At 64.0% G+C, this 55415-nt stretch carries 54 protein-coding genes and 2 pseudogenes (1 of these 56 running past the window's edge); 25 read left to right on the forward strand and 31 right to left on the reverse strand.

Features of this window, described 5'->3' with window-relative positions; genetic code table 11:
* The first annotated feature begins 256 nt into the window (after positions 1–256).
* Together IVA82_RS29965 and IVA82_RS29970 are read left to right on the forward strand one after the other, a co-directional pair.
* On the forward strand, positions 257–838 hold the full coding sequence (locus IVA82_RS29965; RefSeq protein ID WP_247383316.1) for a peroxidase-related enzyme: 582 nt from the start codon (positions 257–259) through the stop codon (positions 836–838).
* Positions 839–1039: 201 nt separating this feature from the next.
* Positions 1040–1981, forward strand: a complete 942-nt coding sequence (locus IVA82_RS29970) for a hypothetical protein (RefSeq protein WP_247383317.1) — start codon at positions 1040–1042, stop codon at positions 1979–1981.
* Positions 1982–2015: 34 nt separating this feature from the next.
* Here the strand turns inward: IVA82_RS29970 and IVA82_RS29975 are convergent, their stop codons facing one another.
* A complete protein-coding gene (locus IVA82_RS29975; RefSeq protein ID WP_247383318.1) occupies positions 2016–2639 on the reverse strand; it encodes a ParB-like protein in 624 nt (207 codons plus the stop codon).
* A 315-nt stretch (positions 2640–2954) separates the two neighbouring features.
* Here IVA82_RS29975 and IVA82_RS29980 point away from each other — a divergent pair, with 315 nt between their 5' ends.
* From IVA82_RS29980 to IVA82_RS30005, 6 genes are all read left to right on the forward strand, one after another.
* Positions 2955–3296, forward strand: coding sequence for a hypothetical protein (locus IVA82_RS29980; protein ID WP_148743207.1), 342 nt, complete (start codon positions 2955–2957; stop codon positions 3294–3296).
* A 222-nt stretch (positions 3297–3518) separates the two neighbouring features.
* Positions 3519–3806, forward strand: a complete 288-nt coding sequence (locus IVA82_RS29985; RefSeq protein ID WP_063700473.1) for an acyl carrier protein — start codon at positions 3519–3521, stop codon at positions 3804–3806.
* Between the two features lie 10 nt (positions 3807–3816).
* Positions 3817–4287 (forward strand): 3-hydroxyacyl-ACP dehydratase FabZ family protein, encoded by a 471-nt coding sequence (locus IVA82_RS29990; RefSeq protein WP_247383319.1) that lies wholly within the window; start codon positions 3817–3819, stop codon positions 4285–4287.
* A complete protein-coding gene (locus IVA82_RS29995; RefSeq protein ID WP_247383321.1) occupies positions 4284–5492 on the forward strand; it encodes a beta-ketoacyl-ACP synthase in 1209 nt (402 codons plus the stop codon). The genes IVA82_RS29990 and IVA82_RS29995 overlap by 4 nt, the downstream gene beginning before the upstream one ends.
* Before the next feature lie 15 nt (positions 5493–5507).
* Positions 5508–6785, forward strand: a complete 1278-nt coding sequence (locus tag IVA82_RS30000) for a beta-ketoacyl-ACP synthase (protein WP_247383322.1) — start codon at positions 5508–5510, stop codon at positions 6783–6785.
* An 8-nt stretch (positions 6786–6793) separates the two neighbouring features.
* Positions 6794–7726 (forward strand): lipid A biosynthesis lauroyl acyltransferase, encoded by a 933-nt coding sequence (locus IVA82_RS30005; RefSeq protein WP_247383323.1) that lies wholly within the window; start codon positions 6794–6796, stop codon positions 7724–7726.
* Positions 7727–7933: 207 nt separating this feature from the next.
* Here the strand turns inward: IVA82_RS30005 and IVA82_RS30010 are convergent, their stop codons facing one another.
* From IVA82_RS30010 to IVA82_RS30045, 8 genes are all read right to left on the reverse strand, one after another.
* Positions 7934–9046 carry a polyamine ABC transporter substrate-binding protein gene (locus tag IVA82_RS30010; RefSeq protein ID WP_247383376.1) on the reverse strand — a complete coding sequence of 371 codons (1113 nt, stop codon included), beginning with the start codon at positions 9044–9046 and terminating at the stop codon, positions 7934–7936.
* A 6-nt stretch (positions 9047–9052) separates the two neighbouring features.
* Complete coding sequence (locus tag IVA82_RS30015; RefSeq protein WP_247383324.1) at positions 9053–10231, reverse strand: aminotransferase; 1179 nt, start codon at positions 10229–10231, stop codon at positions 9053–9055.
* A gap of 8 nt (positions 10232–10239) precedes the next feature.
* Positions 10240–10566, reverse strand: coding sequence for a rhodanese-like domain-containing protein (locus IVA82_RS30020; protein WP_026202463.1), 327 nt, complete (start codon positions 10564–10566; stop codon positions 10240–10242).
* Between the two features lie 156 nt (positions 10567–10722).
* Complete coding sequence (locus tag IVA82_RS30025) at positions 10723–12651, reverse strand: potassium transporter Kup (protein WP_247383325.1); 1929 nt, start codon at positions 12649–12651, stop codon at positions 10723–10725.
* A gap of 139 nt (positions 12652–12790) precedes the next feature.
* The gene (locus IVA82_RS30030) at positions 12791–14689 is read right to left on the reverse strand and encodes a potassium transporter Kup (protein ID WP_247383326.1); all 1899 of its coding nucleotides are present in this window, start codon (positions 14687–14689) and stop codon (positions 12791–12793) included.
* 270 nt (positions 14690–14959) lie between these two features.
* Positions 14960–15790, reverse strand: a complete 831-nt coding sequence (locus IVA82_RS30035; RefSeq protein WP_247383327.1) for a flagellar motor protein MotB — start codon at positions 15788–15790, stop codon at positions 14960–14962.
* 23 nt (positions 15791–15813) lie between these two features.
* Positions 15814–16587 (reverse strand): MotA/TolQ/ExbB proton channel family protein, encoded by a 774-nt coding sequence (locus tag IVA82_RS30040; RefSeq protein WP_148743198.1) that lies wholly within the window; start codon positions 16585–16587, stop codon positions 15814–15816.
* 203 nt (positions 16588–16790) lie between these two features.
* Positions 16791–17615 carry an SDR family NAD(P)-dependent oxidoreductase gene (locus tag IVA82_RS30045; protein WP_247383328.1) on the reverse strand — a complete coding sequence of 275 codons (825 nt, stop codon included), beginning with the start codon at positions 17613–17615 and terminating at the stop codon, positions 16791–16793.
* A gap of 95 nt (positions 17616–17710) precedes the next feature.
* On the opposite strand from IVA82_RS30045, the gene IVA82_RS30050 reads away from it, so the two are divergent.
* Positions 17711–18004 carry a hypothetical protein gene (locus IVA82_RS30050; RefSeq protein ID WP_247383329.1) on the forward strand — a complete coding sequence of 98 codons (294 nt, stop codon included), beginning with the start codon at positions 17711–17713 and terminating at the stop codon, positions 18002–18004.
* A gap of 18 nt (positions 18005–18022) precedes the next feature.
* Here IVA82_RS30050 and IVA82_RS30055 read toward each other — a convergent pair whose 3' ends face one another.
* The 4 genes and pseudogenes from IVA82_RS30055 to IVA82_RS30070 form a co-directional block, all read right to left on the reverse strand.
* On the reverse strand, positions 18023–18742 hold the full coding sequence (locus IVA82_RS30055) for an RraA family protein (protein WP_247383330.1): 720 nt from the start codon (positions 18740–18742) through the stop codon (positions 18023–18025).
* Between the two features lie 140 nt (positions 18743–18882).
* On the reverse strand, positions 18883–19764 hold the full coding sequence (locus IVA82_RS30060; RefSeq protein ID WP_247383331.1) for a phosphatidylcholine/phosphatidylserine synthase: 882 nt from the start codon (positions 19762–19764) through the stop codon (positions 18883–18885).
* 86 nt (positions 19765–19850) lie between these two features.
* A pseudogene (locus IVA82_RS30065) lies at positions 19851–20576 on the reverse strand (phosphatidylserine decarboxylase); the annotation flags it as partial.
* Between the two features lie 57 nt (positions 20577–20633).
* On the reverse strand, positions 20634–22589 hold the full coding sequence (locus IVA82_RS30070; protein ID WP_247383333.1) for an ABC transporter ATP-binding protein/permease: 1956 nt from the start codon (positions 22587–22589) through the stop codon (positions 20634–20636).
* A 202-nt stretch (positions 22590–22791) separates the two neighbouring features.
* Here IVA82_RS30070 and IVA82_RS30075 point away from each other — a divergent pair, with 202 nt between their 5' ends.
* Positions 22792–23397, forward strand: a complete 606-nt coding sequence (locus IVA82_RS30075; protein ID WP_187436262.1) for a TIGR00730 family Rossman fold protein — start codon at positions 22792–22794, stop codon at positions 23395–23397.
* Positions 23398–23401: 4 nt separating this feature from the next.
* Here IVA82_RS30075 and IVA82_RS30080 read toward each other — a convergent pair whose 3' ends face one another.
* From IVA82_RS30080 to cysS, 4 genes are all read right to left on the reverse strand, one after another.
* On the reverse strand, positions 23402–23779 hold the full coding sequence (locus tag IVA82_RS30080; RefSeq protein ID WP_247383334.1) for a VOC family protein: 378 nt from the start codon (positions 23777–23779) through the stop codon (positions 23402–23404).
* 163 nt (positions 23780–23942) lie between these two features.
* Positions 23943–25541 carry a citramalate synthase gene (cimA, locus tag IVA82_RS30085; RefSeq protein WP_247383335.1) on the reverse strand — a complete coding sequence of 533 codons (1599 nt, stop codon included), beginning with the start codon at positions 25539–25541 and terminating at the stop codon, positions 23943–23945.
* The gene (locus tag IVA82_RS30090; protein WP_247383336.1) at positions 25538–26029 is read right to left on the reverse strand and encodes a GNAT family N-acetyltransferase; all 492 of its coding nucleotides are present in this window, start codon (positions 26027–26029) and stop codon (positions 25538–25540) included. The genes cimA and IVA82_RS30090 overlap by 4 nt, the downstream gene beginning before the upstream one ends.
* A gap of 115 nt (positions 26030–26144) precedes the next feature.
* Positions 26145–27527, reverse strand: coding sequence for a cysteine--tRNA ligase (gene cysS, locus IVA82_RS30095; protein ID WP_247383337.1), 1383 nt, complete (start codon positions 27525–27527; stop codon positions 26145–26147).
* Positions 27528–27817: 290 nt separating this feature from the next.
* Between cysS and IVA82_RS30100 the strand changes: the two genes are divergently transcribed.
* Together IVA82_RS30100 and IVA82_RS30105 are read left to right on the forward strand one after the other, a co-directional pair.
* A complete protein-coding gene (locus tag IVA82_RS30100) occupies positions 27818–28123 on the forward strand; it encodes a hypothetical protein (protein ID WP_247383338.1) in 306 nt (101 codons plus the stop codon).
* 161 nt (positions 28124–28284) lie between these two features.
* Positions 28285–29475, forward strand: coding sequence for a DUF2865 domain-containing protein (locus IVA82_RS30105; protein WP_247383339.1), 1191 nt, complete (start codon positions 28285–28287; stop codon positions 29473–29475).
* A 57-nt stretch (positions 29476–29532) separates the two neighbouring features.
* Here IVA82_RS30105 and IVA82_RS30110 read toward each other — a convergent pair whose 3' ends face one another.
* Complete coding sequence (locus tag IVA82_RS30110; RefSeq protein WP_247383377.1) at positions 29533–30441, reverse strand: DUF2189 domain-containing protein; 909 nt, start codon at positions 30439–30441, stop codon at positions 29533–29535.
* 559 nt (positions 30442–31000) lie between these two features.
* Here IVA82_RS30110 and IVA82_RS30115 point away from each other — a divergent pair.
* The 5 genes from IVA82_RS30115 (at position 31001) to IVA82_RS30135 (ending at position 35537) form a co-directional block, all read left to right on the forward strand.
* Entirely contained in the window at positions 31001–31834 is an 834-nt protein-coding gene (locus IVA82_RS30115) for a cytochrome c oxidase subunit II (RefSeq protein ID WP_247383340.1), read from the forward strand.
* Between the two features lie 90 nt (positions 31835–31924).
* Positions 31925–33700, forward strand: a complete 1776-nt coding sequence (locus IVA82_RS30120) for a cbb3-type cytochrome c oxidase subunit I (RefSeq protein WP_247383341.1) — start codon at positions 31925–31927, stop codon at positions 33698–33700.
* The gene (locus IVA82_RS30125; RefSeq protein ID WP_247383342.1) at positions 33700–34404 is read left to right on the forward strand and encodes a cytochrome c oxidase subunit 3; all 705 of its coding nucleotides are present in this window, start codon (positions 33700–33702) and stop codon (positions 34402–34404) included. Before IVA82_RS30120 ends, IVA82_RS30125 begins: the two co-directional genes overlap by 1 nt.
* A gap of 14 nt (positions 34405–34418) precedes the next feature.
* Complete coding sequence (locus tag IVA82_RS30130; protein WP_247383343.1) at positions 34419–35135, forward strand: heme-copper oxidase subunit III family protein; 717 nt, start codon at positions 34419–34421, stop codon at positions 35133–35135.
* A 9-nt stretch (positions 35136–35144) separates the two neighbouring features.
* Positions 35145–35537, forward strand: a complete 393-nt coding sequence (locus IVA82_RS30135; protein ID WP_247383344.1) for a cytochrome C oxidase subunit IV family protein — start codon at positions 35145–35147, stop codon at positions 35535–35537.
* A gap of 160 nt (positions 35538–35697) precedes the next feature.
* On the opposite strand, the gene IVA82_RS30140 is transcribed toward IVA82_RS30135, so the two are convergent.
* The 3 genes from IVA82_RS30140 to IVA82_RS30150 all read right to left on the reverse strand — a co-directional run bounded on the left by IVA82_RS30140 (position 35698) and on the right by IVA82_RS30150 (position 39434).
* Positions 35698–37455: an NAD+ synthase gene (locus IVA82_RS30140; RefSeq protein WP_247383345.1), complete on the reverse strand. Its 1758-nt coding sequence runs from the start codon at positions 37453–37455 to the stop codon at positions 35698–35700.
* 232 nt (positions 37456–37687) lie between these two features.
* Positions 37688–38041: a diacylglycerol kinase gene (locus IVA82_RS30145; RefSeq protein ID WP_247383346.1), complete on the reverse strand. Its 354-nt coding sequence runs from the start codon at positions 38039–38041 to the stop codon at positions 37688–37690.
* Positions 38042–38045: 4 nt separating this feature from the next.
* A complete protein-coding gene (locus IVA82_RS30150; protein ID WP_247383347.1) occupies positions 38046–39434 on the reverse strand; it encodes a 3-deoxy-7-phosphoheptulonate synthase class II in 1389 nt (462 codons plus the stop codon).
* A 181-nt stretch (positions 39435–39615) separates the two neighbouring features.
* Here IVA82_RS30150 and IVA82_RS30155 point away from each other — a divergent pair, with 181 nt between their 5' ends.
* On the forward strand, positions 39616–40512 hold the full coding sequence (locus tag IVA82_RS30155) for an alpha/beta fold hydrolase (protein WP_247383348.1): 897 nt from the start codon (positions 39616–39618) through the stop codon (positions 40510–40512).
* Between the two features lie 6 nt (positions 40513–40518).
* Here the strand turns inward: IVA82_RS30155 and IVA82_RS30160 are convergent, their stop codons facing one another.
* Positions 40519–40782: a hypothetical protein gene (locus IVA82_RS30160; protein WP_247383349.1), complete on the reverse strand. Its 264-nt coding sequence runs from the start codon at positions 40780–40782 to the stop codon at positions 40519–40521.
* 135 nt (positions 40783–40917) lie between these two features.
* Positions 40918–41496: a hypothetical protein gene (locus tag IVA82_RS30165; RefSeq protein ID WP_247383350.1), complete on the reverse strand. Its 579-nt coding sequence runs from the start codon at positions 41494–41496 to the stop codon at positions 40918–40920.
* A 149-nt stretch (positions 41497–41645) separates the two neighbouring features.
* Between IVA82_RS30165 and IVA82_RS30175 the strand changes: the two are divergent.
* Positions 41646–42586 (forward strand): annotated as a pseudogene (locus tag IVA82_RS30175) (LysR family transcriptional regulator).
* A gap of 349 nt (positions 42587–42935) precedes the next feature.
* Entirely contained in the window at positions 42936–43670 is a 735-nt protein-coding gene (locus tag IVA82_RS30180; protein WP_247383352.1) for a helix-turn-helix domain-containing protein, read from the forward strand.
* Between the two features lie 46 nt (positions 43671–43716).
* Here IVA82_RS30180 and IVA82_RS30185 read toward each other — a convergent pair whose 3' ends face one another.
* The 4 genes from IVA82_RS30185 to IVA82_RS30200 are packed head-to-tail and all read right to left on the reverse strand — an operon-like array spanning position 43717 to position 45796.
* Positions 43717–44298, reverse strand: coding sequence for a TIGR00645 family protein (locus IVA82_RS30185; protein WP_247383353.1), 582 nt, complete (start codon positions 44296–44298; stop codon positions 43717–43719).
* Positions 44299–44331: 33 nt separating this feature from the next.
* The gene (locus tag IVA82_RS30190; protein ID WP_247383354.1) at positions 44332–44970 is read right to left on the reverse strand and encodes a TerC family protein; all 639 of its coding nucleotides are present in this window, start codon (positions 44968–44970) and stop codon (positions 44332–44334) included.
* Positions 44967–45329 carry a hypothetical protein gene (locus IVA82_RS30195; RefSeq protein WP_247383355.1) on the reverse strand — a complete coding sequence of 121 codons (363 nt, stop codon included), beginning with the start codon at positions 45327–45329 and terminating at the stop codon, positions 44967–44969. Before IVA82_RS30195 ends, IVA82_RS30190 begins: the two co-directional genes overlap by 4 nt.
* Before the next feature lie 2 nt (positions 45330–45331).
* Positions 45332–45796, reverse strand: a complete 465-nt coding sequence (locus tag IVA82_RS30200) for a TerB family tellurite resistance protein (RefSeq protein ID WP_247383356.1) — start codon at positions 45794–45796, stop codon at positions 45332–45334.
* 315 nt (positions 45797–46111) lie between these two features.
* Between IVA82_RS30200 and IVA82_RS30205 the strand changes: the two genes are divergently transcribed.
* The 4 genes from IVA82_RS30205 to IVA82_RS30220 all read left to right on the forward strand — a co-directional run bounded on the left by IVA82_RS30205 (position 46112) and on the right by IVA82_RS30220 (position 50506).
* Positions 46112–47674 carry an MOSC and FAD-binding oxidoreductase domain-containing protein gene (locus IVA82_RS30205; RefSeq protein ID WP_247383357.1) on the forward strand — a complete coding sequence of 521 codons (1563 nt, stop codon included), beginning with the start codon at positions 46112–46114 and terminating at the stop codon, positions 47672–47674.
* 38 nt (positions 47675–47712) lie between these two features.
* Positions 47713–48309, forward strand: a complete 597-nt coding sequence (locus tag IVA82_RS30210) for a redoxin domain-containing protein (RefSeq protein WP_247383358.1) — start codon at positions 47713–47715, stop codon at positions 48307–48309.
* A 50-nt stretch (positions 48310–48359) separates the two neighbouring features.
* On the forward strand, positions 48360–49805 hold the full coding sequence (locus IVA82_RS30215; protein ID WP_247493668.1) for a PLP-dependent aminotransferase family protein: 1446 nt from the start codon (positions 48360–48362) through the stop codon (positions 49803–49805).
* A 74-nt stretch (positions 49806–49879) separates the two neighbouring features.
* Positions 49880–50506, forward strand: a complete 627-nt coding sequence (locus tag IVA82_RS30220) for an FMN-binding negative transcriptional regulator (protein ID WP_247383359.1) — start codon at positions 49880–49882, stop codon at positions 50504–50506.
* Between the two features lie 461 nt (positions 50507–50967).
* Here IVA82_RS30220 and IVA82_RS30225 read toward each other — a convergent pair whose 3' ends face one another.
* Positions 50968–51276, reverse strand: coding sequence for a hypothetical protein (locus IVA82_RS30225; RefSeq protein WP_247383360.1), 309 nt, complete (start codon positions 51274–51276; stop codon positions 50968–50970).
* A 424-nt stretch (positions 51277–51700) separates the two neighbouring features.
* Here IVA82_RS30225 and IVA82_RS30230 point away from each other — a divergent pair, with 424 nt between their 5' ends.
* On the forward strand, positions 51701–52840 hold the full coding sequence (locus IVA82_RS30230) for a hypothetical protein (RefSeq protein WP_247383361.1): 1140 nt from the start codon (positions 51701–51703) through the stop codon (positions 52838–52840).
* A 35-nt stretch (positions 52841–52875) separates the two neighbouring features.
* Here IVA82_RS30230 and gor read toward each other — a convergent pair whose 3' ends face one another.
* The 3 genes in view from gor to rpiA are tightly spaced (at most 46 nt apart) and all read right to left on the reverse strand, a layout consistent with a single transcriptional unit that may run on beyond the window.
* Positions 52876–54264 (reverse strand): glutathione-disulfide reductase, encoded by a 1389-nt coding sequence (gor, locus tag IVA82_RS30235; RefSeq protein WP_247383362.1) that lies wholly within the window; start codon positions 54262–54264, stop codon positions 52876–52878.
* Between the two features lie 46 nt (positions 54265–54310).
* The gene (locus tag IVA82_RS30240) at positions 54311–54829 is read right to left on the reverse strand and encodes a DUF2059 domain-containing protein (RefSeq protein ID WP_148739561.1); all 519 of its coding nucleotides are present in this window, start codon (positions 54827–54829) and stop codon (positions 54311–54313) included.
* A gap of 2 nt (positions 54830–54831) precedes the next feature.
* Positions 54832–55415 carry the 3' portion of a ribose-5-phosphate isomerase RpiA gene (gene rpiA / locus IVA82_RS30245; protein ID WP_247383363.1) on the reverse strand. 130 nt of this gene lie beyond the right edge of the window, so the window shows 584 of its 714 coding nt (coding positions 131–714); the start codon falls outside the window, past its right edge — the gene reads right to left on this strand; it ends in the stop codon at positions 54832–54834.

Consider the following 55415-nt stretch of genomic DNA (forward strand, 5'->3'; position numbering starts at 1 on the left):
ACACCGCAACACTCACTACCGGGCGCCCGCTACGGCTTACCCGGACCGGACTTCCACCGGTTGGACCGCGCCAGCTTGCCTGGCGCACAAGCAATCCAGAATCCCTCCGGGGGCAGACGCTGGATTGCTTCGCTGCGCTCGCAATGACGGGTCAAGGGCCACGGTGCCGTTTCTTCAATTTGGCCTTGTAGCGGGCACGTTGAGCAGGCCGCCCGCATCGACTATGTTTGCCGGCTGCAATCCGGAAAACATGCCCATGACAAAGCCCGCCACGCAACGCTTCCCCGCCCCCGCCCTCGACACGCTGCCGGAGGACATCCGCACGCGGCTTCTTGCGGTGCAGGAGAAGAGCGGTTTCGTGCCAAACGTGTTTTTGACGCTGGCCTACCGTCCCGACGAATTCCGCGCATTCTTTGCCTATCACGACGCGCTGATGGAGAAGGACGGCGGCCTCACTAAGGCCGAGCGCGAGATGATCGTGGTCGCGACCTCGGCAGCCAATCAATGCCAGTATTGCGTGATCGCGCACGGTGCGATCCTGCGCATCCGCGCCAAAAACCCGCTGATCGCCGACCAGGTCGCGGTGAACTACCGCAAGGCCGACATCACGCCGCGGCAGCAGGCGATGCTCGATTTCGCGATGAAGGTCTCAGCGGATGCACAGCGGATCTCGGAGCAGGATTTTGCTACGCTTGAGCCGCACGGCTTCAGCGACGACGACATCTGGGACATCGCCGCAATCTCCGCCTTCTTCGCGCTATCGAACCGGCTGGCGAATTTCACCGGCATGCGGCCGAACGACGAGTTCTATCTGATGGGACGCCTGCCGAAGAAATGACCGACCGCCTCGAGCGCGAAAGTAAGGGAGCCGCCGGCAACGCCGGCGGGCGGGTTCCCGTTTGACGGGAACTCTAGTCTTTCGCAATCGCACACGTTTTATTAAGAAACTCGCCCTTAACTAGCACAAACGTTTCGGCACAACTTGCGCAGTTTCCGTCACCGGAGACGCGGATGAGTCATGCCTGCAGGGGGCCGTCTCATGAACGTGCGAGCACTTGTTATCGCGACCTGCGTTGGCGCAACGTTCTTCGCGGCCGGATACGCATGGAACTATCAGCCCGACGTCATCAACGCCGACGAAATATGGAGCATGTTGGAATCGGAGCATGGCAAGGCGCGGGCCGCCGTTTCACGTGTTCTCATTGCGTCGAATTCAGCTCACTTCAACGGCCTGCGAACGGTCGAAGCAGACCAAGCAAGATACGTGTGCGGCTCCGTGAAGGCGATGGATAAAGAGAGGCAGTATGTCGAGACCGCCTTCGTTTACACTGTCGCGATCGATTTTGCCCGTATCGACGACGACGGCCGGATCACATCGCAGCGCTCTGCATACAAGCCCTGCCCAACCGCGGCCGACGATAAAATTGCCGACCAGAAGACGCTGATATCGCCGGGCGCGCTGTCGATGATCAAGACTGTCGAAAAAATCATCCCCAAGTCCAGCGGCGGGACAATGGAACAACAGCTTGGCCAGCTGGCCGGACAGACAGCGGCAGTCGCGCCAAGTTCAGCAGTCGCGCCGAGATCGGCCGCCTCATCAGGTTCGGCAGTCTCGGCAGGGACAGGATGGGCGCCAGCAGCGCAGCATTCAAGTTCGGCCGTGGAGGCTCCCCAGCGAGACGAACTGACGTGGCGAGTCGACCAGCCGCCAGCCGCATGGCCAACGTTCCCGTCGGGCCATGCGCTGGCGAAATCGACGCAGAAGCGCACGAGCGCTGAGGCCCTGGCTTTCGCGAGAGATATCGAGGCTCGCTGGGAGGAAGCGAAATCATCCGGGATCCCGACCAAGCGTCCTTCGCCTGAGGAGATCAAGGAAGCATGCCGCGCGCTGCTTGCGATTGATCCGACGGACAAGGAATATCCGCGGGCCTGGGCCGCCTTCGTGCGCCTACGGAAGATCGATCGCGACGCAGCTGCTTGAAAACGAGCAGCGCGCGATGACGCCGGCAACGACCCTAGTCGTCCTGCGCGGGTCCGCACCAGCCGGGCAGATAGATCGCATCCTTACTCTTGGCAGCCGACATCGCCTTCTCGAGCGCCTTGTCGAAGTTGGCGTCGACCGCTTTGCGCGGCAGCTTGCGGCGCAGATAGTCGGCCCACAGGAATTCGGAGAAGGGCGTGGTGTCCTTGGCGAAGCCGCCCATGCGGCGGAGTTCGCCGGCAAGGCTGCGGAACGGATCGTCCTTGAGATCGGTGACCGATTTCGGCAGGTCGCGGAACGGCCGCCGCTCGCCCTTGGCGTCGTAAGGATAGACCCAGCGCTTGTTGTCCATCACGCCCCAGAACGCCTCGCGCTCGACCATCCTGAGGTCGCCGACCACCGTCACCAGCACCTCCTTGATGCCCTCGTCGTGCAGCGCGCGGCCGAGATGATGATGGTCGATCACGTAATAGCGCTCGTCGGGGCCGTGCACGACCGGGATCATGTGGGTGCCGAGCAGTTCGGACTGCTTCTTCTTGCCATGCTCGCGCCAGCGTTGGCGCTTCTCCTTGACCTCGCGCATGCCGACCGTCATCTGCGTCGGCCGGAGCGACAGGATTGGCACCGGATGCACTCTCGGCTCGCGCATATTGGTCATGGTCGAAGGGCTCCTCAAATGATTGCGACAGGCGGTCCCGATTTCGCGGATTATGGCATGAGCGCTGCGACCGCAAAATCCGAGCGGCCCGCGAATGTTCGCCGACCGGACGCGCATATTCCGCGGCGCCTGTTGTTGCAACGCAACCCGCCGATGACACCATGACGCGACCCATTCCGCGATCCCATCGCGGCGTCACCTGCAAGTTCAAGATAGTGTGAAACCGCAATGCACGTGCGCGTTGAGAAGATTTTCTGCAACGCCTGTGTGACGTGTGCTATCTAAAAATCGCTGCTTCGGAGTGATCCCCGCGCCATGAAGACCCAGCGGCCCATAACCTCGGACGAGGAGCACCGGGTGCTCCAGTTCAGGCCGCGCACGGCATCCCCCACGCCAATCCGGCGGGGCGGCGGAACGGTGCAGCCGCTGCACGCGACACCCGAGCCGCTCGACCTGTCGCGCTACGAGCAGCCCCGCGCGGAGCAGGACGATTTCCGTCGCCGCATGCTCGCCAACATCGCCGCGCTCGCCTTCACCATCGCGCTGACTGCAATCGGGATCTGGCTCGCAGTCAGCATCGCCGACTTGCGCCGGACCCAGGATTGCGTGTTGATGGGCCGGCGCGACTGCGTCAAGATCACGACGCCGCATATCTAGGCATACCCCCGCCCCGACGACTCGCTTCGCAGCCCCGATAACAGGCATCCCCAGGCTGTCCCCGGTCTCGCCCCGCTCCATTGAACTCGGGGCGGCGCTCCGATATACGGGCTTTCGACCCGGCCAGAGGGGGATTTGAGGGCGTCACTCGGGGCGCGATGCCCACCCACCGTTCCGCTCTGGAACATCTTCAAATACCTACAATATATCAAAGGCTTAGTGATGTCCTCCACATTCGATCAGGTCGCTACGATCATCGCTGAAACCTGCGACATCCCTCGCGACACGATCACGCCGGATAGCCATGCCATCGATGACCTCGGCATCGACAGCCTCGATTTCCTGGACATCGCGTTCGCGATCGACAAGCAGTTTGGCATCAAGCTGCCGCTGGAAAAGTGGACCCAGGAGGTCAACGATGGCAAGGCGACCACGGAGCAGTATTTCGTGCTGAAGAATCTTTGCGCTCGCATCGACGAACTGGTTGCGGCCAAGGGCACGAGCGCCTAAGCGCGCGGTCATGCAACTCGAATACTTCCACATGATCGATCGCATCGTCGGCCTCAACGTCGACGAGAAGAAGATCGCTGTCGAAGCGCAGGTCCCAAAGGAGAGCACCGTCTTCGAAGGGCACTTCCCGGGTTATCCGCTGATGCCCGGCGTGCTCCTGATCGAATCGATGGCGCAGGCCTCGGGCTGGCTCCTGCTTGGCGTGCTGAAGTTCGAGCGCATGCCGATCCTCGCTGCCGTGAAAGAAGCCAAGGTGCGCGGCTCGGTCCTCCCCGGCGAGCTCATGAGCATCGAGGCAAGCCTCGTCCACGAGGGTTCGGGCTACGCCATGACCGAAGCCAAAATCAGGGTCGGCGGCAAGCTGCGCGCGAATTCGACCCTCACCTTCACTCTGATCCCTTTCCCCAACGCGGATATGCGCTCCCACATGGACGCGATCGCCAAGCGCGTCGGCTTTCCGCAACAGGCCGTATCGCCATGACCGACACTCCCGCTCCAAAGCCCGGCCAGACCGAAGTCTGGATCACCGGCATTGGCCTTGCCACCTCGCTCGGCGAAGGGCTGGACGCCAACTGGGCAGCGCTCCAGGACAAACGCATCAATGTCGACGAGAGCGGCTTTGCGCCCTACGTCGTGCATCCGCTGATGCCGGTCAGCTTCGACAGCCAGATCCCGAAGAAGGGTGACCAGCGGCAGATGGAGGCCTGGCAGCGCATCGGCACCTATGCCGCGGGGCTGGCGCTGGATTCCGCAGGGATCAAGGGCAATAAGGACATTCTGTCGAAGATCGACATGGTGGTCGCCGCCGGCGGCGGCGAGCGCGATCTCAATGTCGATACCGGCGTGCTCACGGCCGAGGCCAAGGGCGCCAATGCGCCCGGCTTCCTCAACGAGCGGCTGATGAGCGATCTACGGCCGACGCTATTTTTGGCCCAGCTCTCCAACCTGCTTGCCGGCAACATCGCCATCGTGCACGGACTCGGCGGCACCTCGCGCACCTTCATGGGCGAAGAGGTCGCGGGCGCCGATGCCGCGCGCATCGCGCTGGCGCGGATCGCCTCGGGCGAGAGTGACATTGCGCTGGTCGGCGGCTCGCATAATGGCGAGCGCAAGGACCTCCTGGTCCTTTACGAATTCGGCGACTTCAACTTGAAGGACAAGTTCGCGCCCGTCTGGGCACGCAAGGACCACGCCGGCTTCGCGCTTGGCTCGGCCGGCGCGTTCCTGGTGCTGGAATCCAAGGCTCACGCCGAAGCGCGCGGCGCAAAACCGTTCGCCAAGCTCGCGAGCGTCGTCGCCGATCTCGCCCGGCGCAAGCAACCCGGCGACATGGCCGCGACGCTCGAGAAGCTGTGGGCGCAACTGCCCAAGCGCGAGGGCAAGGGCGCGATCATCACGGGTGCAACCGGCGCGGAGCCGGCCACGTCCGAAGAACGCGGATTTCTGAAGCGCCATACCGACTTTCCGGTGCGCTCGACCGGCACGATGTTCGGCCACACCATGGAGACGCAATTCCCGCTGGGGTTGGCGCTCGCTGCGCTGTCGATCTCGCGCGGCGCGCTGTTTCCGCCGAACGATTCGACCGGGACCGAGATTGAAATGCAGGGCGCCCCCACCCAGATCGTGGTGGTGGGAGCCGGACACTGGCGCGGCGAAGGCATGGCGCTGGTCGAAGCGATTAGCTAACGCGAGCGGGGATACATGACTGCACCACGCGACAAACTCGGCCGCCCCGTCGTCGTCGTCACCGGCATGGGCATCATGACCTCGCTCGGCGCCGGCAAGGCCGACAATTGGTCGAAGCTCGTTGCCGGCGAATCCGGCATCCGCACCATCACGCGCTTTCCGGTCGACGGGCTGAGGACCACCATGGCCGGCACCGTCGACTTCGTCAGTGTCGATCCGTTCTCTTCCACCGCGCTGTCCGAGCGGATGGCCGAGCTGGTCACGCAGGAAGCGCTCGACCAGGCCGGCATCGGCGCCAAGGGCGATTTCCCGGGCCCGCTGTTCCTGGCAGTTGCGCCGGTCGAGGTCGAATGGCCGCAGCGCCGCGAACTCGGCCGCGTCGTCGGCAAGCTCGACTTCAACTACGATGATCTCCTGCGCATCTCCGGCGGCGGCAAGTTCACCGCCTATCATCACCGCTTCATGTTCGGCTCGGTGGCCGCCCACCTCGCCGAAGCCTTCGGCACCAAGGGCTCGCCGATCTCGCTCTCGACCGCCTGCGCCTCGGGCGCGACCTCGATCCAGCTCGGCGTCGAGGCGATCCGCCGCGGCGAGACCGATGCCGCGCTGTGCGTAGCAACCGACGGCACTGTGAACCCTGAAGCATTGGTGCGCTTCTCGCTGCTCTCGGCGCTGTCGACCCAGAACGAGCCGCCGCAAGCTGCTTCCCGTCCCTTCTCCAAGAACCGTGACGGTTTTGTCATGGCCGAAGGCGCCGGTGCCCTCGTGCTCGAAAGCTACGAAGCCGCAACCGCGCGCTGCGCAAAGATCCTCGGTGTGATTGCCGGCTGCGGCGAGCTCACCGATTCCTTCCATCGCACCCGCTCGTCCCCCGACGGCAAGCCGATCATCGGCTGCATGAAGAAGACGCTGGCCGATGCCGGCATGGAGCCGGGCCAGATCGACCATATCAACGCGCACGGCACCGCGACGCCCGAAAACGACAAGATGGAATTCAACACGACATCGGCCGTGTTCGGTGAGCTCGTGCAGAAGATTCCGGTCACCTCGAACAAGTCGATGGTCGGCCACACCATCTCGGCCGCCGGCGCGGTGGAGGCGATCTTCTCGCTGCTCACCCTGGAGCATCAGCGCATTCCGCCCACTATCAACTACGAGACTCCGGATCCCACGATCCTGTTCGACGTCGTCGCCAACACGGCGCGCGACGCCCGCGTCACCGCGGTGATGTCGAACTCGTTCGGCTTCGGCGGCCAGAACGCCTCGCTGATCCTGACCCGCGAACCGGCCTGACCGGTCGCATGGCGTTGTTACCTGCGAGCATCAAGGCCCGCGCGCGGGAGGCTGCCAAATCAATCGGCGGAAGTCTGATCGGGGCTGCCACCGTCGGCATGCTGCGCACCACGCGCTATTTCGACCCGGCCAAGACCTCGGATTTCTTCTCGCGCGTCACGAGGATGATCGGCCCGCGCCTGCGCGAGCACCGGATCGGCCGCGCCAACCTCAGCGCCGCGTTTCCGGAAAAGTCACCGGAGGAGATCGAAACCATCCTGATGGGCGTCTGGGACAATCTCGGCCGCGTCGGCGCCGAATTCGCCCATATGGACCACGTCTGGGATTACGACCGCGACCATCCCGAGAACAGCCGGATCGAATTGCCCAAGCGCAGCGTCGAATTGTTCGACCAGATCAAGGACGACGGCAAGCCTGCGCTGATCTTCGCCGCGCATCTGGCCAATTGGGAATTGCCAGCGCTCGCCGCCGTGGCGCATGGGCTGGACACCGCGATCCTCTATCGCCGGCCGAACATCGCATCCGCCGACCGCATCATCCAGGAGATGCGCCAGGTAAAAATGGGCACGCTGATCCCGGCGGGGCGCGACGCGCCGCTTCGGCTCGCGCAGGCGCTCAAGGACGGCAAGCACGTCGCCATGCTGATCGACCAGTATCTGACCGGCGGCGTCGAAGTCACCTTCTTCGGCCGCAAGACCCGCGCCAACCCGATGCTGGCGCGCCTCTTGCGCCAGGTCGAATGCCCCATCCACGGCGTCCGCATCATCCGCCTGCCCGGCGGCCGCTTCCGCGGGGAGCTGACCGAGGAGGTCAAGCCGGTACGCGATGCCGACGGCAAGATCGACATCCAGGGCACGACCCAGGCGATCACGAGCGTGGTGGAAGGCTGGGTTCGCGAGCATCCGGAGCAGTGGCTGTGGCTGCATCGGAGATGGCGGTAATTTACCCCGTCATTGCGAGCGAAGCGAAGCAATCCAGGCTGTGTCCGCGGAAAGATTCTGGATTGCTTCGCTTCGCTCGCAATGACGGGGGCGCAGCCGCAACGTCAGCTTGTTCGCCGCCGCCGAATACCTCGCGCTGTCGGACAAATCCAACGTGGTCAGCGTCCGTGCGGGCTGCGCGTCGGGTTCTGAAGCGGCGCCCGCGCCTCACCTTCCCGTCTTCACCTTGGTCCACAACCGATTGATCACCCTCTGCGTCGCCGGCTCACGCGCCGTGATGACGAACAGCTTTGCGAGCGTGGCGTTGTCCGGATAGATGTTTTTGTCGTTCAATATCTTCGGATCCACCAGCTTCTGGCTGGCGAGATTGCCGTTGGCGTAGGACAAAAAGTCCGAGTTCTTGGCGGCGACATCGGGACGGTAGAGATAGTTGATCAGCTCGTAGGCTTCTTTGACGTTCCGGGCATCCGCCGGAATCGCGAGATTGTCGAAGAACATCTGCGCGCCCTCCTTCGGGATCGCGTAGCCGATCTCGATGCCGCCTTTGGCTTCCGCGGCACGGGCGCGGGCCTGCATGATGTCGCCGGACCAGCCGACCACGAGGCAGATCTCGCCAGTGGCAAGCGCGCTGAGATATTCGGACGAGTGAAACTTGCGCACGTAGGGGCGGACCTTGGTCACGACGTCAGCGGCTTTCTCCAGGTCGGCCTGCTTGGTCGAGTTCGGATCGAGCCCGAGCCAGCTCAGCGCTGCCGGAAACATATCATCGGCGGAATCGAGCATGTGGACGCCGCAGTCTTTGAATTTTGCCAGGTTCTCCGGCTTGAAGACGAGATCCCAGCTGTCGATCCTCGCGTCCGGCCCGAGGATCGCCTTTACCTTGGCGACGTTGTAGCCGATGCCTGTCGTGCCCCACATGTAGTTGGCGGCGTAGACATTGCCGGGATCGTAGGTCGCAAGGCGCTGCGTCACCACGGGCCAGGCATTGGCCAAATTCGGCAGCTTCGACGTGTCGAGCTTCTGGAAGATGTTGGCCTTGATCTGGCGCTGCAGGAAATAGGCGGTGGGCACCACGACGTCGTAGCCGGATCTGCCGGCCATCAGGCGCGTCTCCAGGGTCTCGTTGGCATCGAAGGTGTCGTAGACCACCTTGATGCCGGTCTCCTTGGTGAAGGCCTCAAGGACGTCCGGCGCCATGTAGTTGGACCAGTTGTAGAAGTTGACGACGCGCTCCTCGGCGGCGGCCCCTTGCGAGAGCAGCGTCAGCGCCGCGGCGGTCGCAAGACCAAGGAAAACACCGAGGCGGCTGACGTTCGTCATCTTCATCTACCCCTTGCGCCGGCGCACCGCGTCCGACAGACGCTCCAACGCGGTGTCGAGCGTCTCGTCCTTCTTGGCAAAGCAGAAGCGGACCACCGAGGTCACCGGATCCTGCTCGTAGAAGGCCGAGACCGGGATCGCCGCCACCTTGTAATCCCTGACGATGCGCCAGCAGAATTCGGCATCGCTCTCGTTGAGCCCGAGCGGCGACAGGTCGACCGTCAGGAAGTAGGTGCCCTGCGACTTCAACACTGGGAAGCCGAGGCTCTCGAGGCCCTTGGTCAGGCGATCCCTGCTCCGGGTCAGGTCCTTGCGCATCGACCGGAAATACTCGTCCGGCTTGCCGAGGCCGTAGGCGACGGCGGCCTGCAGGTTCGGCGCGGTCGTGAAGGTCAGGAACTGGTGCACCTTGGCGGCGACGCGCAGCAGCGGGGGCGCGGCGCAGACGAAGCCGATCTTCCAGCCCGTCAGCGAGAAGATCTTGCCGGCCGAGCCGACCTTGATGGTGCGCTCGCGCATGCCGGGGATGGTGATCAGCGGGATGTGCTTGTGCTCGTCGAAAGTGACGTGCTCCCAGACCTCGTCGCAGATCGCGATGACGTCGAACTCCTGGCAGTAGCGCGCCAGGAGTTCGAGGTCCTCGCGCGGATAGACCACCGCGGATGGGTTCAAGGGATTGTTGAAGAGCACCGCCTTGGTCTTTGAATTGAAGACGCTTTTCAGCATGTCATCGTTCAGCCGCCAGCCCGGCGGCTCGAGCCGCACCAGGCGCGGAATGCCGCCAGCCTGGCGGATGATCGGCAGGTAGGAATCATAGACCGGCTGAAAGCAGACCACCTCGTCGCCGGGCTGGACCACCGCCAGGATGGCCGAGGTCAGGGCCTCGGTGCCGCCCGAGGTCACCATCACCTCGCTCATCGGGTCGAGCTCGAGGTCGTGCCAGTGGCCGTAATGGGTCGCGATCGCCTGGCGCAGCTCCGGCAGGCCCATCATCGACGGATACTGGTTGTAGCCGTTCAGCGAGGCGTCGGCCGCAGCGCGGCGGATGTCCTCCGGACCCGGATCGTCAGGAAAGCCCTGGCCGAGATTGATGGCGGCATTGTCGCGCGCGGCCTGCGACATCGCCTCGAAGATGGTGACGGGAAGATCCGCGAAGACCTTGTTCAGGGACAAGCTTTTGGACATCGGCCGGGTCAGCCACCGACCTTGCTGGGAAGACCAGCCGCCTTCCAGCCCAGCATGCCGCCGGCCAGATGCTTGTCGTAAGGCAGGCCCGCCGCCTGTGCCGCGAGCGAGGCCGTCACCGAACGCTTGCCGGAGCGGCAGGCGAACACGACGTCCTTGCCTTGCGGATCGGGGATCGCCTTCGGGTCGAAGGTCGAGAGCGGAACCACGACACCGTAGGGATAGGCCTCGGCTTCGACCTCGTTCGGCTCGCGAACGTCGACAAGCAGGTAGCGCCCTTCCGCGACACCCTTGGAGACCTCGTCCGGGGTCAGATCCTGTACCTGGTTTGCCACATCATCCTCCAACATTCTAGCTCGCGCCGGAGCGATGCCGGCCGGCGGCAACCTCGCCTCTCGGCTCACGAAAATCAAGCGCTACAAAGGCTTGAGCGATGCGTTGCAAGTTAAAGCTAAATCGCAGCGACTTGAAGCGTCGCTTTCGGGACACCGCTAGATCGTCACCTGCGTGCCCACCTCAACCACGCGGCCGCTGGGGATCTGGAAATAGTCGGTGGCATCGTTCGCCGAGCGGCTGAGCGAGATGAACAGCCGGTCCTGCCAGCGCGGCATGCCGGAATGGACCGCGGGCTTGAGCGCCCGGCGCGACAGGAAGAACGACGTCGACATGATGTCGAACTGCCAGCCGAGCTTGCGGGCGATCGCCAGCGCCTTCGGCACGTTGGGCGATTCCATGAAGCCGAACTTGAGCGTCACCTTGGAGAAGGTCGGGCTGATCTGCTCGAGCTTGACGCGCTCGGCCGGATCGATCCGCGGCGTCTGCGCGGTCTCGATGGTGAGAATGACGTTCTTCTCGTGCAGCACCTTGTAGTGTTTCAGACTATGCATCAGCGCGGTCGGCGCACTGAGGGGGTCGCTGGTCAGGAACACGGCGGTGCCGGGCACGCGTTGCGGCGGCCGCTTCTCCAGCATTGCCACGAGGTCGGCGAGCGGGAATTCCAGCTTGCGCGATTTCTCGAACAGCAGCCGGCTGCCGCGCCGCCACGTGTACATCAGCAGGATCATGAGCGCGCCGAGCGCGAGCGGCACCCAGCCGCCCTCGAACACCTTGAGCAGGTTCGCGGCCAGGAAGGTCAAATCGAGGAACAGGAACGGGACGATCAGCGCGGCGGCAGCGAATGGCGACCACTTCCAGACCTTCCAGATCACGACAAAGCCCATCATCGCCGTGACCACCATGGTGCCGGTGACGGAGATGCCGTAGGCGGAGGCGAGCGCGCTGGAGGACCGGAATAGCAGCACCAGAAGCACCACCGCAATCAACAGCAGCTGGTTGATGCGCGGGATGAAGATCTGGCCGGAATGGGCTTCAGACGTATGGCGAATTTCAAACCGCGGCAACAGCCCGAGCTGAATCGCCTGGCGCGTCAGCGAATAGGCGCCGGTAATGACCGCCTGGCTCGCAATCACCGTGGCGGCCGTGGCGAGAACGACCATGCTGCCGCGAACAAAACCTTGCGGGAAGAGCTGGAAGAACGGGCTCACGATAGCTTCGGGATCGCTGAGGACGAGAGCCCCCTGCCCCAGATAGTTCAGCGCCAGCGACGGTAGCACGATGAACAGCCAGGCGATCTGGATCGGCCGCTTGCCGAAATGGCCGAGGTCGGCATAGAGCGCCTCGGCGCCCGTGACGGCCAGGAACACCGCGCCCAGCGTCACGAAGCCGATGACGCCGTGGTGGAGCATGAACGACACGGCATAGAGCGGGTTCAGCGCGAACAGCACCTGCGGCTGCTGGATGATCGGATGGATCGCCGCCGCTGCGATCACCGCGAACCAGACGCACATGATCGGACCAAAAAACGCCGCGACCCGGGCCGTGCCGCGCGATTGCACGGCGAACAGGCAGACCAGGATCACCACAGTCAGCGGCACGATGTAAGGCTCGAACCGCAGCGTGACGTCCTTCATGCCCTCGATCGCCGACAGCACCGAGAGCGCCGGCGTGATCACGGCGTCGCCGTAGAATAGCGCGCCGGAGATGATGCCGAGCAGGACGATGGTGGCCCCGCCGGTGCCGACCGCGCGCTGGGCCAGCGCCATCAGGGCCAGCGTGCCGCCCTCGCCATTATTGTCGGCGCGGAGCAGGATCACGACGTATTTGAGCGTCACCACGACGACGAGCGCCCACAGGATCAGCGAGAGCACGCCGAGCACAGCAGCCGGCGTCGGCACCCCCTCCGCCCCTGAGGCCGCCATCACCGCTTCGCGGAACGCGTAGAGCGGGCTGGTGCCGATATCGCCATAGACGACGCCGATGCTGCCGAGCGTCAGCGCACCGAATCCGGCGGTGGTGTGGGTGTCGCCATGCCCATTGGCCGCCGCCGCTTCAGGGGCGGAAATCGCTACGTCACTTGTCATGGGAGAGCCTGGTGGCCTCTAAAATGCTTCACTGCACAATGGCGGAAGAGCGCGCGGCTTATAGCCCTGCGCTAAGGGCATAGCCTAGCCCGATTCTGGGCCTTAGCCATGCAAATCTGCATGACGCAGTCGATCGCGTTCAAATGGTGACTTGGGTCCCGACTTCAACCACCCGTCCGGTGGGAATCTGGAAATAGTCGGTGGCATCGTTGGCGGACCGGCTCAGCGCGATGAACAGGTGGTCCTGCCACAGCGGCATGCCGGACTGCGCCGAGGCCTTCAGTGAGCGGCGCGACACGAAGAACGAGGTCGACATGATGTCGAACTGCCAGCCCTGCTTGCGCGCGATCGCGAGCGCCTTGGGAACGTTCGGCTGCTCCATGTAGCCAAAGCGCAGGCGGACCTTGAAGAACTTGTCGCTGATCTTCTCCATCCGGAAACGCTCCGCCAGGTCGACTCGCGGCGTATGCGCAGTCTCGATGGTCAAGACCACGTTGTGCTCGTGCAGCACCTTGTTGTGCTTGAGATTGTGCAACAATGCGGTGGGTACGAAGGCGGGATCGCTGGTCAGGAACACCGCCGTGCCCTTGACGACGTGCGGTGGTCGCTTCTCCAGGCTCCGGAGCAGATCGTCGAGCGGCACCTCGATCCGGCGGGTTTTCTGGGTCAGGATTCCCGAGCCCCTACGCCAGGTCCAGATCGTCGCCGCCATCGTCGCGCCAAACAACAGCGGCACCCAGGCGCCTTCGAGCAGCTTCAACAGATTGGCGCTGAAGAAGGTCATGTCGACCACGACGAACGGCAAGATCACGACCGCGGCCGTCGCAGCGCGCCAGTTCCACAATTTCCAGATCACGATGAATCCCATGATGCCGTCGGCAACCATGGTGGTGGAGACCGCGATGCCGTACGCCGAGGCAAGGTTGCTCGGGGTGCGGAACAACAGCACCAGCAACATCACGCCGATCAGGAGCAGCCGGTTCACGCGCGGCAGATAGATCTGGCCTGCATGGGTTTCGGAGGTGTAGCGCACCTCAAAGCGCGGCAAGAGGCCGAGCTGCACCGCCTGATAGACCAGCGAATAAGCGCCGGTGATCACCGCCTGGCTGGCGATCACGGTGGCCGCGGTCGCAAGCCCGACCAGCGGCAGCACCAGATACTCGGGCACCATGCGATAGAAGGAGTGTTCGATCGCGCTGGGATCGGACAGCACCAGCGCGCCCTGTCCGAAATAGTTGATTAGCAGCGAGGGCAGCACGAGGAACATCCAGGCCGACTGGATCGGCTTGCGGCCGAAATGGCCGAGATCAGCATAGAGCGCCTCGCCGCCGGTCACCGCCAGGAATACGGCGCCCAGCGTCACCAGGCCGATCGTGCCGTGCGAGAGCAGGAACTGTACCGCGTAATAGGGATTGATAGCCGCGAGCACCGAGGGATCGTCGGCGATGTGGACCATGCCCATCACCGCCAGACAGATAAACCAGACCACCATGACCGGCCCGAAGGCGGACGCCACCAGCGCCGTGCCCTTGCTCTGGACCGCGAACAGCAGCACCAGGATGAGAACGGTGAGCGGCACCACGTAATGCTCGAAGGCAGGCGTGGCGAGCTTGAGACCTTCGACCGCCGACAGCACCGAGATCGCCGGCGTGATCATGGAATCGCCGATGAACATGGAGGCGCCAACCACGCCGAGCGCCATCAGGAACCAGCTCCGCCGCCCCAGCGCGCGCTGGCCGAGCGCCATGAGGGAGAGCGTCCCGCCTTCCCCGTTGTTGTCGGCGCGCAGCAGCAACAGGACGTATTTGGCGGTGACGACGACAAAGAGCGCCCAGAGGATCAGCGAGAGCACGCCGAGCACGATGACGCGCGACACCGGCTCGCCATGGGCCGCGCCCCTGACCGCCTCGTGAAACGCGTAGAGCGGCGAGGTCCCGATGTCACCGAAGACGACGCCGATGCTCCCAAGCGTGAGGGACCAAAAACCCGAGGTGACCGGCCCTTCCTGGGTCTCGGTCGATGTGATGCTCGCCGTCATGAGGCTGGAGAACGCTTCGTCACTGGAATCGATCCGGCGCTTTTGACGCTTCCGGCGCGCCTGTCAATTGGCCCACCACCATAGCAGGCACTGCGGCGGATGCTGTGACGGCGCGGCCACGTTCATTGCCATAGCGACGACATGCCTCAGGTAAAATGGTAGCGCAAGTGCCCCGGGAGCGTTTTCGTCCCGTCGTATCGGAACGTCTCTCGATTCCTTTTTTTGACGCTTTTGCTTGGCGCGAACCGGTCGCCTTCGCTGGAAAACGCCCTAGGGCTTCAAATTCGGCGGCAGCGGCGGATCCTCGCGCATCAGGGTGATGGTCACCCGCCGGTTAGCCGCGAGCGAAGGATCGTCCGGAAACAGCGGCTGCGCATCCGATTTGCCCGTGACAGCGAAGATGTGCGACGGCGGCAAGCCCTCGCGCTCGAGGATCTGGCGCACGGCATTGGCACGATCGGCCGACAGGTCGAAGGCGCCGTAATCGCCGCGGGCCGGTACGAAGCCAGCCGCGGTGTGGCCGGCGATGGAGACGCGCAGCGGCGTCGCCTTGAGCGGAATCGCGAGCTTCTCGATCAGGCGGCGGGTGCGGTCGTAGGGCACCTTTGAGCCGTCGGCAAACATCGAGCGACCATCCTGGTCGACGATCTCGAGGTTGAGGCCCTGCTTGGTCTCCTCGAACATGATGTGCTTGGACATCTCGGTCAGTTCAGGCATGTCCTGCAAGGCCTGGCGCAGCGAGGCGGCGGCCAGCGCGAAGTTGCGGTCGACCTTGATCTTCGCACCCGAGGTGCGGTCGCGATCCTCCTGGTCCGGCGTCGGCGTGTTGGAGGCGTCTTCGGGCTGGATGTGATCGACGTTTTTCAGCCGCGGCCGGGTCGGTAGGCCGTCGGACTCGACAATGCCGGCGTAGCGCGCCTCGGTCTGCACGCCGAAAGCATCGCGCATCGACCCTGCGACCACCTTCAGCTTGTTGGCATCCTGCGTGGAGAACGCGACGAGCATCACGAAGAAGCTCATCATCAGGCCCATCAGATCGGCGAAGGTCACGAACCAGCCGTGACCGCCTCCGTGTGAATCGCCACGCTTCTTCTTGGCCATCGGTCAGCCCCCGGCGTCCGGCGCTACGCCGGAACCGGCTCGCCTTCGGCGTGGCGGTGTTTTTCGGGCAAATAGGCCAGCAGCATTTCGCGCACCAGCGTCGGGCTCTTGGAGTCGCGGATCATCAGGATGCCGTCGATGATCAGCGTACGGTTGGTCTCTTCGTCCAGGAGCTTGCCGTGCAGCTTGTCGGCGATCGGTATGCAGAACAGGTTCGCGACCAGCGCGCCGTACAGCGTCGCGAGCAGCGCGGTGGCCATGAACGGACCGAGCTTGGACGGATCGGTCATGTTGGCGAACATCTGCACCATGCCGATCAGCGTGCCGACCATGCCAAAGGCCGGGGCGCAGTCGCCGATGGCGCGGTAGATCTTGCTGCCCTCGTCCAGGTGCATGAGGAAGTTGTCGCGGTCGCGCTCGAGATTGTCGCGGATGAAATCGAGGTCGTAGCCGTCGGCGACAAAGCGGATGCCCTTGGCCAGGAACGGCTCGTCGGTTTCGACCTTCTCCAGGCCCACCGGGCCCTGCTTGCGGGCGATCTCGGCGATGCGGGCGAGCTCGTCGACGAGATCGTGCGCCGACAGACGGCTCATCGTGAAGGCAAACTTGGCGCCGAGCGGCAGGCCATGTATCAGCGTCGAGAGCGGAAAGCGGATCATGGTCGCTGCGGTCGAGCCGCCGAAGATGATGATCATGGCATGTTCGGAGATGAACATGTGAAGATCGCCGCCCAGCAGCATCATCGTCGCAATGACGATAATGCCCACCACGAGGCCGACGCTCGTCATGATATCCATGGGAGACTCCAACGCGACGCAACAACGGCCGTCCTGGCCGATGGCGCAGTCCAACCCCGAACCGCATCGAAAACCCTAGTGGGCCGCGATTAAAGACGCGTAAAGGTTAAGTCGGAACAGCGTGGGACGAGCGCAACGCATGTGCCGGGCTTGCCCGCCGCCGACAGCAATCTCAACGCTTTGCTAACCATGATTGGGCCGCGCTAGGACGACAGGCCCGTCAGATCCAGGCTGAGCGCGCGCAGGCGCCTGCGTGCATCGGCGTCATAGGCCTGCGGGTTGGCGCGCGCCTCGTTCATGCCGTTGAAGAACAGGCCGCTCTTGTCCGCGACGTCGTCGCCTTGAACCAGGTGCAGGATCGCTGCGCCACCCTGCTCCACCGTCGAGATCGGCGCGATGCCGCCGGCACGGACCATCGTGGTGTTCATGTAAGTCGCCGGGTGCAGCGCGTTCACGGTGATGCCGGTGTCTCTGAGCTCTTCAGCAAGGTCCATCGTGAACATGATCTGCGCGAGCTTGCTCTGCGCATAGGCGCGCGAGCCGCTGTAGCCCTTCGTGATCATGACATCATCGAAATCGATCGCATGCTGGCCGAGCGAGGCGACGTTGACGATGCGCGACGGCGCCGCGGCTTGGAGCAATGGCAGCAACAGATGGGCGAGCAGGAAGCCCGAAAGATAGTTCACGGCAAAGCGCAGCTCGTGACCGTCGCTGCTGACCTGCCGCTGCGGACCGTCGTTCTGCGAACCGATGCCCGCATTGCTGACGAAGACATCGAGACGCCGGTGATCGCGGATCACGGCCGCGGCGAGCGCGCGCGTGCCTGAACTCGACGACAGGTCGGCTTGATAGAAGGCCGGCGCGGCGTGGCCGGCCTTCGCGATTTCGTCGATCAGCGTCTTCGCGCGCGCGGCGTCGCGTCCATGGATCAGAACCCTTGCACCGTCTTCGGCCAGCCGGCGAGCGACATAGCGGCCGACACCGTCAGTCGAGCCGGTTATCAGGACGGTCTTGTCATGCATCTTCATTGCGCGCCTCCCGCTGCGGCCCTGCGCCACATCCGCGACGAGGGATCATGCAGTATTCTGTAGCCCTGCGGCATGCTCATGGCGGAGCCAACGCAATGGTGACACTGTTCAGCCTGCTCACAGCGCTTCCCGCGGTGCTGGCGCTGCACCTGCTTCAACCGGAGCTCGTCCTGCCGGCGTTCAGCATCCTGCTCTTTGCCGAGGCCGCCTTTGCCGTGATCGCAGCGCGCTTGCTTCACGTCCCCGACAATGCGGAACACATCACGCTGTGGGATCTTGCCGGCGGCTTCGCCTTGATCGGATGCGCAGCGGCGATGTTCGGCGAGCCGGATCAGGCCGCCCTGTTCTTGTCGGAACAGGGCAGCGCACGACCGGCGTCGCGGCCGTAGATCATCCCGGTCGCGCCGTCAGTGGATCTCCGCCGAGCGCTTCAGCGCGGCCTTCAGCTTCTCCAGCGAGAAGTCGGGGCTGCGGGCGATCTCCAGGATCGGCGTCTCGCGGCGGCCGCATAGCTCGGCCGCCTCGGGAAGTTTTGCGGCAACGTCGAGCGGGATCACGATGGCGCCGTGCTGGTCGGCGTGGATCAGATCGTCGGACTTCACGGTCATGCCGGCAACGCGCACCTCGCCGCCGAAGCTCTCGGCATGCACCCAGGCATGCGACGGGCCGATCGAGCCGGCGAGCGCCTGGAAACCAGGCGCCCATTGCGGGATGTCGCGGATCGAGCCGTCGGTGATGACGCCGAGGCAGCCGAGCGCCTTGTGCACGTTGCTCTGCACCTCGCCCCAGAACGCGCCGTAGCCGACGTCGGGGCCGTCGATGTCCTGGATCACCGAGATGCGAGGCCCGTGGCCGGTGCCAACATATTCGTAATAGTCGATGCGGCGCCGGGACTGCTCTTCCGGTGCCAGCGAGGATTTCAGCACGGAGCGGATCGCAACCGTGCGGGCATAGCCGACGATCGGCGGCAGGTCGGGGAACGGGCAGACCAGCTGCTTGGTGGTATAGCCGATCAGCCGGCGCTCGGGCGCCACGATCTCCATGGCGTTGCAGATCGTCGGCGTGTCATAGCGGCCCAGCGCTTCGAGGACGGCAGCGGGCAGCGGCCCGGTCGCGGTATCAGTCACGGCGTTCTCTCCCAGATTGGCGGCGGCTGTTTGTGCGATGCCGCCGGCACTGGGCGGATATAGCCGAGATCGGGCGTTGACCCAACTCAGCGCGACCCAACTCAGCGCGCCCTCATGGCAGATATCTCGAGTGTCGCTGCTCAGTGCAGCCGATCGGGCCGGTCGTCGTGCAGCGGCTCCGGCGCGCTTGCCGTCAGGGCCGAAGATGATGGCGGCGCCGCGACATCGGCTCCCGGCGGCGCGACAGCTTCCGTGGCGCGCGCCTGGTCGCGATAGGATTTGTAGCCGAGCGGCAAGCCCAGCAGATACAGCACCGTGCCGATCGAGAGCACGTGCCAGGGATAGGCGATCAGGATCGCGATGAAGACGATCACCGCGACAAACGCCGGCAGCACCAGCTCGGGCGGCACGCGCATGCGCTTGGTCTTGCCGGAGAACACCGGCAGGCGCGATACCATCAGGAAGGCGATCAGCAGCGTATAGCCGGCCGTCAGTGCCGCGGGCCAGCGGCCAAGATCGAGGAATGCGACATAAATCGGCAGCAGCACCGTGATCGCACCGGCGGGCGCCGGCACGCCGGTGAAGAAATTGGCGGCGAAGGCCGGCTTGTTGGGATCGTCCATGGTGGCGTTGAAGCGCGCCAGCCGCAGGCCGCCGGAGATCGCGAACACCATGGCGGCGATCCAGCCGGCATTGCCGAGCTCGTGCAACTGCCAGAAATACAGCATCAGGCCGGGCGCAACGCCAAAATTGACGAAGTCGGCGAGGCTGTCGAGCTCGGCCCCAAATTTCGACTGGCCCTTGATCAGGCGCGCGACGCGGCCGTCGATGCCGTCGAGCGCGGCGGCGAACACGATGGCATAGACCGCAAGCGACATCCGCCCCTCGATCGACAGCCGGATCGAGGTCAGCCCGGCGCAGATCGCCAGCAACGTGATGACGTTAGGCACCAGCATGCGCACCGGAATCGGGCGGAACCGCCGGCGGCGCACGTCGGGATCTTTGAAGTCATAGGGCGTCATTGGCTCGTCTTCACCTCACGGCGAGATATAGCAAGCCGCGTCCCCCTCCGCCATTGCGGCGAAAGGACGTTACACCGACTTAATGGTTAATTGGCGCGGTAGCCGCGGCTCGGGTCGTCACCAGCAAGATCGGCCAGGATGGTCTCGCCGGCGATCGCGGTCTGCCCTTCCGAGACCAGCGCCTTGGTGCCGATCGGCAGATAGACGTCAAGCCGCGAGCCGAAGCGGATCAGGCCGAACCGCTCGCCGGCGCCGATCGCCTGCCCTTCCTTGACGAAGCAGACGATACGCTTGGCGACCAGACCGGCGATCTGGATCACGCCGATCCGCGCCGTGGGCGTCGAGATCACCAGCGAATTGCGCTCATTGTCCTCGCTCGCCTTGTCGAGCTCGGCATTGATAAAGAGACCAGGCCGGTAGGCGATGCGATCCACCCTGCCCGCTACCGGGCTGCGGTTCACATGGCAGTTGAACACGCTCATGAAGACCGAGATGCGCGGCAGCGGCCGGTCGCCGAGCCCAAGCTCGGCCGGCGGCAGCGCCATGGTGATCATCGACACCCGCCCGTCGGCAGGCGACACCACGAGCCCCTCGCGCACCGGCGTCACCCTGACAGGGTCGCGGAAGAACAGCGCGCACCACACCGTGAGCGCGGTGCCGATCCAGCCGAGCGGCGACCACAGCCAGAACAGGAGAAGGCTAACCAGCGCAAAGCCGCCGATGAAGGGATAGCCCTCCTTGTGGATCGGCGGGATCTGACGCTGGATCGAATCGAGAATGGACATCGCTATCTGCCGCTCAGGGGTTGATGGCGCGGGTCGTCTCGCGCGGTGGAGTTGTTTAGGCCAGAGTTGGGACCGGAGACAAGCTCACTCCGCGGCCGCGGGCGTTGTGAGGACGTCGTCGACCGGCGGCGGCTCCCGGTTCGGCGCCTCGCTGCTGTCGGCGATCCGGGCCAGTTTCTCGCGCGCAGCCTCCGCCTCGCGCTGCCTGTTCCACATGCTGGCATAGAGGCCGCCCTGCGCCAGCAAATCGGCGTGGGTGCCGCGTTCGGCGATCCGGCCCTGGTCCAGCACAATGATCTCGTCGGCGCCGACGATGGTGGAAAGGCGGTGCGCGATCACCAGCGAGGTGCGGTTTTTCGCCACCCGGTCGAGCGCGCCCTGGATCTCGTGCTCGGTGTGGGTGTCGAGCGCAGAGGTGGCCTCGTCCAGCACCAGGATCGGCGGCGCCTTCAGAACGGTGCGCGCGATGGCGACGCGCTGCTTCTCGCCGCCGGACAGTTTCAAGCCGCGCTCGCCGACCTGGGTTTCGTAGCCCTTTGGAGCCATGCGGATGAAATGATCGATCTGCGCCAGCCGTGCCGCCTGCTCGACCTCGGCATCGCTGGCGTCCCAGCGGCCATAGCGGATGTTGTAGCGGATGGTGTCGTTGAACAGCACGGTATCTTGCGGCACCATACCAATGGAGGCGCGCAAGCTGGCCTGCGTGACCTCGCGGATGTCCTGGCCGTCGATCGAAATCCTTCCGCCGGAGATGTCGTAAAGACGGAACAGGAGCCGCGAGATGGTCGACTTGCCGGCGCCGGAGGGGCCGACGATCGCGACCGTCTTGCCGGCCGGCACCTCGAAGCTGATGCCCTTGAGGATCGGCCGCGCCGGTTCATAAGCAAAGCGCACGTCCTCGAAACGCAGATGGCCTGTGGTGACCAACAGCGGCTGCGCGTCGGGCATGTCCTTGATCTCGGCTTCGCGGCCGAGAACATTGAACATCTTCTCGATGTCGATGATCGCCTGCTTGATCTCGCGATAGACCATGCCCATGAAATTCAGGGGCTGGTAGAGCTGGATCATCATGGCGTTGACCAGCACGAAATCGCCGACCGTATTGGTGCCGTTGCGCACGCCGATCGCGCACATCAGCATGGTCGCGGTCAGCCCCAGCGTGAAGATTACGGCCTGCCCGGTGTTGAGCACGGCCAGTGACGTGTAGGCGTGGACGCTCGATTCTTCGTAGCGCGCAACCGATCGGTCGTAGCGCTGCGCCTCGCGGGCCTCGGCGCTGAAATATTTGACAGTCTCGTAGTTGAGCAGCGAGTCGATCGCCTTGGTGTTCGCCTCGGTGTCGGAATCGTTCATCTTGCGGCGGATGCCGATCCGCCACTCGGTCGCGATGTAGGTGTAGTACATGTAGACGGCGACCGTGATCAGGGTCGCGAGCACATAGCGCCAGTCGAACTGCCACAGCAGCACCGCGAGCAGCAGCGAGACCTCGACGATGGTCGGGATCAGCTGCAGGATCACCATGCGCACGATGACCTCTATGCCCTCGCGGCCGCGCTCGAGCACGCGCGTCAGGCCGCCGGTCTTGCGCTCGAGGTGAAAGCGCAGCGAGAGCTCGTGCATGTGAATGAAGGTGATGGTGGCAAGCTTGCGCACCGCGTGCATGGCAACGCGCGCGAAGATGCCGTCGCGCCATTGCGTCAGCACCGCCATCACGATGCGCATCGCGCCATAGCTCGCGGTCAAAAGCAGCGGCGACGCGATCACCCAGAGCTGCCAATTGTCCGCCTGCACCGGCGCGGTGTTGGCGCCTGTCAGCGCGTCCGTCGCCCATTTGAAGCTGAATGGCACCGTCAGCGTGATCAGCTTGGCGGCAAGCAGCAGCACCATCGACCAGACGACGCGCATCTTCAGGTCGAAACGGTCGCCGGGCCAGATATAGGGCCACAAATGCGCCAGCGTGCCTATCAGGGTGGCCCGCTCCAGCGGTCCGCCGGCAGGATCAGGAACGTCGGCGCCGCCGAGCGATTGAGGTTGGTCCATCAAAAAGCCTGAAGACCCGCCGGATGCGGGCAGCGTTGCGATTTTAAGATTTTCGCCCGTCATATAGAGACTTCCGGATGCCAGCGCACCCCGCCAGATGGCGAATCTTCGATTGTTTGTCGCCATTTACCGGTAGATTTCCGGTAGGTCCGAATCACCGATTGGGCTTGACGCCTCTTCGCTGCAATGCATCATGGCACCAATGAGCACGATCAAAACCGTCTGTGTCTATTGCGGCTCCGGCCCCGGAACCAATCCCAACTTCACCGAAGGCGCCAAGGCGTTCGGCAAGTCGCTCGCCGAGAGCAACATCCGCCTGGTCTATGGCGGCGGTTCGCTCGGCCTGATGGGCGCGGTCGCGACCTCCGTGCTCGATCACGGCGGCACCGTCACCGGCATCATCCCCGACTTCCTGCGGATGCGCGAGAACGCGCTGACCCGGGTGCAGGAGATGATCGTCACCCCCGACATGCACGAGCGCAAGCGGCTGATGTTCGAACGCTCCGATGCCTTCGTGGCGCTGCCGGGCGGCGTCGGCACATTGGAGGAGCTGGTCGAGCAGTTGACCTGGAAGCAGCTGGGGCGTCACGCCAAGCCGGTGCTGCTCGCCAACATCGACAATTTCTGGGAGCCGCTGTTCTCGCTACTGTCGCATATGCGCCAGACCGAGTTCATCCGCGCCGGCCTCTCGGTCGACATCCTCAAGGCCGATCGGATCGAGGAGATCTTGCCGAAGCTGAAGGCCGCGGCGGCACAGATCGCCGAAGCCGAGAAGGAAATGGCGCCGGAAGTGGCGCGCAGGCTGTAACGCTCTACTCTGCCGGAAACGTCACCGCCTCGATGCGGTTGCCGTCGGGATCGACGACGAAGGCGGCGTAGTAGCGCACGCGCTCGTGCGGGCGGATGCCCGGCGCGCCATCCGATGCGCCTCCGGCCGCAAGCGCTGCGGCATGAAACGCATCGACCTCGCCCGTCGTCTTCGCGCGCAGACAGATGTGAACGCCGCTCTCCGGTGCTACGGCCGCCATGCCCTCGCGCAGATTGATCCAGAATTCGGGATAGGCCTTGCCGAACCCGACCGTCCGCGGCCGCGTGACGAGGCGCGTGAGCCCGAGGGTAACGAGCGTTGCTTCGTAGAAGTTTGCGGAGCGATCGAGGTCGCTGACGCCGACGGAGATGTGGTCGATCATGGGTCGCGCTCCCGTCTCTCCTCCTCGTCATTGCGAGCGAAGCGAAGCAATCCAGACTGTTACCGCGGAAAGACTCTGGATTGCTTCGCGGAGCCTGTCATCGGGCCGCGCTTCGCGCGGACCCGTTGGCTCGCAATGACGGCGTTGTGGCGCCGCCGTCGCCCTACGCCGGCGCGCCCGATTTCACGAGCTTGTAGATCACCGAATCCATCAGCGCCTGGAACGAGGCGTCGATGATGTTCGGGGACACGCCGACCGTGGTCCAGCTGTCGCCATTCTCGTCCTCACTCTCGATCAGCACGCGCGTGACCGCGCCGGTGCCGCCATTGAGGATGCGCACGCGGTAGTCGATCAGCTTCAGCCCCTCGATATATCTCTGGTACTTGCCGAGGTCCTTGCGCAGCGCAACGTCGAGCGCGTTGACGGGGCCGTTGCCTTCTGCAGCCGAAATCAAATGTTCGCCGGCGACGTCGACCTTGACCACAGCCAGCGCGACGGTGACGCGTTCGCCCAGCGCGTTGTAGCGCTGCTCGACAGTGACGTCGAACTGCTCGACCTCGAAATATTGCGGCACCTTGCCGAGCGTGCGGCGCGCCAGAAGCTCGAACGAAGCATTGGCGGATTCATAGGCGTAGCCTTGCGCCTCGCGCTCCTTCAACTCTTCGACCAGCCGCGTCAGCTTCGGATCGCTCTTCTCGTAAGCGATGCCGGCGCGGTCGAGCTCGGCAATGACATTGGAGCGGCCGGCCTGGTCCGACACCAGCACCCTGCGACGATTGCCGACCAGCTCCGGCAACACATGCTCGTAGGTCTGCGGATCCTTCATCACGGCGGAGGCATGGATACCCGTCTTGGTGACGAAGGCGCTCTCGCCGACATAGGCCGCGTGCCGGTTCGGCACGCGGTTGAGCATGTCGTCGAGCGTGCGCGAGACCTTGACCAGGGTCGCCAGCTTCTCCGGCGTGACGCTGATCTCGAAGGCGTCGGCAAATTCCCTCTTCAGCTTCAAGGTCGGGATCAGCGAGCAGAGATTGGCGTTGCCGCAGCGCTCGCCGAGGCCGTTCAGCGTACCCTGGATCTGCCGCGCGCCGGCGCGCGCCGCGGCGAGCGAATTCGCCACCGCCTGCTCGGTGTCGTTATGGGCGTGGATGCCGAGATGATCGCCGGGAATGTGTTTTGTGACCTCGGTGACGATGGCCTCGACCTCGTTCGGCATCGTGCCGCCATTGGTGTCGCACAGCACGACCCAGCGCGCTCCGGATTCATAGGCGGCCTTGGCGCAGGCGAGCGCGAAGCTGGCGTCCTCCTTGTAGCCGTCGAAAAAATGCTCGCAATCGAGCATCACCTCGCGGCCGGCGGCCTTCGCGGCCGCGACGCTGTCGCGGATCGAGGCGAGGTTTTCCTCCTTGGTCGTCTCAAGCGCGACGCGCACCTGGTAGGCGGAGGATTTTGCCACGAAGCAGATCGCATCGGCCTTCGCTTCCAAAAGCCCGGCGACGCCGGGATCGTTGGAGACCGACCGCCCCGCCCGGCGCGTCATGCCGAACGCGGTAAAGTGCGCATGAGTCAGCTTGGGCCTGGTGCCGAAAAACTCGGTGTCGAGCGGATTGGCGCCGGGGTAACCGCCCTCGACATAGTCGATGCCGAGATCATCGAGCATCGCCGCGATGACCTGCTTGTCGGCCAGCGTGAAATCGACGCCATTGGTCTGCGCTCCGTCGCGCAGCGTGGTGTCGAACAGATAAAGACGCTCCTTGCTCATTGCGGTGCTCCGAGCGCCTTCTGCATGGTGGTGTTGGTGAGCCACTCGCCGTTGACGGTGACGGTGTTGCGCTGCTTGGCCGTATAGCCGCGCTTGGCGAAGAAGCTCTGTGCAGTGTCGCTGGCATCGACGGTCAGGTCCTTGGCACCGCGGCCGCCCGCGAGCTTTTCCAGCGCATCGACCAGCATCGTGGCGATGCCTTGCCCGGCCACCGCCGGATGCACGTAGAGCATGCGGACGTGATCGGTGCCGCGCAGCGAGGCGAAGCCCACGGGCGAGCCTTCCAATGTTGCGATCAGCGTCAGGTCGGAGGCCAGGCGGGCGCCGAACTCTTCGTCCTCCGCCGCCGCCATCCAGGCTTCCTGCTGCGCCTCGCTGTAGTCGTCGCCGGTCAATTCCTCGATGCTCGCTGCGAAGATCGCAGCGAGCACCGGCACGTCATCCGGCAGGAACGGCCGCAGTGCGGGTTTCGGCAAAGTCTGTCCCATCGTCTTCACCACATCCCATAGAGCTTGAGGGCCAGCGCCACCGCGGCCGCGAGCAGCAGGATCTTCAGCGCGATGTAATAGAGCCAGTGCCTCGGGAAAGGCGTGTCGGGCCGTTTCATCGCGCGATCTCCCAGGTCGTCCCGTCCTTGGAGTCCTTGATCGCGACACCCATCGCGGCGAGCTCGTCGCGGAGACGATCGGACTCCTTGAAATCCTTGCGGGCACGTGCGGCCGTCCGCTCCGAGATCAGGCGTTCGACCTCCTTGGCATCGACGCCGCTGGCCTGCTGCTTGCGGCCTTCCCATTGAGCGGCGCTCTCGGAAAGGAAGCCAAGCAGGCGTAACGACGCCGCCAAACCGCTCACATCGCCGTTGCGCAGACCATGCAGCGCAGCGATCGCGAGAGGCGTGTTGAGGTCGTCAAGCAGCGGCTCGACCACGGATGCAGCCGGCTTGCCGGGCTCGACGTCGGCAGCGACGCGATACCAGTCGTCGAGCGTCCTGGCGCTCTCCTCCAGCGACTTCATGGTCCAGTCGATCGGCGAACGGTAATGCGTCTTCAGCATGTTCAGGCGCAGCACCTCGCCCGGCCAGTCCTCGAGCATTTCGTGGATGGTGACGAAGTTGCCGAGCGACTTCGACATCTTCTCGCTCTCGACCTGGAGGAAGCCGTTGTGCATCCAGTAGTTCGCCATGCGCTCCTGGTGAAAAGCGCAGCAGGTCTGCGCGACCTCGTTCTCGTGGTGCGGAAACACCAGATCGATACCGCCGCCATGAATGTCGAAATGCTCCCCGAGATGCTTCCAGGCCATGGCCGAGCACTCGACGTGCCAGCCCGGACGTCCCGGCACAGCGATGCCAGCCGGCGACGGCCATGAAGGCTCGCCCGGCTTGGACGGCTTCCACAGCACGAAGTCGGTGGCGTCGCGCTTGTAGGGCGCGACATCGACGCGGGCGCCGGCGATCATCTCGTCCAGCGAACGCTTTGAGAGCGCGCCATAACGCGGCAGCGTGGAATTCGCCGCGTTCATCGCCTGCGGCGAGAACAGCACGTGGTCCTCGGCGACATAGGCAAAACGGCCGGCGATCAGCCTTTCGATGATCTCGCGCATCTCGCCAATATGCTCGGTCGCGCGCGGCTCGACGCTCGGCCGGAGCGCGCCAAGCGCGTCGACGTCGGCGTGAAACTGCTTGCCGGTCTGCTCGGTGACCTTGCGGATCGCCTCGTTCAGCGGCAGGCCGGGAAAATCGCGCGCGGCGCGGTCGTTGATCTTGTCGTCGACGTCGGTGATGTTGCGGACATATTTGACGTGCGCCTCGCCATAGAGATGGCGCAGTAGCCGAAACAGCACGTCGAACACGATCACCGGCCGCGCATTGCCGATATGGGCGAAATCGTAGACCGTCGGTCCGCAGACATACATGCGGACGTTGTTCGCATCGAGCGGCACGAAAGTGCGCTTTTCCCGGCTCAGCGTATCGTAGAGACGCAATTCCATATGGATACCCGTCGGCTGTTGGCCGGGCGTCCAGTGCTCTCAATGGTTTTGAGAAAAGACGGCTCCCGCCAGCGAATCGCTAGCTCGTAATCTCGCGGCAAATGCCGCAAATGGCGAGGAGACCGTTCATGCGGAACATATGGGCCACCAAGGGCCCATGCGTCAAGAGAGCCGCGAAAAAGCCGCTTTGCCTCCGCAAAGCGCGCCCACCCCGCCATGATGGTTCATCATCATTAACCTTTTGAGTTTATTTGGAAGCTGGCGGTTCCCTTAAACCCCGGTGCTCCCCCATGCGATCCCTGTTCGCGCTCGTCTCGTTCGCCGCCATCGTCGCGGCATCCAGCGCATCGGCCGAGACCCGCGTTTTCATCATCGCCAACCAGGCAGATGGATACGGGGTCGACCAGTGCCTGGCCAGAGGCGAGAAATGCGGCGCGCAGGTCGCGCGCACCTACTGCCGGTCGCGGGATTTTGCCCAGGCCTCGGCCTTTCGCCGGGTCGATCCCGATGAAATTACCGGCTCAGTCCCCAAATCCGGCGCAAACTGCTCCCATGGCCATTGCGACGAATATGTCGCAATCACCTGTCAGCGCTGAATTCTCTCGGAGCTGGCGGACCTTAGGCCCAATCTTTGGCCCCTGAAACGACGTGACGGTGCCGCAGGAAGCGGCTATTGGAGGGCGCGCTTCGGCCCCCCAAGTCACTTCGGCCCCAAGTCACTTCGGCTTCTAAGTCATTGGGCCGTGACCTCGCTAGAATGGCGGATATGCCTGAATTTTTGTCCCTGCCCCGTCCTCGCCTCGTCCTTGCCTGCACCGTGCTCTTGAGCGCAGCCGTGCTCGCCACCGGCGCTTTCGCGCAGGCCGGCCCGCCCGGACCGCCGCCTCAGCCCGGTCAAAACGGACTAGGGCCGAACCCGATGTGCTCACGGCTGGAAGGCCAGCTTGCCGCACTCGATCGTGGCGGCAGCGGCGACCCAGCACGCGAAGACCAGATCCGCCGCTACCAGGATTCCCAGGCCAAGCAACAGGCCGAGCTCGACCGCGTCACCATGCAGGCCAAGCGCATGGGCTGCGATTCCTCCGGCTTCTTCTCGCTGTTCAACGGCCAGTCGGCGCAGTGCGGCCCGGTCAACACCCAGATCCAGCAGATGCGCGCCAACCTGGACCAGATCACCGGCAATCTCGAACGCCTGCGCGGCGGCGGCCCCGGCGGCTTCAGTCCGGAGCGCGACAGTCAGCGTCGCTCGGTGCTGGTCGCCCTCGCGCAGAACAATTGCGGCCCGCAATACACCAACGCCGCGCAGTCGCAGGGCGGCAACTTCCTGAGCAATCTGTTCGGCGGCAACAACGCCAACAATCCGCAAGGCGTCCCGCCAGCCGATCTCGGCCCGCAATCCGGTACCTATCGTACCGTGTGCGTGCGCACCTGCGACGGCGCCTATTTCCCGGTCTCATTCGCGACGGTGCCGGCGCGCTTCCCCGACGACGAGAAAACCTGCAAGGCGCTGTGTCCGGCGGCCGACGCCTCGCTCTATACCTATCGCAATCCCGGCGAGGACATGAACTCCGCCGTCTCCGTCAGCGGCCAACCCTACACGGCGCTGCCGACCGCATTCAAATTCCGCAGTGAGTTCAATCCGTCCTGCTCCTGCAAGGCCGCGGGCCAGAGCTGGGCGGACGCGCTGAAATCGGTCGACGACAAGGCCGCCGCCGAGCAGCAGGGTGACATCATCGTCACGGAAGAGAGCGCCAAGAAGATGCAGCAGCGTCAACTCACCAAGGGCGCGCCTGCGAGCAATGCCAAGAAGGGCGCTGCTCCGGTGCCGCCGACCGCCAACGCACCGGCCGCCACACCGCCCGCGGATACGGGCACAGCCACGACGTCCTCCGAGAACAAGCCGATCCGTTCGGTCGGGCCGAGCTTCCTGCCACAGCAGCAGAAGTAGACCGTTACTCTCTGACATGCCGCGCGAAGGCGGCCGCCAGGAGCGGCCGTTTCGCTGTTACCGCTCACCCTCGCGGCTCCACGGGAAGAGGTTGGCCGGAAAGTCCGCTGCGTAGCGCCTTCCCTTCGGGGGCGGCGGCGGCTCGTCCGGTGGATTCGGATTCGGCTCGACCGCCCGCCGATAGAGGTGCCAGGTGGCATGACCGAGCACCGGTAGAGTGACAGCGAGACCGACGAAGAGCGGCAGCGAGCCTATCACGAGCAGCGCCGCCACGATCAGACCCCAGCCGGCCATCGCAACCGGATTCGCCGCTACCACTCGGAGCGACGTGCGGATCGCATCGATCGCAGTCGCATGCCGGTCGAGCATCAACGGAAACGACACAACGCTGACGCACAGGGCCACAACCGCAAACAGGAAGCCGACACCACAACCGACAATAATGAGCGACCAGCCTTCCGGTGTCGTCAGCACGCGCGTTGCGAAGTCAGGAATACTTGCAGCCGGCGCATGACCGAAGATTGTGACGTAGATTGCATTCGCGGCACCGATCCAGGCCCCGAACAGGACGAGCAGGAGTACGCCAAGCTCGAGCATGGCGCCAAACGACGGTGCGCGCAGCACCTTGATTGCGTCCCACGCACCGACCTCCTCGCCGCGCTCGCGGCGACGGCTGAGTTCGTAGAGACCGATCGCGGCAAAGGGGCCGACCAAGGCAAACCCGGCGGCCAGCGGAAAGAGCAGCGGCAGCACCGAATAGCCGAGCACCATCCTGAACAGGACGAGGCCGAGAACGGGATATATCACGCACACAACGATCGCGTGACTTGGCATTGCCTGGAAATCCTCCCAACCCAGGCGCAGCGCCTCGGTCAGGTCGGACAAACTGATCTTGCGAGTGGGATAAGAGGCCGCTTCGCCGAATATGTGCCGCCTCATGGTGTGGTGAGAGTACAGAGTGGCCATGAACGCACCCTCCCGTGCTGAAAGTCGCGGCGGCGATAGCACGGCTTTCCAGCCACGCGTGTCCGCCTCTTGAGCGAGAAACGCGATGGGCCGAGTACGGCATCCCAGGTTCAACGAAACGAGCCTGGCCGGACGGAACCCGTCGCGACCTACCTTGCGAGATTAGCGCGCGCGGGGCATGGCTGCACTCACGGTTGGGTGAATTGTGCATCTGCACAGATTTGTGCGCTGCATCACCCAAGACGCCGCCGTCAGCTTCACAGGTGTCGCCGACTTGCCGGGCGAGACGCTCATGCCACGTCAGCACGTCTACATGCTCTCACGTCTACATGCTCTATTGACGCCGGGTTCGGCGCGGATCATTTTAAACGTGTAGACGCCCTCAACTCCGATGAGATTGTTGGTCGCGACCGTTCTCTTGATTTCGCGACCGTGGAATGGGCGAGGCAACAGGCCGGCGATGGCACATGTGCCGACCAAGAAAAGTCAGCCATCGCGACAGACGTGAGCTCCGCCCTGAATTCGTATCCGTAGCCTTTGATGGCAAGGATGGATCAGGATGGCTGTCGCACTGATACTGCTTCTGGTCGCGATCGGCTCGGTGCTGTTTCACCTCTACAGCCCTTGGTGGTGGACGCCGATCGCCACTAACTGGGCCTATATCGACCACACCATCAGCATCACGTTCTGGATCACGGGCTTCGTTTTCGTCGCGGTCATCGCCTTCATGGCCTATTGCGTCTTCCGCTTTCACCACAAAGAGGGAAGACGGGCTGACTACAATCCGGAAAACAAAAGGCTCGAATGGTGGCTGAGCGTCGGGACGGGCGTCGGGGTTGCAGCCATGCTGGCGCCTGGCCTCGTGGTCTGGCACCAGTTCGTGACAGTGCCGGCGGATGCCACCGAGGTCGAGGTCATGGGCCAGCAATGGCAATGGAGCTTCCGCCTTCCAGGCAAGGATGGGCAGTTGGGCACATCCGATGTCCGCAACATCGCCTCGGACAATCCGATGGGAATCAATCGCGACGATGCACATGCGCAGGACGACGTCGTGATCGAGAATGGCGACCTGCACCTTCAAGTTGGGAAGCCGGTCAAGATTCTCCTCCGCTCGGTTGATGTCCTGCACGATTTCTACGTGCCCGAATTCCGGGCCAAGATGGACATGGTCCCGGGCGTGGTGACCTATTTTTGGATAAATCCGATCCGAACCGGAACGTTCGATGTGCTCTGTGCAGAGCTTTGTGGCGCAGCTCACTATCAGATGCGGGCCAAGGTCATCATCGACGAAGAGCGTGAATATCACGCTTGGCTGGGGCAACAGAAGACGTTTGCAGAATTGTCGCCCGGAAACACCATCGTGAAGGCGACGTATCAATCCGGCGGCAAGTAGCAACGCGCCGCCGCGACAATAAATCGGGTGAAATCGGGTGCGTGAGACGAACTCGTCGCTCCCGATGGAAACGACCGAGGAGGTATTTCTATGGTCGATATTCCATATGAAGGGATCCCAGACATCCCGCCTGCCGAAGTGCCTGATGTCGAGCTCTATCATCCGAGGAGCTGGTGGACACGGTATGTCTTCTCGCAGGACGCCAAGGTGATTGCCGTTCAGTACGCACTGACAGCCTCGGCCATCGGGCTGGTGGCCCTGGTGCTGTCGTGGCTGATGCGACTGCAACTGGGATTCCCCGGCACCTTCTCTTTCATCGATGCCAATCAGTACCTCCAGTTCATCACCATGCACGGCATGATCATGGTGATCTACCTGCTCACCGCATTGTTCCTGGGCGGCTTCGGCAACTACCTGATCCCGCTGATGGTCGGCGCTCGGGACATGGTCTTCCCCTATGTGAACATGCTGAGCTACTGGGTCTACCTGCTTGCAGTCCTAGTGCTGGCCTCGACGTTTTTCGTGCCCGGCGGCCCCACCGGCGCCGGCTGGACCCTGTACCCACCGCAAGCAATCCTCTCCGGAACGCCCGGGCAGGATTGGGGCATCATTCTCATGCTGTCGTCCCTCATCCTGTTCATCATTGGCTTCACCATGGGCGGGCTGAATTATGTGGTCACGGTGCTCCAGGCGCGCACCCGCGGCATGACGTTGATGCGCCTGCCCCTGACGGTATGGGGCATTTTCACGGCGACAGTCATGGCGTTGCTGGCATTCCCTGCACTGTTCGTTGCCTCGGTCATGCTGCTGCTCGACCGTCTCTTGGGAACCAGCTTCTTCATGCCCTCCCTTGTCGAGATGGGCACGCTGTCGAAGTATGGTGGCGGCAGCCCGCTGCTCTTCCAGCATCTGTTCTGGTTCTTCGGCCACCCCGAGGTCTATATCGTCGCCCTGCCCGCCTTCGGCATCGTCTCCGATCTGATCAGCACGCATGCGCGCAAGAACATCTTTGGTTACCGCATGATGGTCTGGGCGATCGTGGCCATCGGCGCGCTCAGCTTCATCGTCTGGGCGCACCATATGTATGTAAGCGGCATGTTCCCGCAATTCGGGTACTTCTTCGCCACCACGACGCTCATCATCGCCATCCCCACCGCGATCAAGGTCTACAACTGGGTGCTGACCCTATGGCGCGGCGACATTCATCTCAGGGTGCCGATGCTGTTCGCCCTCGGCTTCATCATCACCTTCGTGAACGGCGGGCTCACCGGCCTCTTCCTCGGCAACGTCGTCGTGGACGTGCCGCTCTCGGATACCATGTTCGTGGTCGCACATTTTCATATGGTGATGGGTGTGGCGCCGATCATGGTCGTTCTCGGCGCGATCTATCATTGGTACCCCAAGGTCACCGGGCGGATGCTGAACGATGCCCTGGGCAAGTTTCACTTCTGGGTCACCTTCCTCGGCGCCTACTTGATCTTCTTCCCCATGCACTATCTTGGACTGCTCGGGGTTCCGCGCCGGTATTTCGAACTCGGCGACGCCGCGTTCATCCCGTCCTCGGCCCATTCGCTGAATGCCTTCATCTCTGTGGTGGCCTTGACCGTCGGCTTCAGCCAAATGGTGTTCCTGTTCAATCTTGCCTGGAGTTTGTTCAAAGGAGAGGCCGCTGGCGGCAATCCGTGGCGGGCGACGACGCTGGAGTGGCAAACGCCGGAGACGCCTCCCGCGCACGGCAACTGGGGCAAGGAGCTCCCGATCGTGTACCGCTGGGCCTATGACTACAGTGTCCCCGGCGCCGACGAGGACTTCATTCCTCAGAACCAGCCGCCGCGCGCGACGCAGGTGGTTCAGGGAGCTGCTTAGTGAGCGCCATCATCCTGTTCCTCGCTGTGATCGCGGTCATCGCCGGATGGTGGCTGTCGCAGCAGCGCCTGACGGCCAAGCCCTGGCTCGAGGAAGGCCCGGTCGGTGACTTCCCCGGCGGCGATACCATGACCTGGCCGGCAGCGAAGATCGGACTTGGCGTGTTTCTCGCCGTCGCAGGCTCATTGTTCGTCCTCTTCATCAGCGCCTACTCGATGCGCATGAACGTGATGGATTGGCGGGCGCTGCCCGTGCCCCGGCTGCTGTGGCTCAACACGGGCGTCCTGGTCCTGAGCAGCGGCGCGCTACAATGGTCGTACGTGGCCGCACGCCGACACGATGTTGAAGGCGTCATGATCGGCCTGCTCGCGGGCGGAGCATCCGCCGTGATCTTCCTCGCCGGTCAGCTCCTGGCCTGGCAACAGCTCGGAGCTGCCGGATATTTCATGGCGTCCAATCCGGCAAATTCCTTCTTCTACGTGTTGACCGCGGTGCACGGGCTGCACCTGACGGGCGGCCTCGTGGCCCTCGGCCGAACCTCAGCCAAAGTGTGGCGTGGCGCTGAGGCCGCCGACATGCGCTTGAGCGTCGAGCTGTGCGCCATCTACTGGCATTTCCTGCTGCTGGTCTGGCTTGTCCTGCTCGGACTTCTCACCGGCTGGACCGACGAGTTCGTCAACATCTGTCGCCAATTGCTGAGCTAGGGAGGCGAGACCAGATGGCTGTGCTGACAAATCCGGGCCAATCGCCTGCGCGGCTTGAAGGCTGGCGCGGAATTGCCGCCGACTGGGCGTCCGATCAGCGAACGTTCAAGAACGTGTCCTGGGGCAAGGCCATGATGTGGATCTTTCTCCTCAGCGACACCTTCATCTTCAGTTGCTTCCTGCTCTCGTACATGACGGCGCGTATGTCGACCACCGTGCCGTGGCCCAACCCCAGCGAAGTCTTCGCTCTCAACTTAGCCGGCAGGCATATTCCGCTGATCCTGATCGCCATCATGACCTTTATCCTGATCAGCAGCAGCGGCACGATGGCGATGGCCGTCAATTTCGGCTACCGCCGCGATCGCGTCAGAACCGCCGCCTTGATGCTTGCGACGGCAGCCTTCGGCGCAACCTTCGTCGGAATGCAGGCCTTCGAATGGACCAAGCTGATCATGGAGGGCGTCCGGCCCTGGGGCAATCCGTGGGGTGCGCCGCAGTTTGGTGCGAGCTTCTTCATGATCACCGGCTTCCACGGCACCCACGTGACATTCGGTGTGATCTTCCTGATCGCCATTGCGCGAAAGGTCTTGCGCGGCGACTTCGACGTCGAGAGGCGCGGCTTCTTCACGAGCCGCAAGGGCTACTACGAGATCGTCGAGATCATGGGCCTGTACTGGCACTTCGTCGATCTCGTGTGGGTATTCATCTTTGCGTTCTTCTATCTTTGGTGAGGGCGGCGCATGACAAACGCGACGGTACACATGGAAGGACAGCTCCACGCTCCGGCGCATGGCGCAGTCGCAACAGCAGCCGTGCACGCCAAGGGGCAACAGCACCCGATCAAACTCTACCTCGTGGTCTGGGGCTGGCTGTTTGTCCTCAGCACTTGCTCCTACCTCGTCGACTACTTTGGCCTACATGGCTATATGAGGTGGTCGCTGATCCTGCTGTTCATGGTGTTGAAGGCGGGTCTGATCGTCGCCGTCTTCATGCACATGGCCTGGGAGCGGCTGGCCCTCGCCTATGCCATCCTGCTGCCACCCATCGCGGTGTTGGTGTTTGTGGCGATCATGGTGCTCGAATCCGAATACACCCACTTGCTTCGGGTGCTGTTCTTCGCAGCCCCGTCGTAGCGGCAAGCCGAGTTCTCACCTCGCTTCACTGTCATGCCCCGCTACAGTATCCCGTGGCAGGGGTCGGATTCTACAACGTGCGCCGCGGTGTACTGGATCATCCGCATTCGCGGATGATGACAGCGTGGTGGATGGCGACACCGCCCGTCTCTCTCCGGTGCTACCCCTCGAACGCGTCGATCGAGGCCTGGTTGCCGCGCGAGACCAGCGTCTCATCCGGCGCGGGCAGCGCCTCGCCGCTGTCGCGAAAGCGATTGGTAATGGGATAGCGGCGGTCGCGGCCGAAATTCCTGGCCGTCACCTTCACGCCGGGCGCGGCCTGGCGACGCTTGTATTCGGCGACGTTGAGGAGATGGTCGATGCGCACCACCGTCTCGCGGTCGAAGCCGGCGGCGATGATCTGGTCGAGCGGCTCTTCGCGCTCGATCAGACGCACGAGGATGGCATCGAGGACGTCATACGGCGGCAGCGAATCCTGATCGGTCTGGTTCTCGCGCAGCTCCGCCGTCGGCGGGCGCGTGATGATGTCGGGCGGGATGACCTCGCCCGCAGGCCCGAGCGCGCCCTCTGGCTTCCATGTATTGCGCAACGCCGCCAGCCGAAACACCTGCGTCTTGTAGATGTCCTTGATCGGATTGAAGCCGCCGTTCATGTCGCCATAGAGCGTGGCATAGCCGACCGACATCTCCGACTTGTTGCCGGTGGTCACGACCATCAGCCCGGTCTTGTTGGAGATCGCCATCAAGAGCGTGCCGCGGGTGCGGGCCTGAAGATTTTCCTCGGTGATATCTGGCGGCAGATTCTTGAAGACGCCTTCGAGGATGGCCTCGAACCCGTTCACCGCTTGCGCGATCGGCAGGACCTCGTAGCGGATGCCGAGATGGCCCGCGAGTTCGCCGGCGTCCGCGATCGAGCTCGCCGCGGTGAAGCGATAGGGCAGCATCACGCCGTGCACCTGGTCGGCGCCGAGCGCATCGACCGCGATGGCCGCGCACAGCGCCGAATCGATGCCGCCGGAGATGCCGAGCAGCAGGCCGGGAAAACCGTTCTTGGCGACGTAATCGCGCAGGCCGAGCACGCAGGCGGCGTAATCGGCCTGGTCGCCTTCGGGCTGGGCGGCGATCGGGCCGGTGCAGCGCCAGTCGTCGCCGGTACGGGCGAAGCGCAGCGTGGTGATGCCTTCCTCGAACGCGGGCAGTTGCGCAGCGAGCGAGAGGTCGCCGTTGAGCGCGAAGGAGGCGCCGTCGAACACCAGCTCGTCCTGGCCGCCGATCTGGTTGAGATAGACCAGCGGCAAGCCGCACTCGGTCACCCGCGCCACCGCCACCGACAGGCGCACGTCGTTCTTGTCGCGGGCGTAGGGCGAGCCGTTCGGCACGAGGATGATCTCGGCGCCGGTCTCGGCCAATGTCTCGACCACGTTCTCGTAGTCCTCGGACTCTTCCAGCCAGATGTCCTCGCAGATCGGCACGCCGATGCGTAACCCGCGCACGGTCACCGGGCCGGCCGCGGGTCCACGCGCAAACAGCCGCTTCTCGTCGAACACGCCATAATTCGGCAGATTGCATTTGAAGCGCAGAGCGGCGATGCGGCCGTCGTCGAGCAGCGCGCAGGCATTGTAGAGCCTGTCGTCCTCGACCCAGGGAGTGCCGACCAGCATGGCCGGGCCGCCATCGGCGGTCTCTCGCGCAAGCGCCTCGATCGCGGCGCGGCAGGCGGCCTGGAAAGCCGGCTTCTGCACCAGGTCTTCCGGCGGATAGCCGGCGATGAACAATTCCGGAAACAGCACGAGATCGGCGCCGTCGGCTTTGGCTCGTGCCCGCGCCGCCCGCGCCTTCGCGGCATTGCCCGCGATGTCGCCCACGACCGGATTGAGCTGGGCGAGCGTGACCGCGAATTCGTTGAGACGTTGTGTCATCGAGCGCTCTCGTTCACCTCTCCCGAAGGGAGAGGTCGGATTGTGTCTGGCGATGCGAAGCATCGTCCAGTGCAATCCGGGTGAGGGGTTACGGTCTCTCGTGGGACCTGAGCCCCCTCACCCGATTTGCGCGCGACGATGCTACGCATCGCGAGACGCAAATCGACCTCTCCCCGTTGGGGAGAGGTAAAGGAGGCTCGGACACCCTTGCTCAATCAGCATCCTCCGGGAGCTAGACGAAACCCAACCGCTCGACGAGCGCAAAAATCCAGAAAGCGCCGGCCATCAGGAGCGCGACGCCGACCGCGGCCGAGCCCATGTCCTTGACGCGGCCGATCTGCTTGTCGTGATCCATGGTCAGGCGGTCGGCGAGTTTTTCGATCGCGGTGTTGAGCAGCTCGACCACCAGCACGAAGGCGACCGCACAGACCAGCTCGATCGCGCGCATCGCGGTCGCGCTGATGAACCAGGCTAGCGGCAACGACAAGAGGAGCGCAAAAATCTCCTCGCGGACGGCCTGCTCCGAGCGGAACGCAAAGGCCAGACCGTTGCGGGAGTTGATCGTGGCCTTCCAGAACCGCAGCAAGATCTTAGAGCCCCGCTGCGGCCGGCATCGGCCGGACCTTGCCGGCGCGTTCCTGCTTGAGCAGCTCCGCGACCAGGAAAGCCATATCGATGGATTGCTCGGCGTTGAGGCGGGGATCGCAGACCGTGTGGTAGCGGTCGTTGAGATCCTCGTCCGTGATCGCGCGGGCGCCGCCGAGGCATTCGGTGACGTCCTGGCCGGTCATCTCCAGATGCACGCCGCCGGCATGGGTGCCTTCGGCGGCATGGATCGTGAAGAACGACTTCACCTCCGACAGGATGCGATCGAACGGCCGCGTCTTGTAGCCCGACGTGGAGGTGATGGTGTTCCCGTGCATGGGGTCGCACGACCAGACCACGACCTTGCCCTCGCGCTTCACCGCGCGGATCAGGTTCGGCAGATGCTCGCCGACCTTGTCGGCACCGAAACGGCCGATCAGGGTCAGCCGGCCCGGCTCGTTGTCGGGGTTGAGCACGTCGATCAGCTTCAGCAGCTCGTCGGCTTTTAGCGACGGGCCGCACTTCAGCCCGATCGGATTCTTGATGCCGCGGAAATATTCGATATGGCCGTGGTCGAGCTGGCGGGTGCGGTCGCCGATCCAGATCATATGGCCTGACGTCGCGTACCAGTCGCCGGTGGTGGAATCGACGCGGGTCATGGCCTGCTCGTAGCCGAGCAGCAGCGCCTCGTGGCTGGTATAGAAATCGGTGGCGCGCAGCTCGGGATGGCTCTCCAGATCGAGGCCGCAGGCCTGCATGAAGTTCAACGCGTCCGAGATGCGGTCCGCCAATTCCTTGTAGCGGCGGGACTGCGGCGAATCCTTCAGGAAGCCCAGCATCCACTGATGCACGCTGCCGAGATTGGCGAAGCCGCCGGTGGCGAAGGCCCGGAGCAGGTTGAGCGTCGCGGCCGATTGGCGATAGGCCATCAGCTGGCGCTGCGGATCCGGCACGCGCGCTTCCTTGGTGAAGGCGATGTCATTGACGATGTCGCCGCGATAGCTCGGCAGCTCGACGCCGTCGATCTTCTCGGTCGGCGAGGACCGCGGTTTTGCAAACTGCCCGGCGATGCGGCCGACCTTCACCACCGGCACCGCGCCGGCATAGGTCAGCACCACCGCCATCTGGAGCAGCACGCGGAAGAAATCGCGGATGTTGTTGGCGCCGTGCTCGGCAAAGCTTTCGGCGCAGTCGCCGCCCTGGAGCAGGAAGGCCTCGCCGGCCGCAACCCGCGCCAGCGATTTCTTCAGATTGCGCGCCTCGCCCGCGAACACCAGCGGCGGAAAGGTCGCAAGCTGCGCCTCGACGTCGGCCAGGGCCTTGGCGTCGGGATAATCCGGCACCTGTAACACCGGCTTGCTGCGCCAGGACTCGGGCGTCCACCGCTCGGACATCGCAATCTCTCCGTAAAGCGAAAAGTACAACCTGATCTGTGGGTTGCGAGGGCCGCCTTATACACAGGCCGGCCGCCCGCCGCCAGTTGTAAATCCGTTTCGCATTGCAAACCCTTGCGGGGAAAGCTGAATTCGCATTTGCTGGAAGTCAGAGGAAACTCGGGAAGGACAACGGCACCCCATGGACGCCGCAAGCGACGACGTTTTCATCGACGAGATCAGCTTCCCGGCCACCGATGGGTATGCGCTGACCGGGACGCTGTTCCTGCCCCGCGGCACCAAGCGCCATGCCGTGCTGATCAATTCGGCGACCGCCGTCCCGCGCAAGATCTATCGCGGCTTTGCCTCGTATCTCGCCCATCGCGGCTGCGCGGTGCTGACCTATGACTACCGCGGCATCGGCGACTCCCGGCAGCCGGCGATGGTCGGCTACAACCAGCCGAAATCGCTGGTCGGCTTCAAGGCCTCGATGTCGGACTGGGCCGCCCTCGACGTCGCCGCCGCGGTGCGCTGGATGCGCGAGCGGTACAACACCCTACCCCTGGCCTATGTCGGTCATTCCTTCGGCGGCCAGGCGCTGGGGCTGCTCGCGAACAACACCGAGATCTCGCGCGCCATACTGCTGGCCTCGCAGGCCGCGACCTGGCGGCTGATGACCTCGCCGGAGAAATACCGCGTCTACGCCTTCATGAATTTCATCGGCGTGCCGCTCGCCCACGCGCTCGGCTACGCGCCGGGCTGGGCCGGCATCGGCGAGGACCTGCCCAAGGGCGTGTTCCTGCAGTGGGCCGAGTGGGTGTCGAGCCCGCGCTATCTGTTCGATTCAAAGCTGCCGGCGCTGGAAAATTTCGCGAAATACAAGGGCGAGCTGCGCGCGCTGTGCTTCTCCGACGATCCCTGGGCGACGCGACCCGCGGTCGAGCTGCTGACCAGCGGATTCACCGCGATCAAGCCGGAGGTCCTGACGATCAAACCGTCCGAGGTCGGCGCCAAGGCGATCGGCCATTTCGGTTTCTTCCGCTCCGAGCACCGCGACACACTGTGGCGCGGCGTGGCGGAATGGATGCAGGAGGAGTGAGGCGGCTTAACGAATGATCGTGGTCAGGGACGAGTAGCGCCTGTTCGGCTTGGCTTCGCTGGGCGTGAACTGCGCAAAGGCATCGCTGACGCGCACTGCCGGCGGCGTACTGCTTGCGAAACGAAATTCCCTCGGCCGCGGCGCGTAGAAGGCGCTGCTGTAATAGGCATCGTCGAAACGCGCCTCGCCGTGGCCGAACACTGCATCGCAGGCGAACAGAAGCGCGTAGACCCCTGCCACCGCGACGACAATCTCTCTGAGAATAGACATGCTGATGCCCCACGCTTTTCAGGAAGGATGCATGCCGGTTCCAAAGCCGAGGTTTAGGGCGGCGCGATTATTGGCTGCACGGTTTGCCGCCGCTAAGCGGATTGCAGACAATTTTATCGATTAGACGTCGTCCAGTCAGATCACCGGCTCGTCCTTCAGCGCGGCGATGACCTGCTCGCCCTGCGCGGTCAGGCGATAGGTTACCATCGGACGGCTCGACGGCGGCTTGCGCGCGACCTCGACAATATAGCCGCGCACCATCAGGGCTTCGAAGCTGCCGTAGCAGCCGAACATGCTGATCTGGTTCTGCTTGAGCACCTTGAATTCGCGCAGCAGGCTGATCTCGTTGCCCGAGAGCAGCGACCTTCTGACACGCTCGGCGAAGCGCGTGCGCTGGTCGAACCACGCTTGGTCGGGCAGCTCGCGCGAAGCTGGCCCAGGGTCCCGTTCGCAGGGACGCATCCGGGCGGAGGCATCGGCTGGGACCGGCGGCAGGCATGGGATGCTGTTGCCGACCGCTGCTTTCGCGACATCGAGCAAAGCAATGGACCAGCGCCGCTTGTGGTCCACCATGACCGGCGGTGGCACGACGTTGTCGCGCACCAATTGCTCGAAGCGGCCGGCGGTCACGCCGAAATAGGCCGCCGCGCGACGACGGTCGACCAAGCGGGTGTCCAGCCCGTGCTCCAGCTCGCTGGCGATGTTCTCGTTCACTCCGATCGTCCCCTGGCGCGTCGTTGCGCTGGCTTGGCGCCCCGCCAAACCGCGCGGGAACCTAACGGGGACCGGTGTTCTCGAAAAGCAGAGAATTTCGTACATATTGATGCCGTTTCGGCAGCAGTTATAGTTCGGCCGGGGGCCGCATGCGATTTCACTCACCTTTTCCATCCAGTATTTCCACGCGGTCCGCCGCACCGGCTCGATCCGGGCCGCGGCACGGGTCCTGAACGTCGCCTCTTCTGCGGTCAGCCGCCAAATTCTCAAGCTGGAGCAAGAGGTTGGATCGCCCTTATTCGAACGCAACGCGCGCGGCCTGACCTTGACGACGGTCGGCGAGATGCTGGCCCGGCACGTCATGAACGTGCTCCAGGATCTCGATCGCTTTCGTTCGGACGTGCAGTCGCTGTCCGGTACGTGGCACGGCACCGTCAGCATCGCCTGTATCGAGTCGCTCACCGAATCAGTGCTGCCGGACCTGATCGCCTCGCATCGCGGCCGCGCCCGCCGCGTCAGCTTCACCACCGAAGTGAAGGGATCGTCGGACGTGCTGGAAGCCTTGAGCCGCGGTGAAGCCGATATCGGCATTGCCATGGCACTGCGGCATCCACCCGACTTGCGGCAGGCCGCGCTGAAGCGCTTCCGGCTTGGCGCGGTGGTCGGGCGCGAGCATCCACTGGCGCGCCGCAAGACGGTCACGCTGGCCCAATGCCTTGCCTTCCCCGTCATTCATGCTCTGCCGGAGCTGTCGATCTATCACCTGCTCCAGCCCCTGATCGCGCAGCTGCCCGAGACGCCTGAACCTGCGATCCAGGTCAACTCAATTGACCTGATGCGCGAACTCGCCGCGCGCGGGGTCGGCGTTGCATTCCAGACCCAGCTCGGCATCGGCCGGCTGTCGCGCGAGGGCCAGCTTGTCTTCCTTCCGCTCGACAATGCCGGCAGCCCGGTGTGGTCGGATCTCGGCATCTATGTCCGCGCCGAACGCACCCTGCCCGCCTACACGGAGTCCTTTCTCCAGGAGCTGGTGCGTGAGCTCGGCGAGCGCGAGCGGCAAGAGAACGCGGCCTATCCGCACGGTGCGTGATGACGCGTCGCCGAACCGGCAGTAGTTATCCGGAATATGGCTGGTGGCAGGCCATCTGATACTTGTCGCGGATTAGGCCCGCCAATCCAGACCACCACCTCCAGGATCCCGCAATGCCGCTACATCGGCTGAAGCCTTCGCGCGTCCTCGGCATCGAGCGCTTCTCGGACTTCGGCCAATTTCGTGCCAACGAGGTGCTCGGCCTCGGCACCAGCACGCCGCTTCACCCGCGGGATTTCTCCCTGTCGCGCGCGATCCTGCCGCTCCAGGACGGGCTGTTCGTGCTCCAGCGCGCGCTTTTGCCCGACGCCTCGACGTCGATGTCGGCACCGACCATGGCATCGGCCTCGTGGTCCCGTTCTGCTATCACTCGATCAGCAACGGCCGCGAGATCGAGAGTTCCACCGTGGGTGTCGTACGCGGCAGGGTCCCCGTCAAATCTGTCGAGGAGCATCCCAACACCTACCTGATGATGCGCTTCAACTCGGACATGCGGCATCGCGGTTGGGCGGATTACGACCGCGGGCTCGGATTCTTCCGGCCCCATGACGAGACGATGGCACGCCTGCGCGCCACGATCCTGAACATGTTTAGCCTGGCCGCTGAAGGCAACGATCCCCGGCAATTCGAAGCGCTCAACCGGCCGATCCAGGAGACGCTGCTCGCCTGCCTCGACGCGACGCTCGTGCCGGCCGACGCGCTGGCCGCGCGACGCGGATCGTTCGACAAGCACCGCAGGCTGATCGCGCGTCTCGACGAAGTGGTCGCGTTGTTCGGCAGCAAGCCGCTCTACAGCAACGATCTCGCGAGCGCGCTCGGCATATCCGTCCGCACACTGCAGACCGCGACACACGCGGTGCATGGCGTCAGCCTGCATCATTACCTGCGGCTCAAGCGCTTATGGTCGGTTCGCACGCAGCTGATGATCGGAGGCAACGGACTGACCATCAAAGCCGCAGCGCTCGCGAACGGCTTCTGGCACATGGGCGAATTTTCGAAGGTCTACAAGACGATATTCGGCGAGATGCCGTCCGAGACGCTGGCAAACGCCCGATATTTTGCGGACGCTACGCTTCGCTTCTGACCCCGGTGCGACGACGATTGCCGCCAATCCCGGCGCACTTCATCGCTCAGCCGTGGCCGGACTTGCGCTGCCCGCTCTCGCTGATGCGGTCGACCCAGGCGATGCCGACCGCGGAGATGATGAAGGTCAGGTGGATCAGCACCTGCCACATCACGCCGGTCTCGGTGAAATTGCTGCGCGTCGTGCCGAGATTGCCCGCCTCGATGAAGGTCCTGAGCAGAGAGATCGAGGAAATGCCGATGATGGCCATCGCGAGCTTGATCTTGAGCACGCTGGCATTGACGTGGCTCAGCCATTCCGGCTCGTCCGGATGGCCGCTCAGGTTCAGGCGCGAAACGAACGTTTCGTAGCCGCCCACGATCACCATCACCAGCAGGTTTGAGATCATCACGACATCGATCAGCCCGAGCACGACCAGCATGATCTGCTGCTCGCTGGCGTCGAACGAGTGCGCGACCAGGTGCCAGAGCTCTTTGAGGAACAGCAGCACATACACGGCCTGCGCGACGATGAGGCCGACATAGAGCGGCACTTGCAGCCAGCGCGAGCCGAAGATGAGTTGGGCAAACGGCCCGATCTGCGGCGGCGGCGCGGACAGCGCCGAAGCTGCCTTGGGTTCAGACGTCATGGATCACTCCGGATTGCAAACAGAAGACGCGCTTCACAGACTCGCGATGACCGGCGCGAGCTCGAGTGAGCCGCGATAGATCATCTCGAAGGCGACGTAAACGATGATGGCGAGGCCGACATAGCCGATCCAGCGCTGCTTCTGGAGCACGCGGCCGAGCAGATCGGCGGCAACGCCCATCAGCGCGACCGACAGCAAAAGGCCGAAGACGAGAATGTAGGGATGCTCGCGCGCGGCACCCGCGACCGCGAGCACGTTGTCGAGCGACATCGAGACGTCGGCGGCGACGATCTGTGCCGCCGCCTGGCCGAAGGTTTTTCGCGGCGCCGCCGCAGCGCTTGCGCCGCCGCCATGGATGAACGCGAACTCGCGCCTGTGCGCGGCCTGCTCCCGCAGCTCGCGCCACATCTTCCAGCACACCCACAGCAGCAGCACGCCGCCGGCGAGCAGCAGGCCGATCACCTGCAGGAGCTGGGTCGCGACTCCGGCAAAGACGATGCGGAGCGCAGTGGCGGCCATGATGCCGACCACGATGGCACGCCGACGCTGGTTGGCCGGCAGGCCGGCGGCGGCAAGGCCGATGACGACCGCATTGTCGCCGGCCAGCACGAGGTCGATCAAGACGACCTGGAGCAGCGCGCTCAGCGCCTCCGCAGTGATGAATTCAGTCATGACTGTTCATTTCTGGATGGGGACGGATCGAGCCATTGCGGTTTCCGCCGCTCGATCCAGTCGAAGATCTTCGAACGGGACGAGCGCAGCGCGGGCACGTCCTCGGCGAGCAGCGCAAGCCCAAGCGGCAGCATCCAGATGCCGAGCACCGGCAGGAACGAGAGTACGCCACCGACGATGAGCAGCGCGCCGGAGGGAATCCTGACCCAGCGACTGGACGGTTGCAGCAGATAGGTGACGGTGCCGGCGAAGCGCGGAGGCAGTCGATGGACGAGCTTATCGAGGCGCGGGTCGCCGCCGGCCAACGGGCCGACAGCGCCTTCGGCAGCTGTCGAGGGTTCGTCCGGGGCTACGCTCATGCTCACTCCTCTGAGGCGGCGCGCTGTTCGGCGCGCGCATTTGAGACGACCGGCTTTGCGCGCGGCAGCACCAGCGTCAGCAGGCGCAGCAGCTTGATCGCCTGCACTTCGTGGGGATGCACATCCTCGTCCGCCGCCGCGACGCGTTCCGATAGGTCCATCAGATGCGTCGCCAGCGGCAGGTCCGAGACCGGACGCAGCGTGTCGATCACCACATTGGCAAAGTCGGGCTCCTCGAGCCGTTCCGCGAGTTCATCAAAAATTGCGAACAGCCGGTCGTCGGTGATGTGCGGCGCCAATTTGCGATCCCTGACGAAGCGGATCACCTCATCGCGCTCCAACGGCGATACCTGCCGGTCGGCCACCGCGACGAGCGCACCGGCGATCACCAGCGCCGCCGCAGCCTGTTCGTTGAGGCTCGACGGTTCGGTGATCTCGATCGGGTTTGATTGGTTGGCGTCAGACATCGTTGCTCCCTTAATCTCTTGCGCAAATGGCCGCGCGGAGCTGCGATGGGGACGATTTGGTCGGAGAAACAGGGTAGGCCCGACGATCGGCCGATCCATCGCATTCGCGCGGGACAGATCATCCGACATCACGAGGTTTACCGACATCGTCGGCGGCCTCGCCAGAGGGGCCCGGATTCTTGTTCGCTCCAGAAATAAAGATAGGTCTGTCGGAATCAAGGCGGCCTTAGTGCGACCAGCGGCCGCATCGGTTCCATGTTGCGGGATGCGGCAAGATCCTCGCGATCGTCCTGGCGAAGTGCTGAGATATTATTCTTGACTGCTTCAACACCGTCATTGCGAGCGCGGCTCCCTCAATTTGCATTCCCGGGCGCGGAGAATTTCACCGTCGAGGGCCTGGCGGACGCGGAGGTTTGCATCGGGGACCGCTACCGGATCGGAAACGCCGTGTTCGAGGTGACGCAGCCACGCGTGACCTGTTACCGCCTCGGCATCCGCTTGAACGAGCCGGAAATGGCGGCCCTGCTCGTCAAGCACGGCAGGCCTGGGTTCTATTTTCGTGTGATCGAGGAAGGGCAGGTGCAGGCCGGCGACGAGATCACGCAGGTCGCATCGGGGCCCGAGCGCATGAGCGTGGTCGACATCAACGCGCTGCTTTACACGCCGGGACATCCCCGTGATCGCCTGGAGCACGCGCTGCGCATTCCGGCGCTGAGTAGCGGCTGGCGTCATTCGTTCGAAGCGCTACTGACCCAGCAGCGCAAAGACGGTGCGGCAATGGGAAATCCCGGACTTGTCGCAGCGTCCGACACGCCTCCGGCGTGGCGCGGATTGCGCCCGTTTCGCGTGGCGCGCAAGGTGCGAGAAAGCGACAGGGTGACCTCGCTCGCGCTCGAGCCGACCGACGGACAGCCTGTTGCTGCGGCTCTGCCCGGGCAGTTCGTCGTGCTGCAGCTGACGCCGGATTCCGCGCCGGCGCTGATGCGAAGCTATTCGTTGTCGGGAGAGCCTGGCACCGCGCGCTATCGTGTCAGCGTCAAGCGGGAGGTGCACGGTGCGGCCAGCGCTTTCATCGCCGATGAGCTCCGCGCTGGCGACATCGTGCACGCAAGTGCGCCGCGCGGAGGTTTCACACTGCGGCAGGGCGAGCGGCCTGTCGCGCTGTTGAGTGCCGGCATCGGCGTGACGCCGGTGCTCGCGATGCTTCACGCGCTGGCGGCGCAGGCATCGGCCCGGGACGTCTGGTGGCTGCACGGGACACGTAACGGGCGCGAACATCCGTTTGCGGCCGAGGCGCGCGGACTGCTGGGTGCACTCGCTCACCACCACAGCTACATCTGCTACAGCGCGCCGACACCGGGCGATCGGCCCACCATGGACTTCGATACGGCTGGCCGTCTGGATATGCGAGTGCTCCAGGCTCTCGACGTACCGCGCGATAGTGACTTCTATATCTGCGGGCCGGCAACCTTCATGAGCGATCTGACCTCCGGCCTGGCGACCTCAGGCGTCGCGCCCGATCGCATCCATACCGAGCTGTTCGGCGCCAAGCCGTCCCTGACGCCGGGCATTGCTCCATCGCCGCGGACGGCCCCGCATCTGCCGGTCGGGCCTGCCGGCCCGGGACCGAACGTTTCGTTCGCCCGCAGCGGTCTCAATGTTCGCTGGTCGTCATCATACGGAAGCTTGCTCGAATTGGCCGAGGCCTGCGACGTCCCCGTACGCTGGTCGTGTCGAACGGGTGTCTGCCACAACTGCGAGACCGGGCTCGTGGCGGGAACGGTCAGCTATCGGCCGGACCCTATCGATGCCCCTGCGGACGGCAATGTCCTGATCTGCTGCTCACGCCCCGAAGGCGACATCGTGATTGATCTTTGATCGGGCGACGCAACTGCACCAACCGTGGCGAGATTCAAATGCGAACCGACATCGTGGAGGGAGCCATCTTCCCGGACTACGAGCTCAGCGACCACACCGGCAAGCATCGAAAGCTCTCTGAGTTGCAGGGTGACGATCCGATGGTGCTCGTGCTGGGCCGCGGCGGTTTTTGTCCAAAGGATCGACGGCAGGCCGAAGGGTTGCTGCAACTGCATCGGGAGATGGAGGTGGGCTACTGCCGCATGGTCACGATCACGACCGACACCATCAGCCAGACCAGCGAGTACCGCAGCGGCGTGGGTGCGCACTGGCCTTTTCTCTCCGATCCGCGGCGTATCGTTCAGAAGGATCTCGATATCGCCGAATATACAGATCCGGTCCACAATCCGATGATTCCGCACGTCATCGTGCTGGAACCGCGCCTTGTCATTCATAAGGTTTACAATGGCTATTGGTTCTTCGGTCGTCCGACCGTCGAAGAACTCCGCCAGGATCTGCGAGCCGTCAGCAGGAAATGCCGTCCGGATTGGGACATCACGGCACCCGGACTCAAAGCACTCTGGGACAAGGGCAAGAAGGAGCATTTTCACCCCTACGGCAAGGCTTACGTCGAAACTCTCGGCGAACGGGATTAGAAGCACCTTCCGGCATCGTCCGTTCGGACGAATGCCGGATTGGAATGTGGATGATCCAGATGAAGCCGAATCCTGGCGCGCGCCAGATCTACGAAGCCCTGAGAAATCAGATTTTGGCGCGGGTGTACGGGATCGACGGGTTGCTGCCGTCGTCGCGGGCGCTTGCGGGCGAGATGGGCGTGGCGCGCTCGACGGTCACCGTGGCCTATGAACAGCTCGCCGCCGAAGGTTTCATCGAGACGCGCCATGGCGCACGGCCGCGCGTTGCCCGCGCCGTCGTCGAGCGTGGACGCGCGCGCGCCTCATCCCGGACGTCGGCGCGCAAGGTGCGGCTGTCGGCGTTCGGCGAGCGGCTGCTTCAGGACCCGCCGCGCTGGACCGAGCCGCCGCACGGGCTCATCGCGAACTTCCGCTATGGCGAGCTCTCGGCATCGGACTTCCCGGTACTGGCATGGAAGAAGGCCTTGATTGCTGCGATGGCGCGCAGGCTCGAGCGGCTGGCCTATGACGACCCATGCGGCTCGCTGCGGCTGCGGACCGCACTTCAGGGCTATCTGTGGCGATCGCGAAGCGTTCGCTGCGACGTCGATCAGATCGTCGTCGTGAACGGCTCCCAGCAGGGCCTCGACATCTGTGCGCGCCTGCTGCTCGATGCCGGCGACCGCTTCGTGATGGAGGATCCCGGCTACCAGATGGCGCGGCACACTTTTGCGGCGACGGGCGCCGAGACGGTGCCGATCCCGGTCGACGCGGATGGACTGGAGACGGCCCGCCTCGACGGGGTCGAGGCCCGCCTCGCCTACGTGACGCCATCGCATCAATATCCGCTCGGCGGAGTCATGCCGATCGGACGCCGGCACCAATTGCTCGCCTGGGCGCGGAAGGCCGATGCTTACGTGATCGAGGACGATTACGATAGCGAGTATCGCTACGACACCAAGCCGATCCCGCCACTACATGCGCTGGAGGGCAGCGACAACGTGATCTATCTCGGGACCGTCTCCAAGACGCTCTCCCCGACCTTGCGGATCGGCTACCTTGTCATGCCCGCTGGGCTGCGCCCCCTGTTCGCCGCCGCCAAGCAGATCATGGACCGGCACACGCCGCTCACCGAGCAGGACGCGCTCGCCGCGTTGCTGGAGAGTGGCGCCTATGACAGCCACATCAGGCGCGTGCGCCGGCGCAACGCAGAACGCCAGCAGGCACTGGTCGATGCGTTGCACCGCCGCTTCGACGATCGCGTCCGGATCGAAGGCACGGCCGCAGGCCTGCATGTGGTGGCCTGGTTCGACGGCGTGCCGCAAAAAAGTGAGGATGCCTTGGTCAAGGCGGCTCGCGCCAAGGGCGTTGGCATCTATCCCGTCTCCGTGCTGTTCGTCGGCGTTCGGCGGTCGCGGGAGCCAGTCGGCCTCATCATGGGCTATTCGGCTCTGGAGACTGCGCAGATCGAACGCGGCTGCAAGCTTCTGGCCCAGGCGGTCGATGAACTGGACTGATAAAACTTCGCTAAACTGGTCGTTTAATCCAGACCAGGCTTCGGCTATCTCCGGATCAAGAACGGAGACACACCATGTACATCCCCCCGGCCTTCAAAGACGATATCGAGAGCATCCGGTCCACCATCCGCGGTGCCCGGCTCGCCAGCCTCGTGACGGCTACGACCAACGGTCCGGTCGCCACGCCGCTGCCGCTCTTCCTCGACGAGAGCGAGGGAGAGCATGGCGTGCTGTACGGACATGTGGCCAAGGCCAACCCGCAATGGAAGCTGCCGCCGATCGGAGATGCGCTGGCCATCTTCAGCGGTCCCGACGCCTATGTGACACCGTCCTGGTACGCGACCAAGCAGGAAACCGGGAAGGTCGTCCCGACCTGGAACTATGTTGCCGTGCACGCCTACGGCCCGGTCGAATTCTTCCACGAGCCGGAGCGCCTGCTCGAGGCGGTAACGCGGCTGACCAACAGGCACGAAAGTTCGCGCGCAAAGCCTTGGGCCGTCGATGACGCCCCCGCCGATTTCATCGCCGCACAATTGCGCGGAATCGTGGGTTTGCGCATTCCCGTCGTGCGGTTCGAAGGCAAGTGCAAGATGAACCAGAACCGCCCCGAGGCCGACCGTGTCGGCGTCGCACAAGGTCTTGCGGCAAGCGAGAACGCGCAGGATCGCGAGGTTGCGCCTCTCATCCCGCTCTCGGCCTGATGCTCACGGCCCCCGGAATCCGTTGTCGGGAGCTATCGTCCCGTCAGGTGTGTTGGTGCGTCTCAGCACGCATGTTGGGCGATGCGGCCGTCGATGCAGCACCCGACGCTGGAGCTCGCAGCGGTGTCACGACGGATCGCTGCATCGACGACATCCGAACGCGCCGCAACCGCAGGCGGCGCCCAGGCACCGTCATAGCGCCCGCGCAAGCCTGGGGAACGAAAACATCGTTCCCAACTTGTTGTGTCGCGGAGGAAACGCATGAACCACGTCGCCTATTGCCCCGGCTGCGGCCATGGCCTGGTCCCTATCCTATCCGAGAACGGCCGTGCAAAGCCCCGTTGCTTGTGGTGCGAAAGCCTGGACGCAAGAACGATGGACATGGCGAAGTGGGCCGACAGTCCCTCGGGCAAGCCTAAGCTGATCTCGCGTCAATCCTTCGAATGAGCCGCCCTTCCGCGTCAGATCCCCGCCGCCAGGCGTTGAGCGGAAACAAGACCGTACTTCAGGGGACGCACAGCAACCGAGCTTCGCGCCGGACGGCGCCGCCGGACGAACAGGCAGTTGACGAGAATCGGCTCGTCATCGCCGAGCGCGGTCCGCTCCCTCACCAGCAGGCTCATGACCGAACGCATCTTGAGGATCTCCTGCGCCACGAAGCTGCAGTCCTCATCCCGGTTGATCTGTTCACGCACGATGGCTTCAGCCTCGAGCATGCTGACGCGGAGCGCCCTAATGGTTCTGCGGATTTCGTTGATACGGTTGTCCATCGCTGCCTCCCGGGTATAGTTGCAGCATAAGAACAAATCATGAACAAAATGTCAATCGATGCGCGGATTGGTCTCGCCCGACTGCCGATCGAGGCCGGCCGGGGCGACAATCCAACTGCTGCGTCCGATCTGCCATCGCCGCATCCGCTCGCCGCTGCACTCGCCTTGGCGAGGCTTGCCGACAAATTAGACAAGCTAACTCTGGCTCACTGCAAGCGCTTGCGAGGAAGGCAAACGCAGCACGGAGAATCGACCGACTTAACATCCCGTGCAATCTCGATTTTTCCAATCGGGCCCGCCGCTAGCAGGCCAACGAATCGATGAGCCGCTCTGCGCCACAACTGGCCCAGAATTCGCAAGGAAGCATCAGGCCCGAGTCTCGCGGCACTCCCCACTAGGCGGATTGCTCGGATTGGAGGATGTCATGAACGTGCATGCTGCGGGCGATCTCAAAACCACCGGCCTCACGCGCCCGGATGGCGCGCCGCTGCGCCTGAACAGCCAGGATTTCGTCGCGATCGATCGCGACCGGGATGCGAAGTATGAGGCGACCTATCGTCCGCAAGCCCTCTACAACCGTGCGGACGCGGGCTTTCACGCCAACAACGAGACCTTCCTGCTTCATGAAGTCGCGACGAATCTGCCGATCTATCGCCCGGACACCGGCCCCACCGATTTCCATCTCCATCTTCCACCGGGTGGCTTTCAGCTCGTGCTGGTGACCTCGGGCGCGTTCACCTTCGACTACGATGGGCGCTTCTACAATGTCGGTCCAGGCGCAGTGATGCTGCAAAGCGCGATCGTCCACCGCCAGCTGTTTTACACCTGGTCCGGCCTGTCGACCGAAGAGAACCTGAAGACGCCGCAGACGGTGGTGCCGGATCCGATCTCCATGGGCTACTCCGGCAAATTCCTCGAAGCCTTCATCACCGATCCGACGACCTTTCCGAACCCGACAATCGTTGGCCCGGATCAGATCGACGAAGCCGAGACGCCGCGGGTGGCCTGGAGCCATCCGCTGCATGATCGCCCGGCGAATGCAGGGTTCTGGCTTCAGGATCCGCTGGCGCTCGATGCGCTGTTCAAGCCGCTGTCCGATAGTCTGATCAAATCCGCCACGCCGGTTTACGTGCGCGATATCGGCATCGAAATCCCGAGCGGTCATCTCGTCACCGGCCATATCATCGCAACCGACCCGCGCGGCCAGTCGCTGTTGCCGAAGAGCACGTCGACGGCAGCGGACGGCGCCTGTTTTGCCAAAGGCGAAGTCGTCATCTACCGCGTCATTCGCGGCACCGCCGAATTCAGCAACAAGGCTGGCGAGAGCTTTGAGCTCACGGCCGGCGATGTGGTGACGGCCGGCAAAAACGCGACAAGCCTCGTCGGCGTCGGTGAAAACACCCAGGTCCTCCGGCTCGGCCTTCTGCAAGGCATGAACAACCTTCGCAGCTGGACGCCGACCCAGCGTGACGAAATCGACGGCTTGGCCGCTCAGATCATCACACGGAGGGACATTCGTCCCCTGCGCACCGAAGGCAAGCCGGTCGGATATTTGTACGCGTAGGCGCAGGCCTCGCCCGAGCTGCGCTCGTGGCGCCCCTACTCCGCCGCTTGCCGCACGTGACGCGCGGTCGGAGTGCGCATGGTGACGAGCTCTTCGGCGGCGGTCGGATGCAGCGCGAAGGTAGCGTCGAAGTCGGCCTTGGTCGCCTTCATCTTCATGGCGATCGCGACCGCCTGGGTGATCTCGGCGGCGGCATCACCGACGATGTGACAGCCGAGCACGCGGTCGGACGCGCCGTCGACGACGAGCTTCATCAGCACGCGGGTGTCGCGGCCGGACATCGTCGCCTTGATCGGACGGAACGACGTCTTGTAGATGTCGACATGGCCAAACTGCGCCCGCGCCTCGGTCTCGGTGAGGCCGACGGTGCCGACCTCCGGCTGCGAGAACACTGCGGTCGGGATGGTCGAATGATCCACCCTCACCTCGCGCTTGCCGAACACGGTGTCGGCGAAGGCGTGCCCCTCGCGGATCGCGACCGGGGTCAGATTGTGGCGATGGGTGACGTCGCCGATCGCGTAGATGCTGTCGACCGAACTTTTGGAGAAATGGTCGACCGCGATGCCGCCGTTAGTCGGATTGATGGCAACGCCGGCCTTCTCCAGACCGAGATTGGCGACGTTGGGATGACGGCCGATCGCGAACATCACCTGGTCGGAGGCGACGCTCGAGCCGTTCGACAGATGGGTGGTGAACTCCTCGCCATGGCGATCGACCTTGGTCACCGTGCACGCGGTGAGAATGGTGATGCCCTGCTTCTCCATCTCGGCGCGCACGTGAGCGCGCACGTCGTCGTCGAAGCCGCGCAAGATGTTGTCGCCGCGATAGATCACGGTGACGTCGGAGCCGAAGCCGGCAAAGATGCCGGCGAATTCCAGCGCGATGTAGCCGCCGCCCTGGATCACGATCCGCTTCGGCAGCTTTTTGAGATGGAAGGCCTCGTTTGAGGAAATCACATGCTCGATGCCGGGGATCGAGGCGCCATGGTTGGGCGCACCGCCGGTTGCGATCAGGATGTATTTTGCGGTGATCTTGCGGTCATTCTCGATCAGACGGACGGTGTGCTTGTCCTCGATTAGCGCCCGGCTCTTGACGATCTGCGCGCCGGACTTCTCGACATTGGCGGTGTAGGCCGCCTCCAGCCGCGCGATCTCCTTGTCCTTGTTGGCGATCAATGTCGGCCAGTCGAAGGTCGCGGGCGGAATGGTCCAGCCGAAACCGGCGGCGTCCTCGACCTCGTGACGGACATGCGAGCCGATCACCAACAGCTTCTTCGGCACGCAGCCGCGGATCACGCAGGTGCCGCCCATGCGATACTCTTCCGCGACCGTCACGCGGGCGCCGTATCCCGCCGCGATGCGGGCGGCGCGCACGCCACCCGAACCGCCACCGACGACAAAGAGGTCGACGTCGAATTCAGCCATTGTCCACTCCGACCCCTTTCAAGGACTTCTGATCAGATAGTATCGATCAGATCTCCTTGCCACGCTTGCGCATCTCGGCGCGGAAGGCGCCCATCACGGTCTCTGTGAAGTTTTGCGCCCATGAATTCATGAACGCCATGCTGAGGCCGATGGCCTTGGGCTCGGCCTCGACCAGCTTCTTGCCGAGCGGCGACTTGTAGAAGGCAACGAGATCCTTCAGCTCCTGCTCGGTGAACTCGCTGGCATAGACCTGCGCCATGCCTTCTCCGATCTCCTTTTCCCGGCCGTTGAGCTGCTGGGCAACGATCGGCGCCACCTCGTTCAGATCCTTCTGGTAGTTGAGGTTCTGCTGGATCAGCGCGCCCTTGGTCTTCTCGACCATGCCCGGCACCGCGTTGGCGTACATCGCGCTGGCATTCTTCATCGCCAGGATTTCCTTGGCCGCCGCAATCGCGGCCGGCGACGATTTTGGCGCCGCCGCCTGCTGGGCCAGGGCCGGGCCGGCGCAAACGGCCAGTCCCACAGCGAGGGCAGCGGCCGGCAACAATTTCAAAACGCTCTTCATTCCTAGTCTCCTTTCGGCTTTCGCCGTTCAATCACGCGAATTCCCTTGCCACCCGCCAAAACGGCCGAGCTGGCCAAGCCGATAAACAGACCATGCTCGACCACGCCGGGGATCGCGCTCAACGCCGTGGCGAGATGAGCCGGATCCTCAATCCGTCCGAGCTGGGCATCGACGATCCAGTGGCCGCCATCGGTGACGAAAACGTGGCCATCCTTGCCGTTGCGGACCGCCATTTGCCCGGAAGCGCCGCATTGCGCAAATGCCTTCTCGATCGCGCGCCGGGTTGCGCCGAGGCCGAACGGGATGACCTCGACCGGCAGCGGAAAGCGGCCGAGCGTCGCCACCCATTTGCTGTCGTCGGCAATCACGATCATGCGATCCGAAGCCGCCGCTACGATCTTCTCGCGCAACAGCGCACCGCCGCCGCCCTTGATCAGATTGAGCGCAGGATCGATCTCGTCGGCGCCGTCGATAGTGATGTCGAGATGGTCGATCTCGTCCAGCGTGGTCAGCGGCACGCCGCAGCGCACGGCGTCAAGGCGCGTCGCCTCCGAGGTCGGCACGCCGATCACCTTGAGCCCGGCGC

Origin of the sequence: Bradyrhizobium sp. 142, from assembly GCF_023074015.1 — a bacterium.
Taxonomy (GTDB): domain Bacteria; phylum Pseudomonadota; class Alphaproteobacteria; order Rhizobiales; family Xanthobacteraceae; genus Bradyrhizobium.

What these genes read in the sequence shown, in the direction of transcription:
- IVA82_RS30010 (WP_247383376.1), bottom strand. Translation starts at nt 9,046, where the DNA reads ATGACGAACGTCAGCCGCCTCGGTGTTTTCCTTGGTCTTGCGACCGCC.
- cimA (WP_247383335.1), bottom strand. Translation starts at nt 25,541, where the DNA reads ATGAGCAAGGAGCGTCTTTATCTGTTCGACACCACGCTGCGCGACGGA.
- IVA82_RS29985 (WP_063700473.1), top strand. Translation starts at nt 3,519, where the DNA reads ATGTCCTCCACATTCGATCAGGTCGCTACGATCATCGCTGAAACCTGC.
- IVA82_RS29990 (WP_247383319.1), top strand. Translation starts at nt 3,817, where the DNA reads ATGCAACTCGAATACTTCCACATGATCGATCGCATCGTCGGCCTCAAC.
- IVA82_RS30100 (WP_247383338.1), top strand. Translation starts at nt 27,818, where the DNA reads ATGCGATCCCTGTTCGCGCTCGTCTCGTTCGCCGCCATCGTCGCGGCA.
- IVA82_RS30045 (WP_247383328.1), bottom strand. Translation starts at nt 17,615, where the DNA reads ATGAAGATGCATGACAAGACCGTCCTGATAACCGGCTCGACTGACGGT.
- IVA82_RS30185 (WP_247383353.1), bottom strand. Translation starts at nt 44,298, where the DNA reads ATGACGTCTGAACCCAAGGCAGCTTCGGCGCTGTCCGCGCCGCCGCCG.
- IVA82_RS30060 (WP_247383331.1), bottom strand. Translation starts at nt 19,764, where the DNA reads ATGACGCCCTATGACTTCAAAGATCCCGACGTGCGCCGCCGGCGGTTC.
- IVA82_RS30090 (WP_247383336.1), bottom strand. Translation starts at nt 26,029, where the DNA reads ATGGGACAGACTTTGCCGAAACCCGCACTGCGGCCGTTCCTGCCGGAT.
- IVA82_RS30070 (WP_247383333.1), bottom strand. Translation starts at nt 22,589, where the DNA reads ATGGACCAACCTCAATCGCTCGGCGGCGCCGACGTTCCTGATCCTGCC.
- IVA82_RS30105 (WP_247383339.1), top strand. Translation starts at nt 28,285, where the DNA reads ATGGCGGATATGCCTGAATTTTTGTCCCTGCCCCGTCCTCGCCTCGTC.
- IVA82_RS30120 (WP_247383341.1), top strand. Translation starts at nt 31,925, where the DNA reads ATGGTCGATATTCCATATGAAGGGATCCCAGACATCCCGCCTGCCGAA.
- IVA82_RS30155 (WP_247383348.1), top strand. Translation starts at nt 39,616, where the DNA reads ATGGACGCCGCAAGCGACGACGTTTTCATCGACGAGATCAGCTTCCCG.
- IVA82_RS30215 (WP_247493668.1), top strand. Translation starts at nt 48,360, where the DNA reads ATGATCCAGATGAAGCCGAATCCTGGCGCGCGCCAGATCTACGAAGCC.
- IVA82_RS30115 (WP_247383340.1), top strand. Translation starts at nt 31,001, where the DNA reads ATGGCTGTCGCACTGATACTGCTTCTGGTCGCGATCGGCTCGGTGCTG.
- IVA82_RS30150 (WP_247383347.1), bottom strand. Translation starts at nt 39,434, where the DNA reads ATGTCCGAGCGGTGGACGCCCGAGTCCTGGCGCAGCAAGCCGGTGTTA.
- IVA82_RS30005 (WP_247383323.1), top strand. Translation starts at nt 6,794, where the DNA reads ATGGCGTTGTTACCTGCGAGCATCAAGGCCCGCGCGCGGGAGGCTGCC.
- IVA82_RS30140 (WP_247383345.1), bottom strand. Translation starts at nt 37,455, where the DNA reads ATGACACAACGTCTCAACGAATTCGCGGTCACGCTCGCCCAGCTCAAT.
- IVA82_RS30040 (WP_148743198.1), bottom strand. Translation starts at nt 16,587, where the DNA reads ATGGATATCATGACGAGCGTCGGCCTCGTGGTGGGCATTATCGTCATT.
- IVA82_RS30135 (WP_247383344.1), top strand. Translation starts at nt 35,145, where the DNA reads ATGACAAACGCGACGGTACACATGGAAGGACAGCTCCACGCTCCGGCG.
- IVA82_RS29995 (WP_247383321.1), top strand. Translation starts at nt 4,284, where the DNA reads ATGACCGACACTCCCGCTCCAAAGCCCGGCCAGACCGAAGTCTGGATC.
- IVA82_RS30225 (WP_247383360.1), bottom strand. Translation starts at nt 51,276, where the DNA reads ATGGACAACCGTATCAACGAAATCCGCAGAACCATTAGGGCGCTCCGC.
- IVA82_RS30035 (WP_247383327.1), bottom strand. Translation starts at nt 15,790, where the DNA reads ATGGCCAAGAAGAAGCGTGGCGATTCACACGGAGGCGGTCACGGCTGG.
- IVA82_RS30015 (WP_247383324.1), bottom strand. Translation starts at nt 10,231, where the DNA reads ATGTCCAAAAGCTTGTCCCTGAACAAGGTCTTCGCGGATCTTCCCGTC.
- IVA82_RS30220 (WP_247383359.1), top strand. Translation starts at nt 49,880, where the DNA reads ATGTACATCCCCCCGGCCTTCAAAGACGATATCGAGAGCATCCGGTCC.
- IVA82_RS29980 (WP_148743207.1), top strand. Translation starts at nt 2,955, where the DNA reads ATGAAGACCCAGCGGCCCATAACCTCGGACGAGGAGCACCGGGTGCTC.
- IVA82_RS29970 (WP_247383317.1), top strand. Translation starts at nt 1,040, where the DNA reads ATGAACGTGCGAGCACTTGTTATCGCGACCTGCGTTGGCGCAACGTTC.
- IVA82_RS30230 (WP_247383361.1), top strand. Translation starts at nt 51,701, where the DNA reads ATGAACGTGCATGCTGCGGGCGATCTCAAAACCACCGGCCTCACGCGC.
- IVA82_RS30130 (WP_247383343.1), top strand. Translation starts at nt 34,419, where the DNA reads ATGGCTGTGCTGACAAATCCGGGCCAATCGCCTGCGCGGCTTGAAGGC.
- IVA82_RS29975 (WP_247383318.1), bottom strand. Translation starts at nt 2,639, where the DNA reads ATGACCAATATGCGCGAGCCGAGAGTGCATCCGGTGCCAATCCTGTCG.
- IVA82_RS30200 (WP_247383356.1), bottom strand. Translation starts at nt 45,796, where the DNA reads ATGTCTGACGCCAACCAATCAAACCCGATCGAGATCACCGAACCGTCG.
- IVA82_RS30110 (WP_247383377.1), bottom strand. Translation starts at nt 30,441, where the DNA reads ATGGCCACTCTGTACTCTCACCACACCATGAGGCGGCACATATTCGGC.
- IVA82_RS30030 (WP_247383326.1), bottom strand. Translation starts at nt 14,689, where the DNA reads ATGACGGCGAGCATCACATCGACCGAGACCCAGGAAGGGCCGGTCACC.
- IVA82_RS30025 (WP_247383325.1), bottom strand. Translation starts at nt 12,651, where the DNA reads ATGACAAGTGACGTAGCGATTTCCGCCCCTGAAGCGGCGGCGGCCAAT.
- IVA82_RS30190 (WP_247383354.1), bottom strand. Translation starts at nt 44,970, where the DNA reads ATGACTGAATTCATCACTGCGGAGGCGCTGAGCGCGCTGCTCCAGGTC.
- gor (WP_247383362.1), bottom strand. Translation starts at nt 54,264, where the DNA reads ATGGCTGAATTCGACGTCGACCTCTTTGTCGTCGGTGGCGGTTCGGGT.
- IVA82_RS30210 (WP_247383358.1), top strand. Translation starts at nt 47,713, where the DNA reads ATGCGAACCGACATCGTGGAGGGAGCCATCTTCCCGGACTACGAGCTC.
- cysS (WP_247383337.1), bottom strand. Translation starts at nt 27,527, where the DNA reads ATGGAATTGCGTCTCTACGATACGCTGAGCCGGGAAAAGCGCACTTTC.
- IVA82_RS30160 (WP_247383349.1), bottom strand. Translation starts at nt 40,782, where the DNA reads ATGTCTATTCTCAGAGAGATTGTCGTCGCGGTGGCAGGGGTCTACGCG.
- IVA82_RS30000 (WP_247383322.1), top strand. Translation starts at nt 5,508, where the DNA reads ATGACTGCACCACGCGACAAACTCGGCCGCCCCGTCGTCGTCGTCACC.
- IVA82_RS30240 (WP_148739561.1), bottom strand. Translation starts at nt 54,829, where the DNA reads ATGAAGAGCGTTTTGAAATTGTTGCCGGCCGCTGCCCTCGCTGTGGGA.
- IVA82_RS30050 (WP_247383329.1), top strand. Translation starts at nt 17,711, where the DNA reads ATGGTGACACTGTTCAGCCTGCTCACAGCGCTTCCCGCGGTGCTGGCG.
- IVA82_RS30075 (WP_187436262.1), top strand. Translation starts at nt 22,792, where the DNA reads ATGAGCACGATCAAAACCGTCTGTGTCTATTGCGGCTCCGGCCCCGGA.
- IVA82_RS30080 (WP_247383334.1), bottom strand. Translation starts at nt 23,779, where the DNA reads ATGATCGACCACATCTCCGTCGGCGTCAGCGACCTCGATCGCTCCGCA.
- IVA82_RS29965 (WP_247383316.1), top strand. Translation starts at nt 257, where the DNA reads ATGACAAAGCCCGCCACGCAACGCTTCCCCGCCCCCGCCCTCGACACG.
- IVA82_RS30195 (WP_247383355.1), bottom strand. Translation starts at nt 45,329, where the DNA reads ATGAGCGTAGCCCCGGACGAACCCTCGACAGCTGCCGAAGGCGCTGTC.